Source organism: Aphanothece microscopica RSMan92 (assembly GCF_046613545.2).
Taxonomy (GTDB): domain Bacteria; phylum Cyanobacteriota; class Cyanobacteriia; order PCC-6307; family Cyanobiaceae; genus NIES-981.
Genome location: NZ_JBKKKY020000018.1, coordinates 1 through 49,469 on the forward strand (window position 1 = coordinate 1; position 49,469 = coordinate 49,469).

At 64.8% G+C, this 49,469-nt stretch carries 54 protein-coding genes; 13 read left to right on the forward strand and 41 right to left on the reverse strand.

Annotated features, from left to right (window positions below; genetic code table 11):
- The 3 genes from ACLD7X_RS07120 to ACLD7X_RS07130 form a co-directional block, all read right to left on the reverse strand.
- Positions 1 to 288 (reverse strand): 3'-5' exonuclease family protein (locus ACLD7X_RS07120; protein WP_411422838.1); only part of this gene is annotated, 288 nt, incomplete at its 3' end.
- A gap of 262 nt (positions 289 to 550) precedes the next feature.
- On the reverse strand, positions 551 to 958 hold the full coding sequence (locus ACLD7X_RS07125) for a type II toxin-antitoxin system VapC family toxin (RefSeq protein ID WP_411422840.1): 408 nt from the start codon (positions 956 to 958) through the stop codon (positions 551 to 553).
- A 10-nt stretch (positions 959 to 968) separates the two neighbouring features.
- Entirely contained in the window at positions 969 to 1,196 is a 228-nt protein-coding gene (locus ACLD7X_RS07130; RefSeq protein ID WP_255104595.1) for a type II toxin-antitoxin system Phd/YefM family antitoxin, read from the reverse strand.
- Between the two features lie 116 nt (positions 1,197 to 1,312).
- Between ACLD7X_RS07130 and ACLD7X_RS07135 the strand changes: the two genes are divergently transcribed.
- Both ACLD7X_RS07135 and ACLD7X_RS07140 read left to right on the forward strand, forming a co-directional pair.
- Entirely contained in the window at positions 1,313 to 1,495 is a 183-nt protein-coding gene (locus ACLD7X_RS07135) for a hypothetical protein (protein ID WP_411422841.1), read from the forward strand.
- Between the two features lie 59 nt (positions 1,496 to 1,554).
- Positions 1,555 to 1,764: a hypothetical protein gene (locus ACLD7X_RS07140; RefSeq protein WP_425625119.1), complete on the forward strand. Its 210-nt coding sequence runs from the start codon at positions 1,555 to 1,557 to the stop codon at positions 1,762 to 1,764.
- A gap of 249 nt (positions 1,765 to 2,013) precedes the next feature.
- Here the strand turns inward: ACLD7X_RS07140 and ACLD7X_RS07145 are convergent, their stop codons facing one another.
- From ACLD7X_RS07145 to ACLD7X_RS07205, 13 genes are all read right to left on the reverse strand, one after another.
- Positions 2,014 to 3,027, reverse strand: coding sequence for a hypothetical protein (locus ACLD7X_RS07145; protein ID WP_411422843.1), 1,014 nt, complete (start codon positions 3,025 to 3,027; stop codon positions 2,014 to 2,016).
- A 110-nt stretch (positions 3,028 to 3,137) separates the two neighbouring features.
- Positions 3,138 to 3,704, reverse strand: a complete 567-nt coding sequence (locus tag ACLD7X_RS07150) for a DUF262 domain-containing protein (protein ID WP_411422844.1) — start codon at positions 3,702 to 3,704, stop codon at positions 3,138 to 3,140.
- Positions 3,701 to 8,587, reverse strand: coding sequence for an Eco57I restriction-modification methylase domain-containing protein (locus ACLD7X_RS07155; RefSeq protein WP_411422845.1), 4,887 nt, complete (start codon positions 8,585 to 8,587; stop codon positions 3,701 to 3,703). The genes ACLD7X_RS07150 and ACLD7X_RS07155 overlap by 4 nt, the downstream gene beginning before the upstream one ends.
- 3 nt (positions 8,588 to 8,590) lie before the next feature.
- Positions 8,591 to 11,512, reverse strand: a complete 2,922-nt coding sequence (locus tag ACLD7X_RS07160) for a DEAD/DEAH box helicase (protein ID WP_411422846.1) — start codon at positions 11,510 to 11,512, stop codon at positions 8,591 to 8,593.
- Entirely contained in the window at positions 11,509 to 12,444 is a 936-nt protein-coding gene (locus ACLD7X_RS07165; protein ID WP_411422847.1) for a PDDEXK family nuclease, read from the reverse strand. Before ACLD7X_RS07165 ends, ACLD7X_RS07160 begins: the two co-directional genes overlap by 4 nt.
- Before the next feature lie 46 nt (positions 12,445 to 12,490).
- Entirely contained in the window at positions 12,491 to 13,231 is a 741-nt protein-coding gene (locus tag ACLD7X_RS07170) for a hypothetical protein (protein WP_411422848.1), read from the reverse strand.
- Positions 13,228 to 13,893, reverse strand: a complete 666-nt coding sequence (locus ACLD7X_RS07175; protein ID WP_411422849.1) for a hypothetical protein — start codon at positions 13,891 to 13,893, stop codon at positions 13,228 to 13,230. Before ACLD7X_RS07175 ends, ACLD7X_RS07170 begins: the two co-directional genes overlap by 4 nt.
- 331 nt (positions 13,894 to 14,224) lie before the next feature.
- The gene (locus tag ACLD7X_RS07180; RefSeq protein ID WP_411422850.1) at positions 14,225 to 14,824 is read right to left on the reverse strand and encodes a hypothetical protein; all 600 of its coding nucleotides are present in this window, start codon (positions 14,822 to 14,824) and stop codon (positions 14,225 to 14,227) included.
- 385 nt (positions 14,825 to 15,209) lie between these two features.
- Complete coding sequence (locus tag ACLD7X_RS07185) at positions 15,210 to 15,875, reverse strand: hypothetical protein (RefSeq protein ID WP_412007169.1); 666 nt, start codon at positions 15,873 to 15,875, stop codon at positions 15,210 to 15,212.
- Positions 15,876 to 15,996: 121 nt separating this feature from the next.
- A complete protein-coding gene (locus ACLD7X_RS07190; RefSeq protein ID WP_411422852.1) occupies positions 15,997 to 16,401 on the reverse strand; it encodes a PIN domain-containing protein in 405 nt (134 codons plus the stop codon).
- Positions 16,398 to 16,595 carry a hypothetical protein gene (locus ACLD7X_RS07195; protein ID WP_412007170.1) on the reverse strand — a complete coding sequence of 66 codons (198 nt, stop codon included), beginning with the start codon at positions 16,593 to 16,595 and terminating at the stop codon, positions 16,398 to 16,400. Before ACLD7X_RS07195 ends, ACLD7X_RS07190 begins: the two co-directional genes overlap by 4 nt.
- A gap of 686 nt (positions 16,596 to 17,281) precedes the next feature.
- Complete coding sequence (locus ACLD7X_RS07200; RefSeq protein ID WP_411422854.1) at positions 17,282 to 17,533, reverse strand: DUF1651 domain-containing protein; 252 nt, start codon at positions 17,531 to 17,533, stop codon at positions 17,282 to 17,284.
- A gap of 7 nt (positions 17,534 to 17,540) precedes the next feature.
- The gene (locus ACLD7X_RS07205) at positions 17,541 to 17,741 is read right to left on the reverse strand and encodes a hypothetical protein (protein ID WP_412007171.1); all 201 of its coding nucleotides are present in this window, start codon (positions 17,739 to 17,741) and stop codon (positions 17,541 to 17,543) included.
- 179 nt (positions 17,742 to 17,920) lie between these two features.
- Between ACLD7X_RS07205 and ACLD7X_RS07210 the strand changes: the two genes are divergently transcribed.
- Complete coding sequence (locus ACLD7X_RS07210) at positions 17,921 to 18,199, forward strand: hypothetical protein (RefSeq protein WP_412007172.1); 279 nt, start codon at positions 17,921 to 17,923, stop codon at positions 18,197 to 18,199.
- A 163-nt stretch (positions 18,200 to 18,362) separates the two neighbouring features.
- Here ACLD7X_RS07210 and ACLD7X_RS07215 read toward each other — a convergent pair whose 3' ends face one another.
- From ACLD7X_RS07215 to ACLD7X_RS07230, 4 genes are all read right to left on the reverse strand, one after another.
- Positions 18,363 to 18,791: a type II toxin-antitoxin system VapC family toxin gene (locus tag ACLD7X_RS07215; protein ID WP_411422857.1), complete on the reverse strand. Its 429-nt coding sequence runs from the start codon at positions 18,789 to 18,791 to the stop codon at positions 18,363 to 18,365.
- Positions 18,788 to 19,078: a hypothetical protein gene (locus tag ACLD7X_RS07220; protein WP_259739100.1), complete on the reverse strand. Its 291-nt coding sequence runs from the start codon at positions 19,076 to 19,078 to the stop codon at positions 18,788 to 18,790. Before ACLD7X_RS07220 ends, ACLD7X_RS07215 begins: the two co-directional genes overlap by 4 nt.
- A gap of 517 nt (positions 19,079 to 19,595) precedes the next feature.
- Entirely contained in the window at positions 19,596 to 20,135 is a 540-nt protein-coding gene (locus ACLD7X_RS07225) for an SLOG cluster 4 domain-containing protein (protein ID WP_411422858.1), read from the reverse strand.
- Positions 20,132 to 20,416 carry a hypothetical protein gene (locus tag ACLD7X_RS07230; RefSeq protein WP_412007173.1) on the reverse strand — a complete coding sequence of 95 codons (285 nt, stop codon included), beginning with the start codon at positions 20,414 to 20,416 and terminating at the stop codon, positions 20,132 to 20,134. Before ACLD7X_RS07230 ends, ACLD7X_RS07225 begins: the two co-directional genes overlap by 4 nt.
- A gap of 674 nt (positions 20,417 to 21,090) precedes the next feature.
- Here ACLD7X_RS07230 and ACLD7X_RS07235 point away from each other — a divergent pair.
- Entirely contained in the window at positions 21,091 to 21,453 is a 363-nt protein-coding gene (locus ACLD7X_RS07235) for a hypothetical protein (protein WP_411422860.1), read from the forward strand.
- A gap of 27 nt (positions 21,454 to 21,480) precedes the next feature.
- Here ACLD7X_RS07235 and ACLD7X_RS07240 read toward each other — a convergent pair whose 3' ends face one another.
- The 11 genes from ACLD7X_RS07240 to ACLD7X_RS07290 all read right to left on the reverse strand — a co-directional run bounded on the left by ACLD7X_RS07240 (position 21,481) and on the right by ACLD7X_RS07290 (position 37,041).
- The gene (locus ACLD7X_RS07240; RefSeq protein ID WP_411422861.1) at positions 21,481 to 22,290 is read right to left on the reverse strand and encodes an RAD52 family DNA repair protein; all 810 of its coding nucleotides are present in this window, start codon (positions 22,288 to 22,290) and stop codon (positions 21,481 to 21,483) included.
- Between the two features lie 35 nt (positions 22,291 to 22,325).
- Positions 22,326 to 22,538, reverse strand: a complete 213-nt coding sequence (locus tag ACLD7X_RS07245) for a hypothetical protein (protein WP_411422862.1) — start codon at positions 22,536 to 22,538, stop codon at positions 22,326 to 22,328.
- Between the two features lie 86 nt (positions 22,539 to 22,624).
- A complete protein-coding gene (locus ACLD7X_RS07250) occupies positions 22,625 to 23,266 on the reverse strand; it encodes a siphovirus Gp157 family protein (RefSeq protein WP_411422863.1) in 642 nt (213 codons plus the stop codon).
- Between the two features lie 48 nt (positions 23,267 to 23,314).
- Complete coding sequence (locus ACLD7X_RS07255) at positions 23,315 to 23,812, reverse strand: SLOG family protein (protein WP_425625122.1); 498 nt, start codon at positions 23,810 to 23,812, stop codon at positions 23,315 to 23,317.
- A 533-nt stretch (positions 23,813 to 24,345) separates the two neighbouring features.
- Entirely contained in the window at positions 24,346 to 27,393 is a 3,048-nt protein-coding gene (locus tag ACLD7X_RS07260) for an AAA family ATPase (RefSeq protein WP_411422866.1), read from the reverse strand.
- Positions 27,390 to 28,577 (reverse strand): exonuclease SbcCD subunit D, encoded by a 1,188-nt coding sequence (locus ACLD7X_RS07265; RefSeq protein ID WP_411422867.1) that lies wholly within the window; start codon positions 28,575 to 28,577, stop codon positions 27,390 to 27,392. Before ACLD7X_RS07265 ends, ACLD7X_RS07260 begins: the two co-directional genes overlap by 4 nt.
- A 15-nt stretch (positions 28,578 to 28,592) precedes the next feature.
- Positions 28,593 to 30,191 carry an HIRAN domain-containing protein gene (locus ACLD7X_RS07270; RefSeq protein WP_411422868.1) on the reverse strand — a complete coding sequence of 533 codons (1,599 nt, stop codon included), beginning with the start codon at positions 30,189 to 30,191 and terminating at the stop codon, positions 28,593 to 28,595.
- Positions 30,192 to 30,279: 88 nt separating this feature from the next.
- The gene (locus ACLD7X_RS07275) at positions 30,280 to 33,861 is read right to left on the reverse strand and encodes a TM0106 family RecB-like putative nuclease (protein WP_411422869.1); all 3,582 of its coding nucleotides are present in this window, start codon (positions 33,859 to 33,861) and stop codon (positions 30,280 to 30,282) included.
- Between the two features lie 612 nt (positions 33,862 to 34,473).
- Positions 34,474 to 35,262, reverse strand: coding sequence for an Nmad3 family putative nucleotide modification protein (locus ACLD7X_RS07280; RefSeq protein ID WP_411422870.1), 789 nt, complete (start codon positions 35,260 to 35,262; stop codon positions 34,474 to 34,476).
- Entirely contained in the window at positions 35,259 to 35,834 is a 576-nt protein-coding gene (locus ACLD7X_RS07285; protein WP_412007175.1) for a hypothetical protein, read from the reverse strand. Before ACLD7X_RS07285 ends, ACLD7X_RS07280 begins: the two co-directional genes overlap by 4 nt.
- Before the next feature lie 175 nt (positions 35,835 to 36,009).
- On the reverse strand, positions 36,010 to 37,041 hold the full coding sequence (locus ACLD7X_RS07290; protein WP_411422891.1) for an IS256 family transposase: 1,032 nt from the start codon (positions 37,039 to 37,041) through the stop codon (positions 36,010 to 36,012).
- Positions 37,042 to 37,237: 196 nt separating this feature from the next.
- Between ACLD7X_RS07290 and ACLD7X_RS07295 the strand changes: the two genes are divergently transcribed.
- The 3 genes from ACLD7X_RS07295 to ACLD7X_RS07305 all read left to right on the forward strand — a co-directional run bounded on the left by ACLD7X_RS07295 (position 37,238) and on the right by ACLD7X_RS07305 (position 38,731).
- Complete coding sequence (locus ACLD7X_RS07295) at positions 37,238 to 37,711, forward strand: hypothetical protein (RefSeq protein ID WP_412007176.1); 474 nt, start codon at positions 37,238 to 37,240, stop codon at positions 37,709 to 37,711.
- Between the two features lie 15 nt (positions 37,712 to 37,726).
- On the forward strand, positions 37,727 to 37,837 hold the full coding sequence (locus tag ACLD7X_RS07300) for a helix-turn-helix transcriptional regulator (RefSeq protein WP_411422873.1): 111 nt from the start codon (positions 37,727 to 37,729) through the stop codon (positions 37,835 to 37,837).
- A gap of 303 nt (positions 37,838 to 38,140) precedes the next feature.
- A complete protein-coding gene (locus ACLD7X_RS07305; RefSeq protein WP_411422874.1) occupies positions 38,141 to 38,731 on the forward strand; it encodes a GIY-YIG nuclease family protein in 591 nt (196 codons plus the stop codon).
- Positions 38,732 to 38,844: 113 nt separating this feature from the next.
- Here ACLD7X_RS07305 and ACLD7X_RS07310 read toward each other — a convergent pair whose 3' ends face one another.
- Together ACLD7X_RS07310 and ACLD7X_RS07315 are read right to left on the reverse strand one after the other, a co-directional pair.
- The gene (locus tag ACLD7X_RS07310; RefSeq protein ID WP_425625123.1) at positions 38,845 to 39,477 is read right to left on the reverse strand and encodes a site-specific integrase; all 633 of its coding nucleotides are present in this window, start codon (positions 39,475 to 39,477) and stop codon (positions 38,845 to 38,847) included.
- Between the two features lie 1,037 nt (positions 39,478 to 40,514).
- Positions 40,515 to 40,772 carry a DUF6932 family protein gene (locus tag ACLD7X_RS07315; protein ID WP_411422876.1) on the reverse strand — a complete coding sequence of 86 codons (258 nt, stop codon included), beginning with the start codon at positions 40,770 to 40,772 and terminating at the stop codon, positions 40,515 to 40,517.
- Positions 40,773 to 40,955: 183 nt separating this feature from the next.
- On the opposite strand from ACLD7X_RS07315, the gene ACLD7X_RS07320 reads away from it, so the two are divergent.
- Positions 40,956 to 42,410, forward strand: a complete 1,455-nt coding sequence (locus ACLD7X_RS07320; protein ID WP_411422877.1) for a DUF6880 family protein — start codon at positions 40,956 to 40,958, stop codon at positions 42,408 to 42,410.
- Between the two features lie 165 nt (positions 42,411 to 42,575).
- On the opposite strand, the gene ACLD7X_RS07325 is transcribed toward ACLD7X_RS07320, so the two are convergent.
- From ACLD7X_RS07325 to ACLD7X_RS07355, 7 genes are all read right to left on the reverse strand, one after another.
- A complete protein-coding gene (locus ACLD7X_RS07325) occupies positions 42,576 to 42,896 on the reverse strand; it encodes a hypothetical protein (protein ID WP_411422878.1) in 321 nt (106 codons plus the stop codon).
- On the reverse strand, positions 42,897 to 43,136 hold the full coding sequence (locus tag ACLD7X_RS07330; protein ID WP_411422879.1) for a DUF433 domain-containing protein: 240 nt from the start codon (positions 43,134 to 43,136) through the stop codon (positions 42,897 to 42,899).
- A 70-nt stretch (positions 43,137 to 43,206) separates the two neighbouring features.
- Entirely contained in the window at positions 43,207 to 43,986 is a 780-nt protein-coding gene (locus ACLD7X_RS07335; RefSeq protein ID WP_411422880.1) for an RAD52 family DNA repair protein, read from the reverse strand.
- Between the two features lie 37 nt (positions 43,987 to 44,023).
- Complete coding sequence (locus ACLD7X_RS07340; protein ID WP_411422881.1) at positions 44,024 to 44,233, reverse strand: hypothetical protein; 210 nt, start codon at positions 44,231 to 44,233, stop codon at positions 44,024 to 44,026.
- 86 nt (positions 44,234 to 44,319) lie between these two features.
- Complete coding sequence (locus tag ACLD7X_RS07345; RefSeq protein ID WP_411422882.1) at positions 44,320 to 44,823, reverse strand: siphovirus Gp157 family protein; 504 nt, start codon at positions 44,821 to 44,823, stop codon at positions 44,320 to 44,322.
- Positions 44,820 to 45,209, reverse strand: coding sequence for a hypothetical protein (locus ACLD7X_RS07350; protein ID WP_411422883.1), 390 nt, complete (start codon positions 45,207 to 45,209; stop codon positions 44,820 to 44,822). Before ACLD7X_RS07350 ends, ACLD7X_RS07345 begins: the two co-directional genes overlap by 4 nt.
- A gap of 5 nt (positions 45,210 to 45,214) precedes the next feature.
- Entirely contained in the window at positions 45,215 to 45,451 is a 237-nt protein-coding gene (locus tag ACLD7X_RS07355; RefSeq protein WP_411422884.1) for a hypothetical protein, read from the reverse strand.
- Between ACLD7X_RS07355 and ACLD7X_RS07360 the strand changes: the two genes are divergently transcribed.
- The 3 genes from ACLD7X_RS07360 to ACLD7X_RS07370 are packed head-to-tail and all read left to right on the forward strand — an operon-like array spanning position 45,450 to position 46,835.
- Positions 45,450 to 45,950, forward strand: coding sequence for an AbrB-like transcriptional regulator (locus ACLD7X_RS07360; protein ID WP_411422885.1), 501 nt, complete (start codon positions 45,450 to 45,452; stop codon positions 45,948 to 45,950). The genes ACLD7X_RS07355 and ACLD7X_RS07360 overlap by 2 nt on opposite strands.
- Positions 45,951 to 45,969: 19 nt before the next feature.
- Positions 45,970 to 46,431, forward strand: coding sequence for a GNAT family N-acetyltransferase (locus ACLD7X_RS07365; RefSeq protein ID WP_411422886.1), 462 nt, complete (start codon positions 45,970 to 45,972; stop codon positions 46,429 to 46,431).
- On the forward strand, positions 46,428 to 46,835 hold the full coding sequence (locus ACLD7X_RS07370) for a PPC domain-containing DNA-binding protein (protein WP_411422887.1): 408 nt from the start codon (positions 46,428 to 46,430) through the stop codon (positions 46,833 to 46,835). The genes ACLD7X_RS07365 and ACLD7X_RS07370 overlap by 4 nt, the downstream gene beginning before the upstream one ends.
- Here ACLD7X_RS07370 and ACLD7X_RS07375 read toward each other — a convergent pair.
- Entirely contained in the window at positions 46,813 to 47,010 is a 198-nt protein-coding gene (locus ACLD7X_RS07375; RefSeq protein ID WP_412007178.1) for a hypothetical protein, read from the reverse strand. The two genes, ACLD7X_RS07370 and ACLD7X_RS07375, sit on opposite strands and share 23 nt — an antisense overlap.
- A 171-nt stretch (positions 47,011 to 47,181) precedes the next feature.
- Here ACLD7X_RS07375 and ACLD7X_RS07380 point away from each other — a divergent pair, with 171 nt between their 5' ends.
- Both ACLD7X_RS07380 and ACLD7X_RS07385 read left to right on the forward strand, forming a co-directional pair.
- The gene (locus tag ACLD7X_RS07380) at positions 47,182 to 48,519 is read left to right on the forward strand and encodes a DUF6880 family protein (RefSeq protein WP_412007179.1); all 1,338 of its coding nucleotides are present in this window, start codon (positions 47,182 to 47,184) and stop codon (positions 48,517 to 48,519) included.
- Between the two features lie 62 nt (positions 48,520 to 48,581).
- Entirely contained in the window at positions 48,582 to 49,220 is a 639-nt protein-coding gene (locus ACLD7X_RS07385; protein WP_411422890.1) for a HipA N-terminal domain-containing protein, read from the forward strand.
- Positions 49,221 to 49,469: the final 249 nt, after the last annotated feature.

Genomic DNA, 49,469 nt, shown 5'->3' on the forward strand with positions numbered 1-49,469 from the left:
GTCGAGCACCGGTGGTGTGAGCCCGCAGACCTCGAAACTGGCGCTAAGCACGGCGCTGTCGTGGCTGGCGTTGTGGGCCACCAACCGGCGGCCTCGCAAAGACGACCGAAGCTCCCTGAGCAGATCCGGCAACGGCCGGGTCAGATCGCTGCTGTGGTAGCTATCGCCGTGGCCGGAGGTCTGCGCCTCCAGCAGCAGTTCGCCATGGCCGTCAACCACGGCCACCTCCCGCAGGATGGGAGCGCCTTCGGTGTCGATAACGAGGATGTCAGAACTCTTGTTTGGCATGCAGACGAGTGGTGAAGACTCCCCGGCAACAGCAACCTGGGAAATGGGCGGCTTGCGGAAAGCTGCTGCGCCGAGGATCCTCAGATATCAGCAGCCCCCCTTGCTCCAACTCGTTTCCTACAACAAAGGGGAGCATCAGGCCGCCACCTCGGCGGCGTTCATGGCGTGGCCACCAGATCCGGCCGCTCGTCTGTGCGGCCGACGGCCACACAGCTCCACCTTGATCCGGTTCAGGTGCCCCAGCAGGGCGAAGGTCTGAGGATCAGCCCACGGCCTCAACATGGACTCCGTAGGGCACCAGGGTGCGATCGGAGCTGAGCAAGCGAAGGCCTTCCACCTGGGCCTGCACCACCAGCAGGCGGTCGAACGGGTCGCGGTGGATCCAGGGGAGGTGCTGCACGGCCAGCGCGTGTTCGGCGCGCACAGGCAGCTCGCGGAATCCCTGACCAAGCAAACCCAGGCGCAAGGCGGAAGCCTCCACCTGGAAATCGGCTCGCCCGAGCGACGACTTGATGGCCACCTCCCACAGGCTCACCACGCTGAGCACCACCGGCTGGGCCGGATCTGCCAAAAGGCTGGCCACAGCAGCAGGCAGCCGCTTCGGTTCGATGGCCCACCAGAGCAGCAGCTGGGTGTCGAAGAGCAGGGGCTGGGGTTCGGTCGGGGTCAAGTCTGCCGGATCAGCCAAACAGTGCGTCGATCTCGCTGGCGAAGTCGGCCTTGAGATCGGCACTGGCCACGGCAGCACCCTGGAGGAACCCGCCGCGGCGAACCTCTGAGGGGTCTTGCACTGGCACCAGCCGCACCAGCGGCCGGCCGGCCTTGGCGATCACCACCTCCTCCCCCTCAAGGGCCTGGGCCACGTAGCGAGAGAGGTGGGTCTTGGCGTCGTGGAGGTTCACTTGCATGGCCAGGACCCGCAATGGGATCAGCTTAGTCCATGTGCGGCTAAGTCAAGTCAATCAGGAAAGCAGCCAAGTGAGCTGGAAAGGAAGAAGATGATCGCGGAACTTACCCCGCCGCCGTGGCCAACGCGAACCCAACTGCAGATGGTGGCGGCTACGACCCGGAAGCGATCAAGGCTGGGATCCTGGCGGAAGTTTCCGACCTGAAAGAGACGGCCAAGTCGTTCGGTTTCCAGGCCATCCAGGACGGCACCTGGTTCGCCAAGTTCATGAAAAGCTGCTTGAGCAGCTACTCGCTCTAGCCAAGCGCTTCCGTAGAGAGGATGGCAAGCTCGATCAGGCATTGTTCGCCGTTGACGATGTGGCCACTCGGGCCGGGGCCAAGGTGGGGGAGGCCGTTGGTTGGGCCGGCAAACTGTTCAACAAGGAGAAGCCAGCGGAAGCAGCGGATCCCCAGGCAGTGGAGCTCGAAGCTTCGGTGGAGGACAAGACCAATGCGATGATCCTGGACGGGATGGAGCGGTTGACCCAGCGGTTTGCGGCTGGGGAGCTGAGCCAGGAGGAGTACTAAGGGCAGTTCGCGGTGCTGGTAGAGCAGCTGAAGCACTGAAGTACGAATCGATCACAAAGCTCTCGCTCAAGAGCCATCCGGAGCTCACCGAGCGTTGGGTGCTGGACCGCATTGCTGAGCCCTGGTGGAACGGCAGAGCTATCGACACATAGGGCCCCTTGAGCTGTCCTTAGCTATCGGCGAGAAAGCGATCCATCTGGCCAGCAAAGCACGACGTGGTGTGGCGAAACGCGGTACTGATGGCATCATTTAGATGGCGAGCTCAGCAACAACGCCAGTTGTGGCTTTGGAGATAGCGCTGGCAATCAGCTCTTGCCGCTGAGCCAGAAAAGAGTCGAAGTCGTCCGTCCACAAACCTGATTCAGGCTCGCAGGGGATCAGGTGACTACTGAGCACGGCCTGCATGGGGAAGCCGGGTTCGTCACGCAGTTCGGCCATGTAGGCGGAGGGGGCGCTGCAGCTGATGCGCTGGTTGGTGGCGCTGTCGATCAGGCAGCGGTTGAGCACGCAGTCGCGCTGGCGGCTGTCGTAGCCGCGGTCTTCCAGGAACTTGGCGGGGAAGATGTGGTGGTCATCGATGCCGCTGGTGGTGAGCAGCTGATCGTTGAGCACGGCGCGGCTGTGGAAGTCGAGCGGTCGATCACCGCTGGCAAGGGCCAGGCAGATCGTGGCCCGGTAGAGGGAGCGCTGGCGGGGGGTGACATCGCGCAGCAGCTCGGGGTTGAAGCGGAACTGGCGCACGTTCTCGGGTGCGGGTGCCGCTGGATCGCTGAGCCAGGGGATGAGTTCGCCGACATCCCGACCGCTTTGGGTGTTGGGCGACTTTTCGTAGGCCTGACTGAAGGCCGAGCACCAGAACCAGCGTTTGATCTGTTCGCGCTGGGCTCCCATGGCCACACCCTTGCTGGCACCGGCGCGGGCGAGAGCAGCAGCCATCGGCGAGAGCATGGTGTTGAAGGGAAGCCACTTGGGCTGCAGCACCCAGCAGTCGTCGTGGAGGATCGTGAGCGAGAGGGCCAGGCCATCAATCACGGGCTGCCACCAGGTGGTGACCTGCTCGGCGGTGAGGTTGAGCACATCGCCGCGTTTGCAGCTGGGGGTTTTGCCGCTGGCCAGGGCGATGGCCATCAGCACGTAGTAGGGATCGACATCAAACAGCGCGATCAGCGGATGATCGCTGCGGGCCTGCTCCCAGAGTTCGCGGAGTTTGAGGTCGTGACTCCAGAAGCGGGCGGTGAGCAGCTCAAACACGCTGAGCTTCACGCCGCGGTGCGGTTCAGCGTTTCAAAGATGGTGCAGAGCGCAGCGGGTTCGGTGTCTGCCGAGAGGGTGACAACAGGGAAGACGTATTGATCAATGCGGTTGATCCACTGCTATTCTAATTCATGGAGTTGATCTTCCAGTTGATCGCGCTCTGCCCCCTGGCGCGTGCGGGCCACCTGGGAGGCCCACTTGGAGAAGCCTGTGCTGCCCTTGTGGAGCACCGAGAGCGGAAGTAGCAATTGCTCTGCCTGCCGCTCGAAGGCCGCTCGCCGTGTCACGGCACTTTTGCTGTGGCGCAGGTAGTCGATGGCGTCCTCGAAGTCGGCACCATCAATCAGCATGCGGATATCGAGGTAGTAGCGGTGGTCGCCGACCCCGTAAAAGGCTTGGTAGAGGGAGGTGAGTCGCTGCTGACCATCGAGCACCAGAAAGGTGTGTTCGTTGATGGGAGCAGGAGCACCCTCAAATTCACGACTGGAAAAGGCCCGCTGGCGGTCGCGTACGCGCAGAATGCTGCCGGCGGGGTAGTTGTTGGCGATCGAAACGATCAAGGCCTGGGTGGCACTGGGCTCCCAGACGAAATCGCGCTGGAAGTCGGGCAACACCATGTCGCCGGTGTGGATGCGATCCAGCAGATCGAGCAGGGGCTTGGAGTTGGTGTCTTCGTAGATGGTCATGCTGGCTCGCCCTCCTTTTCAAAGAAGGCCCAGGCGGTTTTGTAGTCCTCCACCCGATCACAGCGATCAAAGGGGGCTTCGTACGTGATCGTGCGCTCGATCGGCCCGCCAGGCAGCGTGTCATCAACGATCGTGCGGCTGACCGTGCCAGATGTCATGTCCTGGATGTCCTCCCATCCGGTGGTCTTGTTGGCGCCACGTCCTGTCCCCTTGCGCGGGAAGCCAACGCCGGTGAGCCCCTTGCTGGCGGTAAACACGATGCGCCCGGTGCGGTCGTACCAGGTGTCGCGTTCGTATTGCTGCATCACCGGGAACTGGACGCGGTAGATAGTGATCAGTTCATCGAGCGTGAGGCCGAGGGCCTGGGCCACCAGCACATCGATCTCCACCAGGGCCTGGCGGCGGGAATAGTCGGTACGTAGGGCGCAATCGCGCTGCCAGGCGGGGGTTAGTTTGCTGAAGAAGCTGTTGGGGAGGCGGGGATCGTCTTTGGCCCAGCGTTGCTGTTGGAAGGAGTCGCCCCAGCACTCGCTCCAGAGATCGGCGTAGTGAGTGGTGAGGCAATTCAGCGCAATTATTCGCGCAACCGCAGATGGGGGCAAATGAGTAAAAGGAAGCTGATCGGCTGTGTCATCCCGAAAATTCGCTTTGCCAGTCGTCTTAACAAAAAAGTCGAGCACAATCGACGAGAAAAGAGAAGCAACCGATGCTGCCGTTTTAGAGTTCCTGAATGCGTGAGAATAGCAACCGTTAATATGGGATAGATCTGGTGGATAGATCGCCGAGATCAGAGTTCTTTCTCCAGATTGACTCAGCATCTTGCGGCTTACGACTCGGTAGAAGTCTGTCGCAGGAGGCTTTGCACTCCACGACACCTTCGGGATTCGCGCGGAATATTGTGCTTTGTCAATTGCAGGCCTGTAGTTTGTCCTAGGGGAATAGTCGTCAGGGGCATGGAGAGCGTCAATGCGGTCGTAATGTCCCTTTTCTGTGCAGACTCTGCGTGGGGTCTTGTATAACGGGTTCGCCACATAAAAGTGCGGTCCTGACAGGATTAATTCGTCGATGCTGGGAGGAAAGCTGGTGTCGCGTCGAATTATCCCGTCGACCTTCACCGAATTCGTCTCGTCCCACATCTGCGTAGCAAATACCTCATTCCTGATGTCTAGAATTCTATTCGGGGCCGACGAGAGCTTTTCGAGCACACTATAGAGTTGTTGAGAATGAAGAGCCGGCAACCGAGCTTGCAAGGAGGGCGTTCCGGGTTCGTCATAAAGCTGGGCGAAAAGAGCGAGGCTTTGCTCGCCGACAGGGATCAGGCGCTGGCGATGTCCACTCATATCCCATTTATTGTCTTCGGTTTTAATGCCGCCGATCGCTCCATTGCCGTCGTGGACAAAGCAGGCATCGACGCTTTTCACGTGAAAGAGATTAGCTAAATGAATAAAGCTAGCCTGTCGGCATGGTCCGTAAATGTTGAGACTGTATTTCACCCGGTGACCAATCGGGAAAAGCATCAGCTGATTCTGAAACTGGAAGTGATTGCGAAGACGCCCGTAGAGCACTTCGCGCAATGCTCCGCCCTTCGGGTCGTCATACACGCCCTCAGGATGCAGAAATCCCTGCACCCCCTGACCTGAAGCCACCCGCCACGCTTGAGGCAAGAAGCACTTAAACAGATTCGTCTGACTCCCCTTCAGCAGTGGATAGATCGCCACCGCGTTCAGAAATGCCTGGCTGCCGTTCTGCCCCTCAAACTCCTCCAAATAGGCCGCCCGCAGCTCTGGATGCTGGTCAAACGCATCCACCCGGCGCTTCGCCAGCTCACTCGCGCTCACCTTGCGGATCAGCACCATCGGGTCGGCGTCGCCGATCACGCCCTTTTCCTCCCACTCCACCTTCAGCCATGGCGGATTGCCCACGATCAGATCGAACCCGCCACCTTTCAGCAGATCGGCGAACTCCAGATCCCAGTGCAGCGGCCGGATGCGGTGAGCTACCGCTTCTACCTGGCGCAGCCGCGCAAACTCAGCCTTGAGCCTCTCGACATCCACGAAGCCGTGGCGATCGGAAAAGTCCACCGCCAGTTGCTTGGGTTGGGTGTCGGCAAACAGGCTCCCCTGGCCGAGTTCGGGAGCCACCCCCTGCTCAAGATCGCCCAGGATCATGCTCAGCTCGAGCAGCCAGGTATCACGGCTGGGTAATGAGCCGGCCTGGCGGATCGGCCAGAACCACAGGGCACACCAGTAATCCATCGCCCACTTCAGGCGCAATCGGGCATTGGTGTTGGCCACATCCCTGCCCAGCACTTCCTGCTCCTGGATGCGGTCTTTGAGCTTCAGCGGCGTCCAATCGCCTTCCGTGATTCCCGTGGGGTCTTCCCACACCGGAAGTGGATCAGTGGTGCGCTGGCGCAGTTGCGTTTGCTGCTCGGCCCAGTCTTTCCAGAGCGCGTCCACCAGTTGGCTCAGCCGGAGCAGGTGGGCGATCTGGGCTTCCGTGAAGGGTTCCCCCACAAACGCCTTGTTCCAGCGCGTGCAGCGCTGGATCGCCTCAGGCTCCAGCTCCTTGATCACCTTGTCGCTGTAGGCCGCCATGCCCGGATCCGGCAGCAGGAAGTGGAAGATGGCGTCTTTCGGCAGCTCCGTATCCCAGGCCAGCTCTTCTGGGGCGTGTTCGTGCCAGAGCTTGCGGGGTTTGGCGCTCCGGGCTGTGCTGGTGGGCAGCTGACTCAGCCTGTAGATCTGGCGCCGGGCGCCGATCAGGGAGTTGCCGCACACCAGCTGCTGGCTGAACCAGGGCACAAACGCCCGGCCCTTCTCTGGCGTGAAGATGCTGTTGAGCCAGAGGCTCACCTCGGCCAGCTCCACCGCCACCGGGTTGAGGTCAACGCCGAACACGTTCTGATCGGCCAGGCGCATCTTCACCTTCTGCAGCTCGGTGGCGAACTGCTCGTGGGGGATGCTCTTGCCGGTTTCCTGTTGGCGTCGCTCCAGGTAGGCCTGGGCCAGCTGGTTCACCACCTCGTTCAGGAACGCTGCCGAGCCCATGGCGGGCTCGCACACCTTCAGCTGCAGGATGTCGGCCGCCGTTTTGCCCGGCAGCAGCTCCTTGAGGGCGTACTTCACCAGGCACTGGGTGAGCGATTCGGGCGTGTAGTAGCTGGCGCTCTTCTCCCGGTCGCGCCCGGCCAGGCGGTAGATGAAGCTGCCCTTGGGGTAGCACCTCGGTTTGCCGGTGCTCGGATCGGGCACGATCTCTTCGGCCTTGTAGGCCTTGAGCTGCTCGGCTGTCACGAAGTGGCCAACCTCCAGCTCGTCGTGCGCCTGGCCGCTGGCCTTGGTGGTGTCGTCGTCCCCCTCGTCGTCATCACCGAACTCGCCTTCGTCCTCGCTGGCGGCGGCTTTGCCCTTTTTCGGGGCGGGCTGAACCTCGTAGAGGTCTTCTTCCGCGAAGAACCCCCGGAAGCTGAGCAGGGCCTCATACACCGCACCTAGCTGGTTGATGCCCAGCTGCGAGTAGCTCACCCGGCCGCGCCGCTTGCCCTTGCCCTCCCTGGTAAGCGACATCAGCTCGATCACCTCCCGCAGCACCACGTTGCGGAAGCGCACCCGGCTCAAGGTGGGCACGCGCACTGGGTCGAACAGATGGGCCTTCAGCGGCGTCAGCCGGAAGCTGTCGTGGAAGGGATCGTCGGCATCCGCCAGCGGCAGTTGGGCCGTTTCGTCGTCGCGTTTGGGGTAGCCCTCCCAGATCATCTGGAACAGCCGATTCAGCGAATCGCTGATGTAGGTGCTCTCCTTGTCTTCCTCACTGCCCAGCTCGGCAGAGTCCATGTCCCGCAGGCTCTCGAGGCTGTAGCCGAGGCGATACACGTCGCTGCCCATCGGCGCATAGCCCAGATCGGGCCGGCTCTCGATGTAGAAGAGGAACAGCAGCCGGTACATGTACCGCAGGCATTCGAGCGTGAGCTGGTCGGCCTCGGTCTTGCCCTTGAACACGCCCTCATTGCGGCTGCGACGCCAGTGGATCGCCTCGTTGCCGAGCAGCTCGATCGATCTGCGCAGGGCGTACTTCAGATCGCCGCTCACCTCATAGGCGTGCTTGTGGCTGTTCTCATCCAGTTCATCGAGCAGTGGTGTGCCGCCCCCGCTTGGGCAGGTGTGCTCCCGGTGCAGCAGCGTGGCCGCGGCCAGCAGAGCATCGGGGTTGTTGTCTCCCAACAACGTGCCCAGCTCGAAGCGCAACAGCCGTGAGGCCGCCCACTTCTGCCGATCGATCAGCAGCAGCTGGTCGCGGCTCACCGCCAGCACCCAGCGGGGCGGGATTTCCTGGCCGAATACCCGCTCGCTGATCAGCTCCTCCCAGGTTTCGCCCTCTAGAACCTTGCCCAGAGAGGGATCGGCGATCTGGCATGCCCATGTGGCCGCGATCGTGAGCTCCAGTGGATCGGAGGGCTCATCACTGGGGTTGAAGCACTCCACCACCCACAGCCAGGGTTCGCCCTTGGCGTTGCTCACTTCCGCCAGCAACGGCACCTGGTAAGCCTCGCCGCCGACCAACACCGGCTCGGCTTTGGGGGCCCAGGGATAGCCGAGGACCTCCAGCAGCGGCTGGAAGAACAGCTCCCGCTGCAGCCGCAGCCGCTCGGCGGGGTCACGCGTGATCCCCTCTTCCGCTTCCCGCAGCTTCTGCCAGGGCTTACGCAAGGCCTTGAAGCGCTGCTCGGGGGTGCTGATCTCCGCCGTGGGGTCAGCCTCCCGCTCGGCTTTGGCCTCCTCCGCCCAGCGCTCTCGCACCTTCTTGATGTCGCCCGTGAGCACGCTCTCCAGATAGTGAGCCGAATAGAACTCGTTGGCGTTGCAGATGCCGGGTAGCGCCATGGCTCAGGCCTCCCGGTGCAGCACGGCCACCAGCTTCAGGTAAGGCGCCGGCTCGATCGTCATCACTTCCTCCACGAAGCGCTCGTGATCCTTGAAGCGCTCCTCGATGGCCTTCTGATCAGCGGTGCGCTTCTTGTCCTTGATCTGCCGGGGGCGCTGGTCGGCGGCGTAGGCCAGCTCCAGCTGCTCGATCTGCCGGCCCCGCAAGCGCCGCAGGCGCTCCCGTTGACTCTCCAGCTCCGGCTGCATGCGCTCTTTCCAGCGCTCGCGGCACTCCAGCAGGTACTGGTGAGCCGCATCCACGGCCACCTTGCGTTGCTGCTTGAGGGAGTCGGCGATGGGTGCTCCTGGGTTGGCGTAGCTGTGGCGACCCAGCTGCAGACGCTCGGCCACCGCTGCAAATGGCTCCACCGCCGCCACCCGTAGGCCGCTGCCTGTAAAGCGCACCGCCACCCACTCCTGCACCACCGGCACACCGCGCTGGTTGGGGATCGTGCCCTGCAGCACCATCACCACCTCCCCCGGATCGAGCTCTTCGCTTAGTTGCAGCACCGGCGCCTGGTGGCGGGCAAAGGCGATCAGGCCGCGGTCGCCCAGCCAGTCGACCAGTGGGTGCAGATCCCAGAGGTATTCCAGTTCCGGCCGGGCGCTGTCCTGCCGGCGTGCCTGCTCCAGGGCGCGCTGCAGCGCCTCCGGATCGGTGCTGAGCGCCAGGCGCTGGCCGCGGGGAGGCTGCAGCTCGCGGGGGTAGCGGTCGTAGCGGCGCTGCAGATCCTTCGGGGGGCTGAGCTCAAGGCGCTCTTCTGCCGGGTAGGGCTTGAGGTCGAGCTTCTCGCCCCGACGCTCCATCTGCTCGCTCACCGCCTCCAGCGAGCGCTCCACATAGCTCCAGAGGTTTGGAAACAGGCTGAAGGCCTGACTCCGCTGGACCCCAGGGGCCGGCTCATCGGCCATGACATCACCAGCGGAGGTGTCCCCCCCCTCACTGCCGCCAAACAGCTCATCGAACAGGCCATCACCGGCGGAAGCCTCCAGATAGGGAGCCGCATTGGCCTCCATCCGCGCCTCCAGCCCGGAGGCGTCGCCGGCTTCCACCGCCTTCTCGATCTCGGTTTCTTCCGCTGCCGGATCGAACACCCGCAGGAACACCGAGGGATCGCCGATGTTCTGCTGGGCCTGCGCGTCTTTCCTGATCAGCACCCGCAGGATTTTCTCGGTGTCGCCCATGCCCTCGCTGCGGGAGGCCGTGAGCAGGTAGCGGATCTGGGGTTGCTGCGGCTGGCCATAGCGATCGATGCGGCCATTGCGCTGCTGCAGCGTCATCAGCGACCAGGGAATGTCGAAGTGCACGAGCCGATGACTCAGGTAGTGCAGGTTCAGGCCTTCCGAGGCCACTTCGGTAGCCACCAGGATGCGCAACGCCTCCTTCTCCTGGGCGAACTGCTCCACCACCTTCGTCTGCTCCACGTCGGGCATGGCGCCATCCAGCGGCACCACGGCGCCTTTCGGCAGGTTCAGATCCAGGGCCAGGTGTTCCACCAGGAAGCGCTGGCTTTCGCGTCGACCGGTGAAGATCACGAGCCGGTCCTTCGGGTCCTTGCCCGTCCAGTTCCAGTCAGAACGGATCAGCTGTAGCAGGCGCTGGTACTTGGAGAAGTCTTCGGCGCCGATTGCTTCCAACAGGGGTTCCAGGCGCTCCAGGGCGGCGATGTCGGCCGGGGCTGGTGTTGCTCCAGCCCGCAGCCTTTTGAGGCGGTTGCGCACGGTTTCCAGCGCCGCCATCGGGCTGGAGAGCATGCTCTTGGCCAGGGTGGTGCGGAAGAGCTGGCCCGCCTTGGCTTTGGCATCGGTGTCGGGGAGCTTGAGATCAGCCAGCAGGGCAAACACCCGCTCTTCTCTCTCACTGGCCTGGCACTCCACATCCCTGCTCTCCCGCTCCTTGACGGTCTTGCGCAGGTCGGCGATCACATCCTTGCGGAAGCGCCGTACGTAGAGATCCTTGATGTCCTCCTTGGTGTAGTGGCTCGGGTTGGCGATCGCCGTCGCATCGAGCATGTTCATCAAGCTGGCGAAGCTTTCAGCCTTGCCGTCGTGGGGGGTGGCCGAGAGCAGGATCAGCGTGTCGGATCGGGTGGCCAGGCGGTTAGCGAGGCGTGCCCGCTGGCTCTTCTGGGCACCCTTCGCCCGTTCGGCCACGTTCTGGCACTCATCGATCACGATGATGTCCCAGCTTGCATTTTCCAGATAGCAGCGATACTCCCGATCGTTCTTGAGGGTGTCGATCGAAACGATGGTTTTGTCGTAGTAGTGAAAGACGTTCTGGCTGCTGGAAACCTTGGCGCGCACCTTCTGAATGGCCTCGGAATCCAACCGCACCAGCGGGATCGAGAAGCGGGTCCAGAACTCCTTCTGGAACTGCACCAGCATGCTCTTGGTGGTGACCACCAGGATCCGCTTGCCCCGCCCCCGGCGGATCAACTCGCTGCAGAGGATGCCGCACTCCAGGGTCTTGCCCAGGCCCACCGCATCGGCGATCAGCAGCCGCTGGCGCGGCATCGCCAGAGCTTTGGCGGCCGGCTGCAGCTGAAAGTCCATCACGTCCATCGCCGCCAGATGGCCCACCACCAGGGAGCCATCCGTGGGCACCGTGCGGCGCAGATGGGCCTCGAGGAACAGGAGGCTGTCGCGGTACTGGGGCGAGGGATCCGCCACCAGCTCAGTGGCTTCCGGCTGCAGCACCTTGAAGCTGCCGGCCGCCTGCTCCACCTCCACGATGAAGCGGGCCTCCTTCTCCCCCAGGAAGGCCGACACCCCCACCACATCCACCACCTGCTGGCCATCGGAGCTGCGGCCCAAGCTGCGCACCAGCCATTCGGCGCTGCGGCATTCGATCCGGGCCCCTGGGGCGAGAACGGCGGCGCTCATCGCTGTCTCCTTTCGGTATCGACCACGGTGGCTTCCAGCGCCTCGAGATAGGCCTGCAGGTGCTCGACAAGCCAGGCCGCCAGCTTGGGCCAGGTGGAGGGGTCACGGGCATCGGCCTCCAGGGATTGCGAAAGTCCGTAGCCCTCGCCGTCGCTGATCGGTACGGCCAAGCGCTGCTCGAGCTCCTGCTGATGCTCCAACAGCAAGTCCCTGGACTCCTCCAGGGATTGCCCACGCCTGCCGCGCACGAAGATGCCGCAGCAGTCCACCGAGATGTAGGTCACCACCACCAGGCTGCTGTTCTTGAGCGGATGCCAACGGGAGCTGGCCGCATTCGCGGAACCCCACTGGGCCTGTTCGGGGTGGAGCTCCAGCAGCTTGCTCCAGAAGGCCAGGCGGAACTGGCCGAGGCTTGAGAGCTCCCCCGTCTTGGAGGCCACCTGCTGCTGGAGCTGCCGGTCCCAGCCGTTGGGCTTGGCCACCACTTCGAACAGGGGAGCAACCGGTGAATCACCGATCCGCACCGCCTTGACCTGCACCGCGAAGAACGCGAACGGATCGATGGTGTGATCGTTCAGCCAATGGATGGCTGAGAGGTGGGGATCGCGGAAGTCGCTGGCGATCCAGACAATGACCTGGGCCTCCAGGCCCGCCAGGTAGGTGAGGATCTGGCCCAGGTGGTTGTGGTCAGTCTGCTCTAGCTGGTTCTCGATCAGCACCAATGAGCCGTCCAGGGGGTTGCGGGCCAGCAGGTCCGCGGAGAAGGAGCCCACGCTCACCTCCTGGCCCTCCAGCTCCAGCGGGATCCCCAGGGCGGCCGATAGGCGGCTCAAGTTCTCCGCCAGCCAGGGGGTGAAGCTCAGGGCCTCATGGGCCCATGCCTGCCTGAGATCCACGGCCTCCAGCAGACCCAGGCTTGGGATCTGCGTCATTGCGATCCAGCTGGCAGACGCATGAAAGGAGGCTAGGTGTGATTTCTCACCACGTACGCCAGCTGGGCAAATCCGCAAGCATCCGCAGCTCTGCTTCGTGTCCCAAGAGCCCCTGGTAAGACCTCCGCCGGATGTTGACCGGGCGGAGGCTTGGGTGCGTAAGAACCACCAAGTTGGTACCGAACGCAGCCAGCCCATCGAATGTGACACCACGCCGAACTGGCCCCCCTATCGAACTGGCGATGGATTGAAAGGTGGTGCAATCAAGCAGGTCGCGCAGCTCTGGTGATAGCCGTGCCAAGTGGGGCAACGTCTCCTTACCGAGAACCAACACCACGCGTGGCCGCTGAGCGTCCAACTGCTTCAGGAAGAAGCCGGCGCACCAGTCGACGTAATCGATGTCGCGGCGGCCAGGGCAGGGTCCGGTAGCGCGGTCGCGATGGCGGAGCCCCATGTAGAAGTTGGTGCAAAAGGCCCAGCTGGGGTCGATGCCGGCTTGGTCGAAAAGCGCCAGCAGCACGCGCCAGGTTGGCATGTTCACAGGCTCAGCGCCGCGTTGCAGGCAGTCCGCATAGAAGTCCGCAGTGTGAAAGTCCTGGCCTAGGACCATGATTCCGCCGAAGGGGAAAGGCGGCAGCGGCGACCCGGCTTGCGCCCCAACCAGCCCGAAGCCACCAGGGAAAAATGCCAGGCCAGGGATTGGCTCCGGCACTGGCAGCATCCCGACTGGATAGTCGTGGCGGCGGTGCTGCGTGGCCCAGAGCTGCTCAGAAGGATGCCCGTTCATGCCACCACCCCTGCAATCGCGCCCAGGTAGCGCTCCAACACGGGAGTGACATGCGGATCGTTCAAGGGATCAATCCATTGGCTTGGAGGCGGCACGGACACCACGCTCAGTCTCTTCCTCTCGTAGCGGTCGATGCGAAAGGAGCAGTGTGCTCCCTTGATGCCTTGGACGTCCTCGCCGCCGCTCATATCGGGGCTGCCCAGCAACTCCCTCATTCCTTCGCGGGGGATGGCGCCGACGCAGAGGATCAAGCGCGGCTTCAGCTGAGGGAGTAGCTCGCGCCATAGTTCTCGGCACCACTTCTGTAGATCGCTCCAGCGGTGCTGACGAAGCTCCTTCTCGCCACTGGCGCGGAACGGCGCCCAGTTGGCATAGGTCACACCGTTGAGGCTCAGCCTCGCGATGCGCAAGTACTCGGGTATGGGACCTTGAACCTTTGAGTGCGCTCCCCAGTCTTCGACCAGAAAGGCACTGCCGCGTTCCTGGCTGTAGCGGCCATGAAAACGCCAGTTGCCACCAGCAGCAGGGTGAATCCCCAGGACCAAGGGGCGACGTTCTTCGGCCCATGCGCGTGGGTGGTACCAGAGGCGCCAGCTTTTGTCGAAGCCATAGTTACGGCATGCCTCTTCGATGCGTTGTTCGATTTCGGTGTGGTTCATCATTCAGAGTGAGTTGGTCACGTAGTTCTTGTGCTGGCGGCACGATGAAGGTTTCTGATTTGGTTTTGAAGCCCCCTTCCACTACCGGTGTTCTCCTTGCGCATCAGGCAAGCGACTACTCCCGCTTTTCGATGCCTCCAGAGCCAGCCGTGCCGGGCTCGGCGCCAAGGGTGGAAGCCCAACTCCAAGGCGATGCGAATGATGCGAGGGTCAGTTTTCATGTCTAAGAACCTAATACTTTTGAATACACCCTGGGGTGCTGTCTCTGACTGGCTGAGATGCGGAATCTCAAGCAGCTGAAATAGATCAGTTCGTGCACAGCCCCTACGCAGAGCTAGGCCAGTATCCATTTAGGAACGTCGTACTTATCAAGCTTCTTCTCAATAGCTTCATCAACGAAGGGCCACATCTCTGGGTGATTCTCACTAAGCCATTCGAAGCACGCGTCAAAATCAGGTGCCTGTCCGTCCTCGCAAAACTGAGCCAAACGCTCAGGGGAAACGATGGGCTTGTCCTCAGAGAGCGACTTAAAGATCATTTTCTGAAAATCGCAAAGAATGTCGGCCGCGACTTCGCCATATTGATCGCCAGCCGCTTCTTTAACCTCCTTGGGAAGATCTTTCCTTTCCATTCGCTTGCTATAGGCATATAACTTAAACAGCCGATAGTCATGATCCTGGACTGCTGCCTGCAGGAAGTTGTCCACCAAGACTTCGGCCGCATAAGCCAAATGGGCCCTTTCCTCTTTCCAGAAGTTCCTTGTTGCTTCTTGAAGTGATTTTGCAAAGATCATATCCTCGCTGGACTGGGTGAAGCGAAAGAATTCAATTTCCAAGGCTTTCTGCATGACTGCTGACAGTGAGATTTTGGAGAGCATCGGCTCAATTCGCGCTGCGAACTCATCTGGGAGAGAGATCGTGAATCGCTTGGCCACGGATGAGGCTTCGGTACGACGTTCATAACCATACACCCTGCGTTCATAAGCCGTATGAAAGCCCTGGGGGCTTCACAAACTGTTATGCATGCCGTATGAAAGCCGCTGGGCCCGTTGGCTTGGGGCAGTGAGTGCCGGTAGGCCCCTCATTCGTGCATCAGTCCCAGTGCCCTACAGAGCACCTGTCAACTCGATAGGTAGCGGGGTTAGGCGCGGACAACCTCCCCGCAAAACGGGATCTGGCCAACCTTCCCGGCCGTGGCCCAGAGCTCAGCCACATTGCGGCCGTATGTGTCGGTGGCCTTGGCGGTGCGCATTTGCCCCATAGCCGGCCACGCCAGCAAGGCCCCAAGACTCACCAGACAGGGGAGGACGGCCCTGCGCATCAAGGGCGGATGGACTCCGCAGGAGCGGTGCGCTGCAGCAGCAGTTCCAGCTTGCGATCCTGGCGCTCCAGCACGGCAAGGAAGCCGGCAACGGTGATTCCCAGCACGATCAGCCAGGCCAGTGAAGTCCAGCCCACAAGCTGCCAGGGGTTGGGGCCAACTGCGGCCCTTGGAGGCATTCCCGGTGGTGCCGGTGCCGGCCGCCACGAGCTGCTGGGGACCCCGTGCTGCTGGGGCTCCAGATCCAGCATGAGGCGCAGCAGGACTTCCGGGGTGGCCGGCACGAGTGCGGAACTGGCCTCGGCGTCACTGAACCGGCCAGCAAGGAGCTCACGGCAGCGCTGCAGTCCGCCGCCGGCCCAGAACAGGCCCCAGGCGCGCTTGTCCATCTGCAGGGCCACCCAGCGGTGGGGGCGAGCGTCGTTGCGGATCAGCTGAGCGGCCTTGGCCAGCGTCCAGCTGCGGCCTGCGGCCACTGAGGTCTGCGCCTCCAGCAGCAGGCGGCCCTGCGGATCGCGGCTGTAACCCGTGGCCACCTGCAGGGAGAACACATCGATGATCTGCACCCGGCTGCTGTGCCGCCGAGGCTCCTGACCTGGCGCCCAGAACACCAAGGCCTCGCCCTCTGTGCTGATGCAGGCGTCGGTCTGGTTGTTGGGGGGCATCGTGCTCACAGGCGGGGCGGCCGCAGCTGAGAACTGGGGGGTCTGCAGCCATTCAAGGCCAGGCTTTGGCTGGCCGTTCCGGATGTTTTCTTCTACGCCCTACGGGGTGGAAGGCATGGGATCAGCCGGGGCGATTCAAGCGCTGCAGTCGCAGGGCGCTCACTGAGGCGATGGCTTCGAAGTCGGCGCCGAAGCTCACCAGAATGGCGTCGTGATGCATCGCCACGGCAGCCACCAGGAGATCAAGGCTGAGCACGGTGCGGCCAGCCTGGCGGCAGGCCTGGCCCAGGGCGATCGCGCGCTGCCATAGATCCTGTGGTGTGGGCAGGCAGGGCAGGGTGGCGAACTGGGCCTCCAGCAGGCGAGCCTCCTCCGGCCGGGCAGAGCGGAGCACCTCAAAGAGCACCGGTTCGGCCAGATGGGCTGCGGGATCCAGCACGTAGGGGGCGATGAACTGCTTGAGCGGGGCCGGGCTGCGGGCGCGGGTGAAGTCGATCCAGAGGCTGGTGTCGAGCAGCAGCGTCACGAGGCGGTCTCCTGATCACGCTGGCGCTCACGCTCCTGGTCGGCCTCGAAGTTCTCCAGCTCCACGCCCCACTCACCGCTGAGGAAGCGCTGGGCGATCTGGGCACGCCGCCGCCGCTGCAACGCCTCCTCCATCAGGCGGCGGATCGCGGGCCCCTTCTTGCGCTCGCCCGTGAGATCCAGGATTTCAGCCATCTCTGTTTCAGAAAGCTCAACGGTGACTTTCATGGTTTTCACCTCAGAGAATCTGACTCTAAGAACAGCAGGGCGTGTCTGGTCGATCCTGCCGAGGTGCTCCAGCTCCACCACTGCAGCGCCGCCTCCTCCCGCTCAGGCATAAAGCCCTATTGCCCTCGCCGCCTGGTCGTCCGATCGTGACGACATCAACAACCGGGAGGCTCCAGAGCATGGACGACACCCCACCTGAGCAGCCGCCAGGAGTGCGCTGACGATCCGGCCCCTGCTCCAACACTCTCAACGGATCACTGGCTTCCCTGGCGTGTGACACCTTTTCGTGAAGCGTCGCCGTCCATCGCACCGCCCTAGGTGCCCCGGACCCAACGGGAAGCCCCACTGGAACCCTGGCCCCAGGTGCCAGCGTCAGCAGCTCCGCCCAACAAACCATGATCAAAGCCCGGTGGCCTCGTCGCCGGGCTTTGTTGTGTCTTCGCGTGCTGGAGATGGCCCCAATAGAAAGGGCGCCCCGAGTCGAGCGCCCTACTGCTTCGCAGAAGCCAAGGGCTAGGGCCGGTTGCCGGGTTGTGGATCTACACCGTCCGGGTCGAAGCCTCTGATTCACAAATAGATCCGCTGGCCCGCCTTGTCAGTACGGCAAGCCGATCACGGCTCCAAGGCAGCAAGCTCGACCAGGAAGGCCTTGCTCACCACTGGGGGCCGCAGGCTGCCCAGCCGGCCTTGCGTTTCTCACCCCAGAGCCTGATGGCCTCCTCTCGGCTGTACTCCCGGCGGTGCTTGAGCAGCGGGATGAGCTCTCCGGGTAACAGCTCACCACTCACGACCTCGAGCCTCTGACTCCAGCGGTCGTAGCGGACCGGCCGGAAGTGCAGCACCTGGCGGCCGTCGCTGAGCCAGCCCTCCTGGGGCGAAAGCGGAGGTCGTTTGCTGGTGGCCATGCCCTGCTCATCCCACCTCCGGCGCCCAGCCCCGTTGGCGCGTCATGTCATCGGTCCAACCCTGGCAGCGGTGAGTGAGGTGCTCTCCCTGAGCCAGCAGGCCCTGGTGCAGTTGGCAGGTGAGCACCGGGATGCAGTTCACCCCAGCGTGGTGCCTGAACCAGTGGCAGGTCATGCAGACCTTGCGGCTGCGGGTGGTGACCAGCACCTGTTCATCGAGACAGGGCCACTCCTCGACAGTCGCTTCTTCCCCGGTGGGGTCCGTGTCTCGACGGGAACCGCGAAAGCGAGCAGGGGGAGCAGACACGAGACCAACAGGCGAGAAGTACGCCCGTACTAGCAGGAGTGCTTTCGAGTTGGCCAGCGCGGGCGCGACGTCCTGCGCCCGTGGCGGCTGGAGGGCGGCTCGACACCACGGCCAGGATGCCCCTGGCGGGGCGCGGCGCGGGTGTCCGTCGCGCGCCCTCCATGACCGCCATCGCCTGCATCGGCGTCGAGTTCCTCGAGCCGGCCGATCACCCCGGCGCCCTGGCCCGCATCTGGTTCCTCGATGCCACCGGCCAGGCGGTGCGCCCCTGCCGCCTGGTGCCCGCACCGATCGCCAAGCTGCGCGGCCGGCAGCTGCAGCACTTCTTTGGCGGCGAGTGCTCGCTCTGGTTTCGCTGAGGCCCACGGGGCTCGACGCCAGGGCTTTGAGCCTCGTGCTGGCGGGGTTCTTGGCCCAGCACGCACGACACTCAGCCGCCTACATGGCGCGATCGCCACTGCCCCTGTTCGGTTGCAGCCGTTGACGAACGCGGCTGGCGGAAGCAAGGAGGAACAACCCTTTTCACGTCTCCAGCAGGTTTTCGAGCCCATCACCGCCGGGCAGTCGATAGACGCCGAAATCGCGTCGATCCAGCGTCGCAATGCGACGCAGCCCATGCTCATGGGCCAACCAGAGCAGCGAGGCATCGGCCAGATCCATCGGCAGATCGCCGTACTGCCGCATCCAGCTGGCCATCAACTCCAGGGCGGATCCACTCAGCTCCGCCACGCTCAGGCCACCAAGTGAGACCCACCCGAGAAAGCGCGGTGCCACATCCGCCGGAATCAGATGACAGACCTCGGTGAGAACCGGCCAGGTGGACACGAAAGCACCGCTGTGCTCCAGGAAAAAAGCAGCACAGGCCTCGTGGTCCTGGTCACTGCGATCGAACCAGGCGACAAGAGGGCCGGTATCGAGGAGGGTGGCACCACGAAAGCCGGGGCTGTTCACCCTTTCGGCTCGCTCAGTCGTTGCTGCACGTGTTGCCGGCCCAGCTTCTGGCGGAGTTGGGCCGAATGGTCCCGTCCCCGGCTGGTGCTGGCGCTGCCTGGGGGGCCGCTGGAGAAGCTGCCGATCAGACCAAGGCGCTCAGCCAGGGCCGCAGGGCTGGTGGATTGCCGCTGCAGCAGCTCAAGACCGGCCTTCACGACCTCGGTCTGGCTGAGACCAAGGGTCTGGCACAGGCACTCAAGCCTGGCTTCGCTGCCGTCATCCAGGCGTACGGAGATCGTCCGCATCGCTGTGCCTCACTGTAATACGTTGATAATACAAGGGATTGGCTGGATTCGCCGGACAGCCTCTCGATCCAGAACCAGGCGTCACCCAGCACCGCTGGGGGTTGGTTCCCAGCTGGCTGAAGGACACCCGCGGCAAGAGCCGGCTGGGAAGCGGCGATTCCGCTCGACTGGTTGTGGTCTCCCCGAGTGGTCAACGCTGCTGTGACCAGGGGTCTGCATGGCTTCAGGCGTGGATCCGAAGCGTTGTGAGGCATCGGCTCGTCGGCCTGGAACTCAAACCCTCCCAGCGCCATTTCCAGCACCAGCCAGCCGCCGACCCTGATGAGACAGGCCTGGCTGCGGCGCCGGTTGTGATCAGCGCTGCGGCGTGACGCTGGTGGCGTGTCAGCCATGAAGAAGGGCGCCCCGTGTCGGGCGCCCTTGGGCCGGTTGCAGGGTCTCGGCTCGCGCTGCCCTGGTCGTGGCCTCTGATTCATTGATAGAGCCGTTTGGCGATGGTGTCAGTACGGCAACCCGATCACGAGGGTGGGGCCTTGGCTCGGCTCAGAACAGTCCCCAGCCGTGCCTCGATCAACCGGCAGCACTCCTGCACGTCGCTCGCGCTCTCCACCCCCTCGCCGAGCGAGCAGAAGAAGTCCCACCACAGAGCCGGCACCGCCAGCAAGATCAGTGGCCTGCCGCCGTTGAGCGCATGGGCGGCTTCCGAGGCTGTGCCGGGGCCACCGCCCCCGCAGACCACCACCACATCGGCGCTGAGCACGTTGATCACGTTGCGGGCCTTGCCCATGCCGGTGAACAGGGCCAGATCCAGGTCCGCCGTGTTTTGCCTGTCGTCAGCCTTCCCTTCATCGGGCAACACCCCCACCACCAGGTGCCCCTCCACCCGAGCCGCGCCGCGGCTGGCCGCTGCCATCACTCCAGCCGGGCGGCCACCGGTGAGCAGCACCCACCCCCTGGCGCTGATGCACTGCCCCAGCTCCTCGGCCAAATGCATGGCCTCCGCTGAGGCCCCCTCCCCCGCACCCATCACGCCCACCACCGTTCGCCGGTTGCTCATGCCACCTCCGGACACCAGCCCCGCTGGCGCGTCAGGTCGTCGGTCCAGCCCTGGCAGCGGTGGGTGAGGTGCGCGCCGTGGGCGATCAGGCCCTGGTGCAGCTGGCAAGTCAGCAGCGGGATGCAGTTCGCCCCGGAGTGGTGGCGGAAGAAGTGGCAGGTCATGCAGACCTTGCGGCTGCGGGTGGTGACCAGCACCTGCTCATCGAGATAGGGCCACTCCTCGATCGGACTCTCGAGCCGGGAGGCCAGTGCTGCTGGAGAGGGACGGGGAGCCGCCATGGACCATTCGATGCGTACGCCTGTACTAGCACGGTTTCCGGCTGTCGCGACCATCGGCCGCTCGATGGCCGCAACCCACTGGCCGAACGAGACGCCTGCCGTGACGAGCGGGCCCCGGGCCCTGGCCGGACCAAAGGCAGCCCGAGCCACTAACACTTCTGCGGCTGTCACATGACCCCTTATTGAGAACAGTGAGAGTCGTTGCGGTGCAATGCCTTTGCTTGATCCCTCTGGAATGAGGCTGCGGCGGTTCTCGGGATGCCCAACCGCGGGACTCCCGGAGCCGGATCACCAGGGGGCGATCCTACGGCTGACCACCAAATCTGGCGGTCGATCAGGCGCAAGGCTCCACCGGTAGTGGCAAGACCCCGTGAAACGGTCAGAAGCCGGTGCTAGACCTTGGAGTCCGCACGGCACGGCCCTTCCACGCAAGAAGGGCCCAGGGACTCTGACCTCCCTGAGCCTCCCCTTGCGGGTTACTCCACTGGTCTTGGAGCACCTTCATGCTGAATCATCCCGGGCAGCCTCCGGAGCCCGATCCGCACGACTCCACAACCTCCCATCCATGGGGTGGGACTGGGTCTGCGCCGCTCAACCGCTCCCACCAGGTGACATCGATGGGGATGTCCCGGCCAGGGACGGCAGTCGATCACGCCTGAGGGGAGAGCGGAACGATGGCGACGGATCAACCGACGCGAGCCCTGCTCCACAAGGTGGTGACGACAGCGAAAGGGCCCTCCGGCACCTTCTACACGGTTGCCTACTTCGAAGACCCCGAAGGCGACAAGCTGCTGGCGTTCGCCAGCTCTGAGCACTTCGGGGACCTGAATCTTCTCCCGCTGATGACAGGCCACGAGCTCGCTTTGGCCTCTGGAAGCGGCTGCCTGGAAGTGTTGCCGCTGCACCTCCAGAGCGAAGAGGTGCAGCAGCACATCGCCGAGCAATGTTCACCCCTGTCTGGCATCCGTCCCATGCCCACCTTCGGTTGCTGGGCTGATGCCGGCGCGGCGCGATTCAACCCCGAGGAGACCTCCTGAGCGGCTGCGCCCCAGCGGATCCCTCCATCAGGCAGCGACCTGCTGGTGCTGCACCAGGTAGGCCTCGATCCAGTCGTGGTGACGCTTCTGCAGGATCCGATCGGCGATGGAGGTGGCCTCCTGGGGCACCTGGAACCGCTTGCGGAATGCCTTGGTGAAGACCTCCAGCACTGGCCGAGGCAGACCGCGCAGGGTGGAGAGGACCTGGCGGATGACGGCGGGGTCGAGGGGCGTCAGGCCGGGGTCGTCGCTGGCTTCCGCTACGGCGGTCGGGGCCACGGGGGACGGGCTGCGCTGGATCGATCGTGTGCCGTTGCTGGCACTGACAGGCAGAAGAGCGCTGCTCTCCCCTGTCGCCTGGGTCACCTCCCGCTGCTGCTTGTCGTAGAGCGCCAGGCCGAAGGGATTCCCGAAGGTCATCAGTGCCCGCTTCATGGCGTCGGTTTCGGCCTCCTTGAGGGCGGACTCATGGGCCTGGCCCAGATCGGCGTCGATGCCGTGGCCAGCACCGCTGCCCTCACGGATCACCGCGGCTGCACTGGTGGTGCCGCCGACGGTGACGCGGACCCGGGCGGTGTAGGTGACCCCCCAGCCGGGCCGGGCCTCCCGGCCTGGGCCCCTGGCACCGATGGGGCGCTCGGCCTGGTTCACGCAGCGGACCTCGATGGTTTCGCGCTGCCAGCCATCGAACCCGAAGATCCGATTGGCTTCCGCGATCACCTGCCAGCCCTCCAGGTAGCTGACCTTGGTGCGGCCCTGCTCGCGCTGGCGCACCTTGGCGCGATCGAGGGGGGCACAGAGGGAGGCGATCTGCTCGGCGGAGAAGGTGCAGGTCATGGCTTCGAAGGGGTGAGTGGGAAAAGGGACCGGGATCAGTGGACGGACGTTTCAGGCGGCAGCGGCTCGATCAACACCCAGCAGGGCGGCTCGCTGCAGTGGATGTGATCCGGCGAGGGCCGCCGGCCCGGCTTGCGGGTGATCGGCACCACCCAGCTGCTCAGCCGTGTGGACCAGATGTGGCCCCTGGGCCGCGGGCTGGTGGGTGTGGTGGTGGAGCCGGCACTGCCGTAGGTGGAGAGATCCATGGGTTCTGACGTGGTGGAGATGTCGACTGGAGGCGTGTCTGGGCCCGCCCCTGCAGCAGGCCCCTGTGAAAGGGGGCACTGCCCCCTCAGTGGATGCGCCAGGAGCGGCGGGAGAGGAGCTGGACGCCAGGGATCTGCTGGCCGGCCTTGAGGGCTTCCTTGATGGCGGCCTTATCGGGCTGGCTGGTGGTTTTCACCGTCAACCACTCGGGTTCGAGGGCCTGCTCGTCGTCGATCACCACGGCCTGGGATCTGCGGCTGCTGAGCTCGTGGTTGGGGAAGGAAAAGCGAGTGGCCGCCGGCTGCAGGCGGGTGAGGACCAGCACCAGCGATTCCTCCAGGGCATCGGCCCGGCCGGCATCGGAGCGGGCAAGCTCCGTGAGCCGTTTGGCCTGCTGCTGGCGGTAAGCGGCCTGGCCGCGCAGGTGCTCGATCACCCAGCAGGTGGCATCGGCCTTGGCCGCCAGGGCCTGCCTGTTGCCTTCCTCGGCCAGCAGGGCGGCCTCCAGCTCAGCGAGGGCTGACTGGCGCTGCTCGGGGTCATCGGACTCCAGCTGCTCGGCCAGTTGGCTGATGGCAGTGGTGAGCTCCTGGGCCTCGATGCCCAGCTGCCAGAGGGAACCGGCGCGCTGCAGGGAGCAGGCCGGGCCAGCGGCCTTTTGGGGAGCCGCTGCTGGGGCAGTGGCGAGAGCGGCGGGAACGGTGGGGATGGGGGTGAGAACAGGCATGACGGTGAGAGGGGGATGGGACAGAGGCGCCAAGTGGCGGGGAAGGCTTCAAAGGCAAGAGGCCGCAGCCGGATCGGCCCAGCGGCCGGCTGATGGGCTGACTTCCACCACGGTGATGGGCACCGGCGCACGGGAAGCCATGCGGCGGGCCTGCTGCACCAGCGAGGCCGTGCCGGCGCCACCGGGGAAGGCCACCACCAGCACGGAGACCAGAGAACCAGCAGTGCTGCAGGCCTCTGCCTGGGTGATCGCCAGCTCGAGCAGCTGCCGGTTGCGGATCGGCCCGGCGGCCCGGCCATGGCGCCGCCATTCGGCAGGAAGGGCATGAGCCGGCCAGCCCAGCTGATGGGCAGCACGGGAGATGGCGGCATCGGCGCCGCGGGCCCCGCCATGGAGCAGCAGATGGACAAGCCGACCACCGCTGCGGGCGAGAAGCTCCGCCGCCACGCGCTGATGGGGCCAGGCCAGATCACGACCGCCACCGGCAGCGATCACAATGGAACGAGACGGGCCCATTGCGGGCCCGGAAGAATGACAGACAGCCATGGAATCAGTTGCCGTAGATGACAACTGATCGGGGCATCATGCCGCTCGTGCAAGCGCGGCAATGATGGCGAGATCAGGGGATTATGTTGCCGCAGGCGATGGGCTCGGGGCCTTTGGCGCAGCTCTTATTCTACCAGAACACGTGTACTTCTGATTCTGCAGACCCGCTGCGGTAACTGGCTTCTCCGGGGCTCTGTCTGAGGCGGATGGGCCTGGATGAAGTGTCAGCCAGCTGGCCATCTTGACCACCGGCCTGAGGCTCCAGGCCTGACGGACAGCCGCGCAGCCGCGCGAGGCAACTCCTCGCAACCAGCGCCCCTGATCCACCACCTGCGGCCCGAATACGCACCGCCACCGCAGCCGCGGGAGAGGCGCCGGGCAGAGGTGACCTCAGCCACCCATCCCGGCGGCGGCGAGGAGCAAGGAGATCACGCGAGCGCAAGGGTCGGTGACCGCGCAGCGGCCTCACCGACTCGCGCAGCCCTTGTGCCGTGTGACACCATCACGCCCCGCTGCCGGGGTGGCTCCAAGGCTCAGAGCATGGCCGGGGTGCCGACGCACACCCTTGAGCCCTGATCGCTGGCGAGGACTTCGATGCCGCAGCGGATCCTCTCCCGCAGGGCTCCCACATGGCTGATGATCCCGATCATTCGCCCCCCTTCCCGAAGGCGGTCAAGTTCATCCATCGCCAGCTGCAGGTTGTCGGGATCCAGCGTGCCGAAGCCCTCGTCGATGAACAGGGCATCGAGATGCACCCCGCCGGTATGCGCCTGCACCGTGTCGGCCACACCGAGCGCCAAGGCGAGCGAGGCCTGGAACGTTTCGCCGCCCGAGAGGCTGCTCACCTCCCGCTCCTCGCCCGTGTAGGCATCCAGCACCCGCAGGCCCAGGCCGGCATTGCGGCCACCGCGGCCGCCCTCATCAGTGAGCCGTAGCTGATAGCGACCCGACGTCATCAGCTCCAGCCGCTGGTTGGCATAGCGGCAGATCTCCGCCAGGTAAGCCGAAAGCACCCAGCGCTGCAGGGAGATGAAGGGAGCTGCTTTGCCCAGGCAGCGATCGGCCACAGCACTCAGCAGCTGGGCGCGTTCACGCTTCTGCACCAGGGAAACTTCACCCTCACGATGCTCGCCGGCCAGCCGTTGAATCTCGCCCTGGCCACGGCGGGCTTGGGTGTGGCGCTCCACGGCCGCCGTCCGCGCCGCATCAGCTGAAACCACCATCTCTGCAGCAGCAGCGGTGTCCGGTCGCTCCTGGGGCAGGTCGGCCAGGTCCGGCGAGGCCAGGATGCCGGTCTGCCCGGTCACCTCCTTCTCAAAGGCCTCGATCCGCTGCTCCCACTTCTGACGGACAGGTTCATCCTTGAGGGCCGCTTCCACAGCCCTGACATCGGCAAACTCCGATCCGCTCAGTTCCTTCTCCAGACGGGCTGACGCCTGCTCCAGCCGCGTTGTGGCACTGGTGCTGGCCTGGCAGCTTCCCGCCAGTGCCTTCAGGGCCGCTTCAAGGGGCACGAAGGTCTGGAGCACAGCCTGCGGATCGACACCCTCCCCAAGCTCCTTGACGATTTCCGCTGACAGGGTTTCGGCCCGCTTGGCTTCATCGGCGGCGGTCTGGCCCTGCAGGGCAATCTGCGTCGTCGCCGTCTGGATCGCTACCTCGAGGTCCCTCAGGTCCTGGTCGTGCTGGCTGATCGCCGCCTCCAAGGTGTCGACCGTCTTGGCCAGGGCTTGTGCCGCAGCCAGTGCTTCGGCGGATTGACTGGCTGCCTTGCGGGCAGCCTCAGGATCGTTGGCGGCATCGCCGGCCTTCTCGAGCACCGCCTTGCGTGCGGCCAGGGCTTCGGCGACCGCCACCGCAGCATTCTCGGCAGCGTTGGTCGCCGTGGCCAGAACGGTCTCCGCCGCGGTGATCGCGTCGTCGCTGACGGCATCCTCCGAGGGCTGGGCTGGCGCGGGATGCTCCAAGGAACCGCAGACCGGGCAGGGGGCACCGTCCTCCAGGCCCCCAGCAAGGCGGGCGGCCATGCCGGCGATCTGACGCTGCCGCAGTGCCACAAAGGCCGCGTTCGCCTTGCTCACCTGCGCATCGGCGCTCGTCTTTGCGGCGACGGCATCGCCCTCTCTTTTCTGGGCTTTAGGCAAGGCGTCTACAGCCCCGGCACGCTCGCGGGCCTCCTGGGCCGCCCGCTGCAAACCGTCGAGTTGGTCACGGGCCGAGCAGGCCTTGGTGAATGCTTTGGCGGCCGCTTCCCGCTCCTGCTGCCTCGTTTCCTTGGCGGTGGTGCTGGTGGTTCGCTCCGCTTCCGCCTTGCTGGCCAGCCCAACAGCATCTTCAGCCTTCTTCTTCGCTTGGGCCGCCTCAAGAGCCTTCTTCGCCAGTCCACTCACTTCCGCCCGACGCGCCGCCAGGTCGCTGGTCGCCTCGTTCAGGTCTTCCAGGCTGGGTAGGGCCAGCAGGTCGAGCACGACCACCGAGACCGGCAGGGCCTGCGCGTCGTCCCTGGCACGGATGGCGGCCTGCAACTGCACCTTGATGCTGCCCTGCAGCGTGTTCAGGGCAGCTCGCGCCGATCGTTCTGCATCCACGCTGGTGCGCAGGGCCTCGGCTCTGACAGCAGTGGCCAGCTGCAGCTTCAGCATCTCGACCGTGTCCCGCTGGGCTTCCAGTGCCTCGAGCTTTGCCTTGGCTACATTCCGCCGATCCCAGCGGTCCGCCACCTTGTCGATCTCGGCCTTCGCAGTCTGGGCCGACTTCCAGGTTGCGGTGGCCTGCTTCAGAGCACTGTCCGTTCCCACCACCACCGCAGCAATCTGCTCGATTAGTCGATCCAGGCCCGCCTGATCCGTTGGCACTGCTTCACCGGCTTGCGCCTCCTCCTCTTCCGCCTCACCCTCCGCTGGGGTTGGGGCAAAGGGGCCCCACTCATGGGCAGCCTGGTTGCGCAGCACCTCCTGGGCCCTGTTCTGCTCGGCCACCTCGCCGCGGGCAGCCTTGGCCTTGTCCTCCAGCCAGTAGCCCGCCTGCTCGAACACCACCGTGTCGAACAGGGTCTTGAGCAGGGCCTCTCGCTCGTCGGCCTTGGCCCGCAGCACCTCGGCGAACTTGCCCTGGGGCAGCAGGATCACCTGCCGGAACTGCCCGGCGTTCAGACCCACCAGACCCTCCACTTCCCGGGTGACTTCGGTGGTCCGACTGACGATCACTTCCCGCTCGGTGCCGACCAGCCGGTAGAGCGCTGCCTGCGGCGCCTTCTCGGTGGTTCCCTCCCCCCGGGTCTTGAGGGCTATGTAGGCAGGGGAACGCTCCACCAGGTAGCGGGCCCCGCCGGAGGAGAACTCCAGGCTCACCCGTGGCACCGCCGCGGGTTCGGCGTGGTCCGATTTCAACGCCTTGACGCTGCGATCACCCGACACCTCCCCGTAGAGCGCGAAGCAGAGGGCATCAAGCAGGAAGGTCTTGCCGGCACCGGTGGTGCCGTGGATCAGGAACAGGCCTTCCTGGCTGAGCTCATCGAAGCCGATCTCCACCGGCTCGGCGTAGGGCCCGAAGGCCTCGATCCTGAGGTGATGGGGTTTCACCGCTCCCCTCCCTTGCTGACCGCTTCGAGGGCCTCCTGCAGGAGTTCAGCCTCCGCTTCGCTGGCTTCTCGCCCCTGCTGATCCGCGAAGAACGACGTCGCCAACGCCAAGGGCGAGGTGGACTGCCGCACCTGTTGATTCCGCTCACTGGCGGTGGAGCGGACCACATCCGGCGGCCGGTGTCGCAATTCGGCCACGTGGGGGAACCGCCCGCGCAGGCGAGCCATGGCCTGCAGGGGCAGCGCCTCGTCGGTGAGGATCACCCGCACCCGAGCCTCCTCGGCCGAGGCGAACTGCGGATCCGTAAGCAGTTGCTCGATCCCACCCTTGATGGTGCACAGCGATCGCCCCACCCCCAGGGGCACGATCTCCACGGCTGCGTTGCCAGCGGCATCCAGCTCCACGATCCGAACCGACTTGGTGTGGTGCTGCTCCGAGAAGGAATAGGGCAGGGGGGTGCCGGAGTAGGCCACCCGTGGTCCATCCAGTTGCTGGGAGCCATGCAGATGGCCCAGGGCCACGTAGTCGAAGCCGGCGAAGGCTTCCACACTCACCCGATCGACGTTGCCGATGGTGAGCTCCCGTTCCGATTCGGAGCTCTCCCCGCCCGCCACGAAGGTGTGGGCCACCAGCACCGAACGGTGATCCGGGCGCCCCTGCAGATCCCGGCGGATCCGATCCAGTGCCAGGCGGGTCACGTCCTCATGGCGCAGGCGGGCCGGCACTGGTGCAGCCTCCTCATCTGCGGAGCTGGCCAGACCTGGCCCATCCACCGCTGGCTCCAGATAAGGGAGGGGGTAGACCGCCACAGGTGAACCTCCAAGCCGTGGGCTCACCAGCACAGGTTCGTGGGCCCGACGCACGTCACCCCGGATCGTCACCCCGAACGAGCTCAGCAGGGGGTCATAGATCGACACCCGCACATGGGAATCGTGGTTGCCGGCGATCGCCACCACCGCGGCTCCGGTCTCTCGCAGTTGGGCCAGGGCGTCGTTGAACAGCTGCACCGCTTCGGCCGGGGGAATCGCCCGGTCGTAGATGTCGCCCGCGATGAGCACCGCATCGACGGATCCCTCCTTGGCCAGCTCCACGATCCGGGCCAGGGCAGCCGCCTGGTCTTCGAGCAGGGAGCCCCCGTGGAAATTCCGGCCCAGGTGCCAGTCAGAGGTGTGAAGCAGCCGCATCAGAGAGTCTTGCTGTCAGTGTCCCGGCACGGGCAGATGCTTGCCGCAGTGGCCGATCACGACCCTTCCCGCCTCAGGATCCCAGAGGAAGTGAACCCGCAGGGTGCGATTCACCGAATCCTTGACGCCGATCTTCAGGTGCTGCCACATCACCACCTCCTCTCCCCGGTAGCTGAAGGTACGTGCGCGCCTGGCCGTGGGGCTCTTCTCGATGCCATCGGATTCGCGGGCCGCAAAGGCATTGGCTCCGAACACCTGGATACCCACCACATCGGGCTGGCCGGCCAGACGGGCTTCTCGATAGCCGGTGGCCAGTCGCCAGAGCCGTTGAAACAGCCGGTCCCCCTGCTCGAAGCCGGCCGCTTCATCAGCTGATTTCCAGGCCGAGTCGAGCACCACGAAGCTCTCCGGGCAGAGCTCCTCCACCAACTCCAGGATGCGGCGGGGCTTGAGACCGGCAGCGGTCTTCTGCAGCACGTCCAGCAATCGATCCGTGAGTGCTTCTTCCGTCTCCTGCGCTGCTGCTGAGGTCAGGACGGATGGGGCCTCCAGGCCTCCACCAACCCCATCACTGAGTTCATAGAAGAAGTCGAGTTCTTCCTGCTTCAGTGCCAGGGAATTCTCCAGCTCCTCGCGCTCCAGCGTCAGACCATCGTTCTCCTTGATGGCCAGGTCGAGCTCCTGCTTGGCAATGGAGAGAGCCTGGGCAAGTTTCTCGGCCTCTGCTTTGGCAAGGTCCTTCTGGTCCTCGGCCTGCTCAGTACGTTTCTGCTGCTGCTGCCGGCTGTTCTCGAGTTCGCGCCGAAGGCGCGCCTCATCGGCGCGGGTGGCGGCCAGGCGCTGGCTGATCTCCTCCTGCTTGCGCTCCAGCTCCTCGAGTCGTTCCTTGCGCTCGCGCTGGCGGGAGGTCTCACTCGGCAGACCGAACTGGGAGCGGATCAGTTGCTCCACGGCTGCCTCATCGGCAGGGGCACGCCCCGTGGAGTCCGTGAGACTCAGGTACCAGGGATAGTGGCGGCCATCCTGGGTGGGGTAATAGCTGTAGCCGCACTTGCTCACGTCGTAGGCCTGGCTGAGCAGCTGCTGCAGTTCACGAAAGGCGGTCTCCGTGCCGCTGATCACCAGCCGCATCTTGTCCGCGCCTGAGGTGCGATCGAAGTCCCAGGCGAAAGCACTGTTGACGCCCAGTTCCTTCAGCCGGCGGCTGGCCTTCTCGATCGGAATGGAGATCTGCAAGCGGAAGGCGTCCCGCCTGGAGGTGGTGGACAGACCCGTGACCACCGCCGCCAGGCCGGTGGCGACATCGGGAACCTCGGCAGCAATCAGCTCCGCCATGTCCTTGGGGATGTAACCGATCCACTGCTCCTGCCAGAACACCTTCACGGCATTCGGGTCCCACGGGTTGTCCGGTTCGTGGCGCAGCAGAAGGGGATCGCCGATGGCGATGCCCAGCGCCATCTTCTCGGGGGCATCCGCGAGGCGATAGGCCAGGAAGGTCTGGAGGATTTCGCCAGTGTTCTGTTGCTGCCGCAGTCGCCGCGCCGCCTGCCTCTCGGCCGAGCCGGCAGCCTCCAGATCCCGTAGCCCTCGAAACAGGTTGCCCTTGGGAGCCATCGGCGGAAGGCTGCATGGCCGTGCTGAAAAGAACCCTAGGTAGCCGCCAAAAGAAAGAGCCCGCTGTTGCAGTGGCCTGTCTGGGGTCTTAGCACTCAGCCATCAACCGGCAGAGGCGGTTGAGCTGGATCACCTCTTCGACCTGGGCGGCGATGCCGCTGGAGAGGGTGGGGCTGCCCACCACGATCGTCAGGCACTGCCCCCGGCTGATCGCCACGTTCAGTCGATGGGGATCAAGCAGGAAGCCCAGCCCTCGCGGTGCCTGCTCGGCATCGGAGGAGGTGAGCGAATGGATCGCCACGGCCGCCTCCTGGCCCTGGAACTTATCCACCGTGCCGATGCGGGCCTCGGGGCCCAGGCGCCGCTTCAGGCGGGAAACCTGCACGTTGTAGGGGGCCGTGATCAGGATCTCGCGCCAATCGAGCACCCCTGGTTCGACGCCATCGCGGCCGGCGCGACGGAAGGGTTGACCCTGCAGGGCCGCCACCAGAGCAGCGACCTGCTCCACCTCCTCATCGGAACCGGTGCTGTTGCCCGTGTGAGGCACCGGCAGGAACAGCAGTCCCTGGGCCGGACCCCTCCACTCCACCCGGTTGGCTGCGTTGGCTGCAGCTGCCGTGAGCTCTCCCTCGTAGAAGAGCTCGGACACCACCTGCGCCAGTGGCGGCGCCATGCGCCAGCTGGTGGCCAGGAACACGCCCCGGTCCGGTGGGACCACGGCGTGATGCTCCATCACGTAGTCCAGGCAGGAGAGACCACTGTCCCCCGGGTGAGCAGCGCGGGTGGGCTGGCTGAGCTGCTGCTGATCCCCCACCACCAGGATGTTGCGGGCACAGGACGCCATCGCCAGCAGGTTGGCGAGGGATACCTGGCCGGCCTCGTCGATCACCAGCAGATCAAAGGGTTCCTCCTCATGCTTGGCGAACACGTAGACCGTGCCGCCCACCACCGCCATCTCCGGTCTTAGGTCCTTCTGCAGCACGCAGGAGATACCTGTGCCCTCGAAGGCCTGCTCGTCATCGGGCCGAGGGGAGCTGCCGGTGCACTTCACCACCCTGGCCTTGCTGCCGTTGTTCTCCATGGCTTTCTGGCAGCGACGGAGGAGGTGATTGATCGCCGGATGGCTGTTGGAGCTCACGGCAATCCTCTGGTCCCGGGCCGCCAGGAGTGCAATCACCTCCGCGGTGACTGTGGTTTTGCCGGTGCCGGGCGGGCCCTGCAACGCCAACGCCACACCATCGGCCGTGGCCAGGAACGCCGCCAGATCGGAGGCCGTGCTGTCTGCGGCCTGGCGGGTGCGTGCGTTGATCGGCTCCAGCTCCGGCATCGTCCGGCGCTCAAGCAGATGCAGCATCGCCGCCGACAGGTGCTCGCGATCATCCACCCAGGACCTGGCCTGACGGGCCAGATGGGGCCTGAGATGCTGGCTGATGTCGGGCGGAAACAGGACCAGATCCGTTCGCGCCGGAACGGAGATCGGCCGGCCGGCTTCGGCACGCTCGCGTTCCACTTTGCCGGTGAGCTTCAGCAGAACCGCTCCCTCCTCCTCGTCCACCTCGGCAGCCAGCGAAAGCTCCTCATCGGGCATGTAGAGCCGCAGCAGGTTGCCGGTTGTATTTCTGAGCTTGAGCGGCTGCTCGGTGTCGAAGCGGTAAGTGAGCTCCTTGTGGGTCGCGCGGGCAGTCTGTTTCTCCTCGATGGACTCAAGGGTGGCAGCGGCAATCACCTCGGCATCGGCAAAGCGTTCGTCGGGGTTCTGCTCCAGCCGATCAAAGAACGCCCACCATTCCACCTTGCGCTCGCGCAAATGGAACGGCAGCAACTGAGCCAGAAGGCGATGCAGGCGAATGCTCAGCTCCCTTGGCCCCTGCGCCGCCTCGGCCGCCTCGGTGGCGGCTGCCGCCGGATCATCCACACCTGGAGGCGGTGGCTGGGGCGTGTCCCGCCGTTCTGCTGGTAATTCCTCCAGCAGGACCTCGGAGGTGCGCATCAGGGTTTCGATCGCTTCCCGGTTGCGCTGGGCCTGCGCGCTCTCTGCAGCACCGGCCGAACCGAACTCGGCCTCTTCCTCGAGCCGGCCTGGCAGCACGAGCGGCCTCTCCGGCAATCCCAGCAGGCGCCGCTTCTCCAGCAGGAAGTCATGCAGCCGGGCGGTGGAGAGGCAATCCTCCCGGTTGTAATCCTCGATCGCCTGCAGTCGTGGACTACCGGCGGGGGCTTCTCCGGCTCTTCGTGGTTCACCTGAACGCAGCCACTCGGCGTACTGAACAACGGAATCCGCAGCCGTTTCCACCGCTCCCTCCCGGGCCGGCTGATACAGAAGCTCCACCTTCTTGATGGAGTAGCTCGGTGCGCCCAGCAGCAGGCCATGGCGCACGATCGGATAGAGGTCCACCAGTACCCCCTCGGTGAGCCACTGATCGATCAGTCGTTCGCGGGTCTGATGACGGGCGGCGAGGGTACCGAGCGCGGTTTTCTCATAACTGGCGTAGTGGTAGACGTGCAGGCCTGGATGACGCTCTCTGCGCGCGGCGATCCAGTCGATCAGGCCTTCGAAGGCTGCCTTCTCTTCCGGCAGGTCATGGGCCCACCAGGCCTTGAAGGCAATGTCAGTGCTTCCCGGTTCGCGGAAGCACACCCCGAACAGGTATTCGAGCTTGGTTCCGGTGATCGGATCGGGGTAGCCCTCCATGTCGAACCACACATCCCCCTCATCCGCCAGGGGCAGGGCGCCAAGGCCCCGCTCCTGCTGATCGGCAGGACGAACCCGGTAGGGCGGGCGGCCGTCGGGCTGGGCTGGCGCGGTCTGGATCTCGGCCTGGGTACGTAGCCGCTCGAGAATCTCCGGATCCAGACCGCTGACCGTGACGCCAGGCTCCAAAGCCGCCAGGTCATCGATTCTGTGTATGCCGGCGCCACGGAGCTTGGCGCGCTGCGTGCGGCGCATCCCGGCGACCAGGATCAGGTCCTTCTTGTCCTCCAGCCTCTGGTCGATGAACGAGGTCCACAGTCCGTGATCCCCAGGCTCGTCCTCCGGCTCTACCGAAGGATCGAAGCTGCTTCGGAAGTCGCGGTATCGCTGCCTGAGCTGCTCGTACCAGGCCCAGAAGGCGGAGGTGGCGTAGCTGCGGAACCGCTTGCCCCCCAGATACAGACGGAACTGTTCAGGGCGGTGGCCCAGCAGCGGCTCCAGCAGTTCGCAGTAGGCACAGGCCTGCACCAGATAGATCGGCTTGGGATGGCTGGAGAGCTTGCATTCGATCGGGCGGTAGCTCCAGCTCCCCAGCACTGAGGGGGTGTCCTCCACCCGCTCGAGCAGGTCTGCCCAGCCGCGGATCTCGCCATTGCGGAGCGCCGCCTGATGGATGAACTGGCGGCCTTCCCGCATGGCCGCCAGGGTGTTGGCATAGTCCTGCTCCTGGGGTGGGCCAGCGGGATCCACTGGCTGCTGCCGATGGACATCCGCCCCAGCGGCTTCCAGATCAGCCAGCAGCACCTCCTCGTGCTCATGTCCAGAAGCGAAGAGCAGCTCATCGAGGCTGGTCACATCCGGGCGATGTTCGGTGAAGAGCTTCTGGGCAGCCAGCTCCTCCCACCAGGCCCCGATCACAGGGCTGCGGCTGAAAAGGGCCAGCTGCGACGGAGTAACCAGGCGGTCAGTGGTGCTCAAGCTCATGACGTCAGAAGCAACTCATGCGGTGTCCCTCCGTGGCATCCGCAAAGGCTAGAGAGCCGTTGAAGTCTCTCCAGCAGCTCGTCGCACAGCTTGCTCTTGCCGGACTGACCATCTTCCTGAGCGTCGGAGGAGCTAGGTCTTGCACAACAGCGCTCGCATGTCGCCCTCGAGCTGCCGCTCGCACTTGAGCATGCTCTCGACAGGCGAAACGCTCTGATGCCCAGAACTGTGCGCGCAGTGCATCCTTGGCTTGCATGCCCCCGTACCCTTGGCGCAAACGACGGTAGGTGGTCTTGATGTTGCATCATTGGCGCTGCAGACATCAGCGACTGACTTGACCTGGGCGATCAACTGCTCCGCGGTCCACTGCTTCGCCCAAGCCCTTCGAGTTACAGCAGCTTTCGGATGGCCTCCTCGGGGGTGTGGGGGGATCGTTGGGTGCTGGAGTCACCGGCCCAGCGTGGCCGTATCAGGACTCTCATTCGCCCTGGACCAATTATAGGAGCCACGTCACTTCCCTTGTGTTTCCGCCAGTTTCGGCAGGAAGGCAGCGTGACCAAAGGCGAATCCGTGAGGAGGCTCAGCTCCAGAAAAACGGCTGGGGCCCTATTGGCGGGGAAACTGAAGCTTGGATAGAATCCACTCCAATGAGGCGGGATGCTTGTCACAGTCGATGACATACTCCTGTCCTGGTGACTTGGTGGCCAATACTGCAGTTCCATCACCAAGGTCGGTATAGTTCTTCCTGGTATGACGTGAAATCGTCTGGGATGATTGGCAGGAAGGAACAAGGGCTGATGGGACACACCAGTGGCTCATCTTTTCGCCATAGGAGAGGCGAAGACATGACCGAAAGATATCGAACGTGCCTGCTCCGGGGAGACCATTGACTCCATCAATATTGAGCTTGTCTGTGGCCGTGTAAATCGCGTTACTACTGTGTGGCTTGAGATAGGGGCAAGCATGTGGGTGATCACGAAGCCAGTCAGGAAGGTTTTGGAGACCAGGCCAATAGATATCCCCAACTTGCAACCATCCCCAGATGACATGACTACCTTTAGCTGGGAGTCCTGGACCGTTGAACCATCCATAAAAGACGAACAGATCTCCCTTCCCAACTCCTTGATTGAGTAGGTGGGTGAGGGCAGCATCACACTGTCCAAAGGCGGGCTTCCAGCCAGGCTTTCTTGATCGTGCCTGCTTCCGTAAATCAGGATCAAGGTGGGCTGGACCTGAAAGGACTTGAGGGAGGCCGCGGATGGAATTGTAAGTGATTCCATGCTTGAAGCCATCTTCTGGAATTGGAATACTGATCATTGAGCCGTCGCTTCCGATTGGGCTCGGACGTTTGCCATAGCTACTATCGGAGCCTTTGCGACTGAGGATGAGCTTCATCGCTTCCACTGCTTTGGTTTCCCGCTGGCAAAAGCACAGAATGCCGTTTCCAGCTGATAAGGCTTCATCCCCCGCCACTGATTAGGCAACTCATCAAGACAGATATAACGTTGCCGAGGAGGGAGCCTACGGCCCAATGCCATCTCGACACCCCGCCTGCAACCGTCATGCAGGTAAACATACTCGGGCGCCAATCCAAGTGAGCAAGCAATCCAATCGGCGATGTCGTATGTGAGAACACTGTTACGAGAATTCTCCCAAGCGGGATCAGGGCCAGCCATCAGCTCCTGCTCGACCAATTCCAAAAGATTGTCGAAGTCTGTGCAAGCACGAATATCGTCAATGCACCTGATGAGGGCCTTGGTGGCCTTTTGCGAACGAGTGGCCATGTTGTTGAGTTGCCACTTACGGTGGAAGTGAGGGTGCCTCTTACTGGCATTCTCCTTTCCAAGACAGGCAGCGTTGATAGCAGACTCAAGCGAAAGCCTCGAATACCAGTTCCGAGTCGCCTCTTCGTCGTAGTACTCAGTAGAGCCCTTATACTCTGATGGATGATTAATGGAGCAAGCCACGATTCTCAGTTCCTGTAGGGGGTGATGTTCCGTTGTGATCTCAGCAGATAAGGCCTGGATTGAGCAGACCTATGGAATCGAAGTGGTTCATGAAGCCAAGAGGAGCAGCTCTATTCGAGATGCATGGTTTAATCGATTGCCTACTGTGAAAGTCCTGGATGCAAGTACGTACTCATCATCCTTGCCATGAGGAGTAATGACATCCCCAATTCGGGGGAATCCATGGCGGCGGGTGGAGGTTAGGGTCAAGACAACAGTCCTCCTTGGCCTGCTCCATCAAGGCAGCGGCCGCCGGGAACTTTTCGCTGAGCATCGTGATCACCTGCTCCCACTGCGGCTCCACCGCCTGGGCTTCTGGCTGCACAAACACCGAGCGCAGGGCGGCAGCCACCATGTCCTGGCTGCCCTTGGGCACCTTGATCAGCAGGTTGCGGGTGAAATGGACGCAGCAGCGCTGCCAGCTGGTGCCCTGGCAGCACCGGGCGATCGCCTTCTTGAGGCCGGCGTGGGCGTCGCTGATCACCAGCTGCACGCCAGAGAGCCCTCGCTCGCGCAGGCGCCGCAGAAAAGCGGTCCAGAACGCCTCGTCCTCGCTGTCGCCGACTTCAATGCCGAGCACCTCCCGCTGTCCGGTGCCGGTGATGCCGACCGCGACGATCACAGCCCTGGAGATCACCTGCCTGCGGGCCGGATCCCGGCCGTGCAGGTAGGTGGCATCGAGGTAGATGTAGGGGTAGCGGCTGAACTCCAGCGGCCGGCCCAGGAAGGCCTGCACCTGGGTGTCCAGCCCCTGGCAGATGCGGCTGACCTCCGATTTGGAGATGCCGCTCTCGCAGCCCAGAGCCGCGACCAGCTCATCCACCTTCCGGGTGGAGACGCCGGAGACGTAGGCCTCCATCACCACGGCCCACACGGCCCGATCCACCCGGCGACGGGGTTCCAGCAACGAGGGGTAGAAGCTGCCTGTGCGGAAGCGGGGGATGCGCAGCTGGATGTCGCCGGCCGGGGTGCTCAGCAGCCGCTCCCGGATGCCGTTGCGGTGGCCCCGCCGTTGGGTGGTGCGCTCATGGCGATCGGCTCCAAGGGCAACAGCGGCCTCGGCCTCGATCAGGGCCTGTAGGCCCTGGCGCACCAGTTCGGGGATCAGGTCACCGGCGGTGCCGCTGCCAAGCAGTTGCGCCAGCTCATGGGCGGCAGAATCGGAGATGGGCCTGGTCTGGTCTCAGGAAGGTGGTAGTGCTCCGAGCAGGGTCACAGACCAGCCCACCCATTCCCCCGCAGGGTCTTTGAGGAAGAGACCGTCAGCACCTGCTACGCCGGTGCTGCTCCTCAGGATTTACACCACTCGGTGGGACGCCCCCTTATGGCTCATGCTGAGCGTGCTGGCACCAGGCTGGGATTTGGTGGCCACGGCCGCTGAACCCCAGGAACTGCTTGACCAGTTGGCATCTCCAGATGCTCCCGAGGCCGGCGTGGTGATTGCCGACCCCACGGGTCTATGCAGCCGTTGTGTGGTCAGCTGCCTTGGTGTCACGGACTGCTGCCCCCTGCTGGGACACCGTGAGCTGATTGGCAAGCTCCCTCCTGTCCTCCTGTACCTGAGGGAGGGTGATGTCCGTCTGGCCTGCCAGGTGATGGCCGCAGGAGTCCGAGGCTTCCAGCTGCACCCTCGGCGGTTGATGGGTCTGCGCGACGCGGTTCTGGCCATCGTGCAGGGCGGGATCTGGATCGATCCGGATCTCTCGGCAGACCTCACTCAGGTGCTCCAGAGGGAGGCCCTTGAACGTGAAAACAGCGGGGTGGAGCCGGATGTTCAGCTCAGCGAGCGGGAGAAGGACGTTCTCCTGGAACTGGAGCGTGGTCTGCGCATCAGTTAACTGGCTGCCAAATTGATGGTGTCTGAAAACACCGTCAAGACCCATCTGCGAAGGATCTACGAGAAGTTGGGCGTTGACAACCGTCACGACTCCGTGTCGCGGTGTCGGCCGACTGGTCAGCTTTAAGGCGAGTCCCAATTTTTCCCAGAAGTTCGCCAGGGACAGCAAGCGAATGCTTCGCTTTAGTTCATGGAATAACCGGCAGTTAAACCTGGAGATCAGCTAAACAGAAGCTCGCCAGCTTCAGGCTACCTGGATAGGAGTGTAACCAGAGTCCCAACCCATAGCGACACCTATCCCCCATTCGGGGGATTTCACGAGAAACCAGCTTGAAGGACAGTGTAGGTGCTGAGAGGCGGCCCCACACTTCACCGCAGAAGCAACCGGAATCTCCCAGCCCCAATGACGACAAGACCACACTAGTCTCCGATGATGAATTACGTCTATCTCAAGAGGTGGTCACTGCCTGGCGGCACAGCCTGGCACAAAGTCGGTATCACCAATAGCCCCCTTCGTCGTGATGCTGAGCAGAATGTCCTGCCAGTACCCGCAGAAACACTTGCCTGCGTCAGTGTTGGCGACAGGGAAAAAGCTTTCGCAGTAGAGACCGCCATTCGCCGGATGCTGATCAACCAGAACATCACAGGCGCTGATAACCGTGAGCTATTCTACTTAGCAGAAGAGCAGGTTGCAGCTGTGCTGCAACTCCTTGACGATGCAGCCAAGGGTCGTTTCACCCCACCTCCAGTGCCTAGTGTCGCAACCGCTGAGCGACGCCGTGCGACTCCAATTACAGGACTCTTCACTTTTGCCTCCTATAGGCCAAGTGAGCGCAAGCCTGAGCACGTTCAGCAATGGGATGCCATTCGGGACCGCATCTTGAAGGATGGTCCTCTCACGTTTGATCAACTGGTGAGAACCATTGAAGGGCTTGTCAGTGATGCCCAGCGGGCACGGGGCGGCGCACCTGCAATGGTGCGCTACATGATCAAGCAACTAGGGGCACTGGTGCCCACCTGATCACCCCTACATTTCAATAACCTCCAACAAGCTATGTTAATACACCTAAATCACTAGGTATGTATTGAAATCTGTGCGGCTATGGAGGGGTCGGCGTATGCAATGCCAATCATCTAACGACCCAGCCGTGCAGCTGCCCGCTCGAAGGCATCATCCACCACGTCATCGCCGCACCATTTGCTGTAGGCCGCCAAGTGTGTCTCGACACTATGGCCCATAGCCGCAGCAGCGACCTTGGGAGGGAGCTCACAGATCAGGTGGGCACGATGCGCATAGCCATGCCGTGCCGAATACAGAACGAGCTTCTCGCCGGCTGCTTCGTAGTTCTGGCGCAGCTCCTGCCAGCGGCGCCGCCGGCGCATGTAGAGACCCAGATCCTCGGCGCCATAGCCAGGCCGCATCGGCGGCAATGGCTGGCTCTTGAACGTCTCCAGCAGATTCCAGCTCTCAGCCCAGTCGTCACAGGGAAGAAGACGCAGAGGCCTGGGCTGGGTCTCGCCGCGACTGGTACTTTTCCGGTACTCGCACCACAGGCGATTGCCTCGGATCTGAAGGTGCTGGAGCTCCTCCGGCCTCAGGCCATAGGCCGCCAGCAGCTGGAAGGCGAAGCGCCAGCGTGCGTCGGGGATGGCGTCCACCAACTCCAGAATGTGCTTCACCTCCAGCGGGGTCGTGATGGTTTTCGCTGCTCGCTTGCGGCCCACGTAGGGATCAAGATCGAGCGGTGGTGCCCATTCTGGGGTCAAGGTTCCGCTATCAACCCCCCAACGCAGCAACGCTGCGGTCTGCTGCACCTGGATCTGCCGACCGCGGGCTCCGGGTTGCTTGGACCAGCGTGCCGTCACGGCTTCCAGTAGCTCCCTGGGGTTGGTTGGCGGTCGCTTCCCCTCGAAGAAAGCCAGCAGTTCAGCCATACGGCGCTGATACACGCTGTTCCAGGTCTGCGGCTTGATGGCGCCGCTGCTCAGCTTCCTCGCCTTGAACCGCTCCACCAGGGCAGGCCAGTCAATCGGCCCAGAGCCTGAGGCTCCAGCCTGCTCATCGCCCGCCAGCGCGGAGTCGATGGCTTGATCTAGGGAGGAGCCAGCGAGGTACGCATTGTGAATTGCCAAGACGGCGTCCCGAATGGCATCGGCCTGCTCATGGCTCCACTCGATAGGCAAGAGCACCTGATGCCGCCCGGTCCTCCCGTCCACCGTGAGGCGCGTGCGACCCCGGAAATCGGAGACGCGCCAGCCGCTGCTCGTGCCCCGCTGGGCAAGGGAAAGGCGCAGGCCGGAGCGCAGCACCGACGCCCACGTGCTCGAGGCCCTAGAACTGCCCATGTGAGCAAATATGTGAGCAAATCGGCCCCAAAAGCCTGGCATGGCTGGGCATCACCTGTCACGCCCTTGCAGCCCAGAAGCCTTGTACAGCAAGGGCTTTTGGCCGTGATCGCAACGTTGGTGCAGGGTCTGAGGAACCCAAAAAAGAGGGCTTTGGGAGCACTAGGTCGCAGGTTCGAATCCTGTCGCCCCGATTCAGTCGCTGCAAGGGTTCTCGAAGGTTTCGGGAGCTCTCATTTCGTCTCCAGAAGGGGCAATGTACGGAAAATGTACGAATGCCGGGCCTCGACGGCCGTTGCCCGGCCCGTTTCGGGTCGTTGTACGAGCGATGTACGAACGGCGCCTGAGGGCCAGGGAGCGAGTGCTTCATGCAGAGTCCCCACGCGTCCGTGGCGAAGACAACACGCCCCTCTCTCCGCCGAGGCAGGAGGAAGGGGCATTCGACCTTGCAGCCGATCTCAGTCCGTTTCGAGCAGGTGAGGTAAGCGTGCAGTCGCTTCGCTCATCGCCTCGTTGCATCGCTCCAGGTGATAGAGCACCAGCGGTGCCTCAGGGCCCATCGCCGGCTCCAGTGCTTCCGTGAGGAACTGCCGCAGCTGGCCGAGCAACCGCTGACGACAGGGATTCCATCCCAGCAGGGCATCGAGCTGCTCGAGCGTGCAGCAGTGAATTCCCTCCTCCAGATAGCCATGGGGATCGAAGCGTGGGGGCGCCATCCTTCAGGTCACCTCAGGATTCCCACGGCTGACGGTCCTGATGGGGTGACGGTGCATGGCGCCAGGATGCTGCGCGCTTTATACCCAGGCCAGCGGTGGCTGGGACACCGCTGGTGGTTGTGCGGCGAAGAACCTGGCCAGACTGGGTGCTTAAGACCCAGCTCATCCCGGCGTCTCCCCCTGATGCCCCGCTCCTCTGCCCTGGATGCCAAGGCCCTGCTGGCCCTCGGGCCGGAGCGCCTCACCGAGCTGCTGCTGGAGCTGGCCGCCAGTGACCCGGCGATCAAGCGGCAGCTCAAGCTGGCCGTGGCCTCCTCCTCCAGCCCCCGGGAGGCCGCCGGCCAGGTACGAAAGAGGCTGGCCACGATCGCCCGCTCCAGGCGTTTCCTCGAGCGCGAGCAGCGCCAGCTGATCCGCAAGGACCTCACGGCCCAGCTCGACGCCATCACCGGGCCGATCGCCCAGCGCGATCCCGCGGCCGCCCTGGATCTGCTGTGGCAGTTCCTGGAGCTCGGCGACAACGTGCTCGGCCGCTGTGACGACAGCAGCGGCCTGATCGGCGACATCTTCCGCGACGCCATCCGCCAGCTGGGCCCGATCGCCGCGGCCGCCCAACCCGAGCCGCTGGCCTTGGCGGAGCGGTTGTTCGAGGCCTTCTGCCACAACGGCTATGGGGTGTTCGACGACGTGATCCAGCAGCTGGCCGAGCCCCTGGGCCCGGTGGGACTGGCGGCGCTCAAACAGCGCTTCCAGCAGCTGGGTGAGGAGCCGGTGCCGGTGCCGCCCAGGGAGGAGTGGGAGCAGGTGGGCTACGGGTCCGGCGGGCCCACCTATGCCCACGAGCGAGAGGAGAGCTCACGCCAGTGGACCGTGAAGCTGGGCCTGCAGGCCGTGGCGGAAGCCAGCGGCGATGTGGATGGCTTCATCGCCCAGTACGCCCCGGAGCAGCAGCGCTTTCCCCGCATCGCCGCCGAGATCGCCCAGCGCCTGCTGGCCGCCGGCCGCGCCGAGGAGGCTCTGGCTTTCCTCACCAGGGCCACCCCCGATCGATCGCGCTGGCCCGAGATGAGCTGGGAGCACAGCCACATCGCCGCGCTGCAGGCCCTGGGCCGCAGCGAGGAGGCCCAGGCGGCACGCTGGAACTGCTTCGAGCGCTGCCTCGACGGCAGCCTGCTACGCGCCTACCTCGATCAGCTGCCGGCCTTCGAGGACGTGGAAGCCGAGCAGCGGGCCATTGCGATTGCCCTGGCGTACCCGAGCCTCACCCAGAGCCTCTGTTTCCTGCTCAGCTGGCCCTCGGCCCTGGCGCAGACCGCCGAGCTGGTGGTGAACCGGCGCGGCGAACTGGAAGGCGCCCAGTACGGGGTGATGGGGGCCGCTGCCGAGAAGCTGAGTCAGGACCACCCCCTGGCGGCCACGCTGGCCCTGCGGTCGATGGTCGACTTCACCCTCGCCGAGACCCGCTCCAGCCGCTACGGCCACGCGGCCCGCCACCTGCAGACCTGCGCGCTGCTCAGCCAACGCATCGATGCCTGGGGCGACATCCCCAGCCATGAGGCCTACATGGCAGCCATCCGCTCGGGCCATGGCCGCAAGAGCGCCTTCTGGCAGCGGATGCGGGAGCTGGGGCAGAGCTGATTCAGCCCGACGGGACCAAGGGAAGGATGCGTATGGGGTTTCGAGCCGCGCGGGCAGGGCCGCAGACCGGGGGAGAGGGAAACCCATGGACCACTCCAGATGCGTACGCCGGCACGAGCGCGATTGGGTGTTTGGGAGTGTCTTCGGGCGGTGACGTCGGGATCCTCAGGGGATGCGCAGCTCCTTGTAGTCGCCTTGAGCCATGGCGGCGACCGCAGCCTGAATGTCTCCCGTGACCTGGCGAATCCGGGGCCAGCTGGTGGTGGTCAGCACCAGGATCGCGATGCTTCGGCCATGCAGGTTCTGCTGGTAGCGGAGGTTGGTGTCGGTGGTGATAAGGAGCTCATAGCCCTCAAGCTCCGCCAGGCGGATCAGGTCCCCGTTGGTGACGGTGGACCAGCCCAGTTCGTAGGCCGTGGCCACAACGTGGCCGTTCAGTGCACGGCGCAGGGGAACCGGCGTTCCCTGGTCAAACAGGATCCGCACTCAGGCCACGGCCGCCGCCGTACTGCGGGCGGCATGCTCCAGCACCGAGCGGGCTTGCTCCTGCGTGACCCCAGGAAAAAGCTCCACAAACTCCGCCAGGGAGATGCCGTCTTCCAGGTTTTCGAACAGGGCTGCCACCGGGACCCTGGTCCCGCGGAACACCCAGGCACCACTGACCCGCTGCGGATCACGCTCCACCGCGGTGCAGCCAGCCCACCCGAGTTCGGTTTGCGTGCTCATGGCCCCTTTGTGGCCGGACCGCTTCAGGGTAGGCAGCCAGATGGTTTCCAGCTGCCTGGGCCCCTGTCGTTCATGCTGCGGCTTCGTGCTGCACCAGGAAGGCCTCGATCCAGTCGTGGTGGCGCCTCTGGCAGATGCGATCGGCGATGGAGGTGGCCTCCTCCGGCACCTGGAACCGCTTGCGGAAGGCCTTGGTGAAGCCCTCCAGCACCGGCCGGGGCAGACCGCGCAGGGTGTCGAGGATCTGGCGGATGACGGCCGGGTCGAGCGGCGTGAGGCCGGGGTCGTCGCTGGCGCTTGGGGTGGCAGGCGAGGGGCTGCGATGGATCGATCGCGACCCGTTGCTGGCACTGGCAGTCCGAGGAGCGCTGCTCTCCCCTGCCGACTGGGTGACCTCGCGTTGCTGCTTGTCGTAGAGGGCAAGGCCGAAGGGGTTCCCGAAGGTCATCAGCGCCCGCTTCATGGCATCCGTCTCGGCCTCCTTGAGGGCGGATTCATGGGCCTGGCCCAGGTCGGCATCGATGCCGTGGCCAGCACCGCAACCCTCACGGATTACCGCTGCTGCACTGGTGGGGCCGCCGACGGTGACGCGGACCCGGGCGGTGTAGGTGACGCCCCAGCCGGGCCTCTGGTCTCGCCCAATGGTGCGCTCAGCCTGGCTGACGCAGCGGACCTCGATGGTTTCCCGCTGCCAGCCATCGAACCCGAAGATCCGATTGGCTTCCGCGATCACCTGCCAACCCTCCAGATAGGAGACCTTGGAGCGACCCTGCTCGCGCTGGCGCACCTTGGCGCGATCGAGGGGGGCAGACAGGGAGGCGATCTGCTCGGTGGAGAAGGCGCACGTCATGGCTTCGATGGGGGGAGAGGGGGAACAGGGCCCGAAATCAGTGGGCGGAGGTTTGAGGCGGCAGCGGCTCGATCAGCACCCAGCAGGGCGGTTCGCTGCAGTGAATGTGATCGGGCGAGGGCCGGCGGCCCGGCTTGCGGGTGATCGGCACCACCCAGCTGGCCAGGCGGGTGGACCAGATGTGGCCCCTGGGCCGCGGGCTGGTGGGTGTGGTGGAGCTGGCGCTGCAGTAGGCGGAGAGGTCCATAGCTTCTGAGGTGGTGAGGAGTTCAACTGGAGGCGTGTCTGGGCCTGCCGCTGCAGCAGGCCCATGAGGAGGGGGCGCTGCCCCCGTCAGTGGATACGCCAGGAGCGGCGGGAGACGAGCAGGGCGCCAGGGATGAGGTGGCCGGCTTTGAGGGCTTCCTTGATGGCGGTCTTGTCCGGCTGGCTGGTGGTCTTGACGGCGAGCCACTCAGCCGGGAGGGCGTCCTCGTCGTCGATCTCGACGGCCTGGGACTTGCGGCTGGTGAGCTCGTGGTTGGGGAAGGAGAAGCGGGTGGCGCTGGGCTGCAGGCGGGTGAGCACCAGTACCAGCGATTCCTCCAGGGCATCGGCCCGGCCGGCATCGGAGCGCGACAGCTCGGTGAGCCGCTTGGCCTGCTGCTGGCGGTAGGCGGCCTGCCCGCGCAGGTGCTCGATCACCCAGCAGGTTGCATCGGCCTTGGCCGCCAGGGCCTGCTTGTTGCCCTCCTCGGCCAGTAGGGCGGCCTCCTGGCGAGAGGAGGTCAACGCCCCGGCACCGGCCAGGCCCAGGCCGGCTGCCGTCGCCGTCAGCAACGTGCGTCTGGCGATCATCGGGCCGGCCTGAGCACCAAGGGCATCAACGCGTACACCGGCAGCATGGCGAGATAGACGGGACCCGACACCGGGTCCAGGCTGGCGATCCAGTGGGCGGGCGACTGGCCCTCCACCAGGGCGGCCAGGGTCAATTCGGCAGCCAGCAGCAGGGCCAGGGCCAGGCCCCCCACCAGCAGGCAGGCCGTGGCGTTGGGCAACGGCCAGCGGCGAAGCACGTGGCGGGCCGCCAGCACGATCACCACGGCCATCAGCGGCATCTCCGACAGTTCCGCCAGGCGCGCGCCGAGGCGGGGCACCAGCACCAGCACCAGCACGGCCCCCAGCAGAAAGCCGGCACCGAAGACCAGGCTGAAGTAGGTGAAGCCGGCTCGGAGCAGAGGCACGGCGCTCAATCGCGGGGAGGATCCTGTGGCATGGCGGTGCCCTTCACCACGATGCCGTCCACGCTGGGGATGTCCACCGTGAGGCGGCTGGGACGGCCGATGCCATTGACCGGCGGAGCAGGGATGCGGCCTGGCCTCCCTCGAGCAGGGGAGCCGCCGAGGCCGCGGCGGCGGCTCCCGTGGCGGCATCCTCCACTCTGCCGCAAGACCATCTGCAGGGTGATGAGGCCTTCCCGCTTCATGCTGACCGGTACTGATCTGCTCGCCAAAGTCAAGGAGCTGGACGATGCCTCCAAGTCCGATCTGGTGCCCAGCTGCGGCTACGTGAGCTCCAAGAAAGACGGTGCGGAACGGCTGAACTTCACCGCCTTCGATGAGGCGCTGCTGGAAGCCAAGGGCATGAACCTCGGCGGTGGCGGTGGCCGCGGCGGCAGGGGCCGATCGGGGCGGCAGCTCAGCTATGCCACCAAGGTGCAGTTCAACGGCAACCTCATGGTGGGTAAGGCCTGCACCACCCAGCTGGGCTTGGGGTGCCCGGCGATGAGTTCGAGATCAAGCTGGGCCGCAAACAGATCAAGCTCATCCCCCCGGGGGCTGCAGAAGAGAAGTGAGCGACGGGTTCCTGCGCATGAGGGGCCTGCGGTGCATGGCCCACTGAGCCCCGCTGAACGAGACAATCGACACCGGTCGCTGCGTTTCTCTGCCTACGCGAACCACTCCTCTGCAAATACGCCCCTTTGAGGCGGCCGATTGGCCTGGGGTGTGGGCGCTGCTGGAGCCGGTGTTCCGCGCTGGAGAAACTTTCCCCCACGACCCGGCGATCAGCGAAGCCGAGGCCAAGGTGGCCTGGGTGGAACAGAGCCAGGCGGTGATGGTGGCCGTGGATCCCACCGGCGCGCTGCTGGGCACCTACTACCTGAGGCCCAACTCCCTGGCCCTCGGTGCCCATGTCGCCAACGCGGGCTACGTGGTGGCCCAGCACTGCCGCCGCCAGGGAATCGGCAGCAGGCTCTGCCAGCACTCGCTGCAGGCGGCGCGACGGCTGGGGTTCCGGGCGATGCAGTTCAACCTGGTGGTGAGCACCAACACGGCCGGCATCCGCTGCTGGCAGCGCAACGGCTTTCAGGTGGTGGGACCCCTGCCGGGTGCGTTCCGCCACAGGCAGTTGGGTTACGTCGATGCCTTGGTGATGGTCCAGGGGCTGGTGGAGGGGCCTGAGTGATCAAGGTGGTGCCGCTGCGGCTGCAGCCAGGCGATGACCTACGCCTGGCACTGGAGGCCTGGATGGGCGAGCAGCAGGAGCAGGCCGGATGTGTGATCAGCGCCGTGGGCAGCCTGTCGGTGGCCCAGCTGCGCCTGGCGGGGGCACCCGAAGCCACGACGATCCAGGGCGAGCTGGAGATCCTCAGCCTCTCGGGCACCCTCTCGCCCGATGGAGCCCACCTGCACATCGCCATTGCCGACAGCCAGGGTGAGGTGATCGGCGGGCACCTCTGCCCGGGCTCGCTGGTGCGCACCACTGCGGAGCTGATGATCGGCCTGCTGCCGGAGTGGCGCTTCCGCCGGGAGCTGGATCCAGCCACCGGCTACGCCGAGCTGCGGATCAGTCCTCGGGATCTGGGGTGAGAGGCGGCAGGCGCCGCTCCACCTGCAGGAACACCAACCAGGCCACCCCGGCGCTGATGCCGCCGGTCCACTCGTTGCGCAGCAACTCCACGATCGACACCGTGCTGGCGCCGATGCGCAGGCCGCGCAGCAGGAAACGGCCCAGCTTCTCCAGCGACTCCCGGTTCACCGTCATCGGCTGGGACCTGTGCAGGGGAACTTCAGGTTGGCGGAAGGGCTGCAGGTGGGATCTGGAAGTGCTTGCGGGGCTGCACTTCAAAATGCAGGCGCTCGCGGCCGATGGCGCGGATGGGGGCATGCGTTTGAGTCGCCCGGGCGGCATCCTCGTGTCAGCAGAGCTCTGGCCATGGCCGCCAAGCGCACCCTCAACGCCAGGAACCTGGAGGCACTGGGCGCCGCGACGCTGGCGGAGCTCCTGATCGAGGTGAGCGCCGGCCATGCTGTGATCCAGCGACGGCTGAGGCTGGCCCTGGCCGCAGCCGCCGGAGCCGAGGGGGCGGCCCAGGAGGTGCGCAAGCGACTGGCGGCCATCAGCCGTTCCACCACCTTCCTCGATTCCACCAGGCGCAAGGCGCTGCTGGCGGATCTGGAGGCCCAGCAGCAGGCGATCAGCGGGCCGATCGCCACGGCCGATCCAGCCCTGGCGGTGGAGCTGCAGCTGCGCCTGCTGGAGCTGAGCGAGGGGGTGCTGGACCGCTCTTCTGATTCCACCGGTGCGGTGATCGGCCTGTTCCAGCGGGGGGTGGACGCGCTGGCGACCCTCGCCGCCGCAGCTGGCAGCGACCCTCAGGCCCTGGTGGAGCAGGCGGCCGAGCTGTTGCAGGAAAACGGCTACGGCCAGTTCGAGGGGCTGATCCCGGCCCTGGCACCGGTGCTGGAAGCAGCGGGGCTGCTGCGACTGGAGGAGGCCCTGCTGGAGCGCGGTGGCGTCGATCGCTTCACGATGGAGCAACTGGCGCTGGGCCGGGGCGATCTGGAGGGCTACCTGGAGCTGTTCGAGCCCTCCCAGCTCACCTGGCCCGACACCGCCGCCGAGGTGGCCGGCCATCTGCTCCAGGCCGGCCGGGCCGGGCAGGCCCTGGCCGTGCTGGACCATGCCGCCAAGGCGACGCAGATCATGGAGGCCGAGGCGTGGCACGCCACGCGCATTGCCGCACTCGAGGCCCTCGGTCGCGGCGACGAGGCCCAGCAGCACCGCTGGCTGGTCTTCTGCAAAACGCTCTCGATTCCGCTGCTGCGCGACTACCTCAAACGGCTCGATGACTTCGCCGATGTGGAGGCGGAGGAGCGAGCGATGGCCGTGGCGGAAGCGCACCCGCTGCCGCTGGCGGCGCTGCAGTTCCTGGTCTTCTGGCCCGCCTTGCCGCGCGCGGCTCGCTATGTGATCGAGCACGGGGAGGCCTGGGACGGCGACGCCTACGAGATCCATGAACCGGCCGCCGAGCGCCTCAGCGCCGACCATCCGCTGGCCGCCAGCCTGCTGCTGCGGGCCATGGTCGTGTTCGCGCTGTCGATGGGCCGCTCCAAGCGCTACCGCTACGCCGTCGAGCACCTGCGCCAGTGCGAGCGGCTCGACGCCTGCATCGACGACTGGCAGGGGGTGGAGCCCCACAGCAGCTTTGCGGGACGGCTCCGGGAGGCCTTCGGCCAGAAGTGGAGCTTCTGGCAACTGGTGGAGCGCTGAGACATCCCGGCCAAGCAGAGACACTCGTTATTCCTAGTACTTCACGGATACATGGATTTCAAGTGGCTTGGGAATACTCGGAATCCAAGTGCCGGTATGTCGTCCGCCCCACCGCCACTGCCACTGCCAACGCTGCAGCCGAGGAGGAGGTCATCCGCGCCCCCTCCCAGCAGGGTCAGCTGCCGACTGGGTTACGCCGTCAGCGCGGTCTCAGTCAGTCGGCCCTGGCGCAGAAGGCCGGTGGCCTCAGCCAGGCGCGCCTCTCGGCCCTGGAGCTCAATCCAGGCCGTTTCACCCTGGAGCGGATGGGGGAGTGGCGCGTGCCGGGACGGGGCCCGCAGGAGTTCCACTACGACCCTGCCTGGCTGAGCGCGCCACAGTTCCGGCCCCTCTCGCTCTCGCTGCCGGTTGGCCTGGGCACGTCTGCGCTGCGAGGGGAAGTGGTGGAGCGATGGTTCGCCAACCTTCTCCCCGACAACGAGGTCATCCTGAGAAGGCTGCAGCGGCGTTTCTCCCTGCGGGGCACCAGTGCCTTTGAGCTGCTGGAGGCAGTGGGGCGCGACTGCGCCGGGGCCGTCCAGTTGCTTCCCCCGAGGAGGGGCCCTCCGGCCTGGATCGCCTTGAAGCCACGCCGCTCTCGGTGCGGCTCGATCAAGTCAAACATCCGCATTCCGGAGGTTTCCGCGAGGGCGTCCAGGTAGGTCTGACACCGGTCGCTCTCGCGATACTTCGTCCACTGTTTGCCGTTGGCTTTGCATATCGCTGCAGGGCCACATGCAGTGGATGACCACCATGCTGCTGGCCAATGGCTATGCCCCCGACACCGTGCTCGTGGGGCCTGACGTGACCCCCATTGCTGGTCCAGTTCTTCTGAGAGCTGGTGGGTCGTCAGGCCGCTCTCCACTGCTGGAGGACCTCCAGGGGCGTACGCCCCTGGAGCGCCGAATGCG

Coding starts and splice junctions, on each gene's coding strand:
- ACLD7X_RS07130 (WP_255104595.1), bottom strand. CDS start 1,196: ATGCAAGTGAACCTCCACGACGCCAAGACCCACCTCTCTCGCTACGTG.
- ACLD7X_RS07150 (WP_411422844.1), bottom strand. CDS start 3,704: ATGACCATCTACGAAGACACCAACTCCAAGCCCCTGCTCGATCTGCTG.
- ACLD7X_RS07155 (WP_411422845.1), bottom strand. CDS start 8,587: ATGGCGCTACCCGGCATCTGCAACGCCAACGAGTTCTATTCGGCTCAC.
- ACLD7X_RS07160 (WP_411422846.1), bottom strand. CDS start 11,512: ATGAGCGCCGCCGTTCTCGCCCCAGGGGCCCGGATCGAATGCCGCAGC.
- ACLD7X_RS07165 (WP_411422847.1), bottom strand. CDS start 12,444: ATGACGCAGATCCCAAGCCTGGGTCTGCTGGAGGCCGTGGATCTCAGG.
- ACLD7X_RS07170 (WP_411422848.1), bottom strand. CDS start 13,231: ATGAACGGGCATCCTTCTGAGCAGCTCTGGGCCACGCAGCACCGCCGC.
- ACLD7X_RS07175 (WP_411422849.1), bottom strand. CDS start 13,893: ATGATGAACCACACCGAAATCGAACAACGCATCGAAGAGGCATGCCGT.
- ACLD7X_RS07185 (WP_412007169.1), bottom strand. CDS start 15,875: ATGCCCCCCAACAACCAGACCGACGCCTGCATCAGCACAGAGGGCGAG.
- ACLD7X_RS07195 (WP_412007170.1), bottom strand. CDS start 16,595: ATGGCTGAAATCCTGGATCTCACGGGCGAGCGCAAGAAGGGGCCCGCG.
- ACLD7X_RS07200 (WP_411422854.1), bottom strand. CDS start 17,533: ATGGCCACCAGCAAACGACCTCCGCTTTCGCCCCAGGAGGGCTGGCTC.
- ACLD7X_RS07220 (WP_259739100.1), bottom strand. CDS start 19,078: ATGCGGACGATCTCCGTACGCCTGGATGACGGCAGCGAAGCCAGGCTT.
- ACLD7X_RS07225 (WP_411422858.1), bottom strand. CDS start 20,135: ATGAGCAACCGGCGAACGGTGGTGGGCGTGATGGGTGCGGGGGAGGGG.
- ACLD7X_RS07230 (WP_412007173.1), bottom strand. CDS start 20,416: ATGGCGGCTCCCCGTCCCTCTCCAGCAGCACTGGCCTCCCGGCTCGAG.
- ACLD7X_RS07235 (WP_411422860.1), top strand. CDS start 21,091: ATGGCGACGGATCAACCGACGCGAGCCCTGCTCCACAAGGTGGTGACG.
- ACLD7X_RS07240 (WP_411422861.1), bottom strand. CDS start 22,290: ATGACCTGCACCTTCTCCGCCGAGCAGATCGCCTCCCTCTGTGCCCCC.
- ACLD7X_RS07245 (WP_411422862.1), bottom strand. CDS start 22,538: ATGGATCTCTCCACCTACGGCAGTGCCGGCTCCACCACCACACCCACC.
- ACLD7X_RS07250 (WP_411422863.1), bottom strand. CDS start 23,266: ATGCCTGTTCTCACCCCCATCCCCACCGTTCCCGCCGCTCTCGCCACT.
- ACLD7X_RS07255 (WP_425625122.1), bottom strand. CDS start 23,812: ATGGCTGTCTGTCATTCTTCCGGGCCCGCAATGGGCCCGTCTCGTTCC.
- ACLD7X_RS07265 (WP_411422867.1), bottom strand. CDS start 28,577: ATGCGGCTGCTTCACACCTCTGACTGGCACCTGGGCCGGAATTTCCAC.
- ACLD7X_RS07270 (WP_411422868.1), bottom strand. CDS start 30,191: ATGGCTCCCAAGGGCAACCTGTTTCGAGGGCTACGGGATCTGGAGGCT.
- ACLD7X_RS07280 (WP_411422870.1), bottom strand. CDS start 35,262: ATGAAGCTCATCCTCAGTCGCAAAGGCTCCGATAGTAGCTATGGCAAA.
- ACLD7X_RS07300 (WP_411422873.1), top strand. CDS start 37,727: ATGGTGTCTGAAAACACCGTCAAGACCCATCTGCGAAGGATCTACGAG.
- ACLD7X_RS07305 (WP_411422874.1), top strand. CDS start 38,141: ATGATGAATTACGTCTATCTCAAGAGGTGGTCACTGCCTGGCGGCACA.
- ACLD7X_RS07315 (WP_411422876.1), bottom strand. CDS start 40,772: ATGGCGCCCCCACGCTTCGATCCCCATGGCTATCTGGAGGAGGGAATT.
- ACLD7X_RS07320 (WP_411422877.1), top strand. CDS start 40,956: ATGCCCCGCTCCTCTGCCCTGGATGCCAAGGCCCTGCTGGCCCTCGGG.
- ACLD7X_RS07330 (WP_411422879.1), bottom strand. CDS start 43,136: ATGAGCACGCAAACCGAACTCGGGTGGGCTGGCTGCACCGCGGTGGAG.
- ACLD7X_RS07335 (WP_411422880.1), bottom strand. CDS start 43,986: ATGACGTGCGCCTTCTCCACCGAGCAGATCGCCTCCCTGTCTGCCCCC.
- ACLD7X_RS07340 (WP_411422881.1), bottom strand. CDS start 44,233: ATGGACCTCTCCGCCTACTGCAGCGCCAGCTCCACCACACCCACCAGC.
- ACLD7X_RS07345 (WP_411422882.1), bottom strand. CDS start 44,823: ATGATCGCCAGACGCACGTTGCTGACGGCGACGGCAGCCGGCCTGGGC.
- ACLD7X_RS07360 (WP_411422885.1), top strand. CDS start 45,450: ATGCTGACCGGTACTGATCTGCTCGCCAAAGTCAAGGAGCTGGACGAT.
- ACLD7X_RS07355 (WP_411422884.1), bottom strand. CDS start 45,451: ATGAAGCGGGAAGGCCTCATCACCCTGCAGATGGTCTTGCGGCAGAGT.
- ACLD7X_RS07375 (WP_412007178.1), bottom strand. CDS start 47,010: ATGACGGTGAACCGGGAGTCGCTGGAGAAGCTGGGCCGTTTCCTGCTG.
- ACLD7X_RS07380 (WP_412007179.1), top strand. CDS start 47,182: ATGGCCGCCAAGCGCACCCTCAACGCCAGGAACCTGGAGGCACTGGGC.